The sequence below is a fragment of the Cryobacterium sp. Hb1 genome (assembly GCF_004403585.1).
GTDB lineage: Bacteria > Actinomycetota > Actinomycetes > Actinomycetales > Microbacteriaceae > Cryobacterium > Cryobacterium lyxosi.
In genome coordinates this window covers 344,737-401,373 of record NZ_SOHI01000008.1, presented here as the reverse complement: position 1 = coordinate 401,373, position 56,637 = coordinate 344,737, and the positions used below count along the sequence as shown (strand labels likewise).

The 56,637-nt window shown below is 62.8% G+C and carries 64 protein-coding genes (2 of these 64 cut by a window edge); 61 read left to right on the top strand and 3 right to left on the bottom strand.

Going from position 1 to position 56,637, the window contains the following annotated elements:
- From E3T38_RS03800 to E3T38_RS03765, 8 genes are all read left to right on the top strand, one after another.
- Positions 1-959 carry the 3' portion of a transglutaminase domain-containing protein gene (locus E3T38_RS03800; protein WP_134546274.1) on the top strand. Its footprint begins 1,591 nt before the window's first position, so only the last 959 of its 2,550 coding nucleotides appear in the window; the start codon falls outside the window, past its left edge; its stop codon occupies positions 957-959.
- Between the two features lie 21 nt (positions 960-980).
- Positions 981-2,453 carry a DUF5684 domain-containing protein gene (locus tag E3T38_RS03795; protein WP_134546272.1) on the top strand — a complete coding sequence of 491 codons (1,473 nt, stop codon included), beginning with the start codon at positions 981-983 and terminating at the stop codon, positions 2,451-2,453.
- Between the two features lie 42 nt (positions 2,454-2,495).
- Positions 2,496-3,311 (top strand): PP2C family serine/threonine-protein phosphatase, encoded by an 816-nt coding sequence (locus tag E3T38_RS03790; protein ID WP_241984271.1) that lies wholly within the window; start codon positions 2,496-2,498, stop codon positions 3,309-3,311.
- 109 nt (positions 3,312-3,420) lie between these two features.
- Positions 3,421-3,888, top strand: coding sequence for a hypothetical protein (locus tag E3T38_RS03785; RefSeq protein WP_134546268.1), 468 nt, complete (start codon positions 3,421-3,423; stop codon positions 3,886-3,888).
- A gap of 72 nt (positions 3,889-3,960) precedes the next feature.
- Positions 3,961-4,233: a hypothetical protein gene (locus tag E3T38_RS03780; protein WP_134546267.1), complete on the top strand. Its 273-nt coding sequence runs from the start codon at positions 3,961-3,963 to the stop codon at positions 4,231-4,233.
- On the top strand, positions 4,181-4,597 hold the full coding sequence (locus E3T38_RS03775; protein ID WP_166805404.1) for a hypothetical protein: 417 nt from the start codon (positions 4,181-4,183) through the stop codon (positions 4,595-4,597). The genes E3T38_RS03780 and E3T38_RS03775 overlap by 53 nt, the downstream gene beginning before the upstream one ends.
- A gap of 127 nt (positions 4,598-4,724) precedes the next feature.
- Positions 4,725-5,582, top strand: coding sequence for a hypothetical protein (locus E3T38_RS03770; RefSeq protein WP_134546263.1), 858 nt, complete (start codon positions 4,725-4,727; stop codon positions 5,580-5,582).
- A gap of 393 nt (positions 5,583-5,975) precedes the next feature.
- Positions 5,976-7,379, top strand: a complete 1,404-nt coding sequence (locus E3T38_RS03765) for a recombinase family protein (protein WP_134546261.1) — start codon at positions 5,976-5,978, stop codon at positions 7,377-7,379.
- Between the two features lie 168 nt (positions 7,380-7,547).
- Here E3T38_RS03765 and E3T38_RS03755 read toward each other — a convergent pair whose 3' ends face one another.
- Positions 7,548-8,327, bottom strand: a complete 780-nt coding sequence (locus E3T38_RS03755) for a hypothetical protein (RefSeq protein WP_134546257.1) — start codon at positions 8,325-8,327, stop codon at positions 7,548-7,550.
- Between the two features lie 460 nt (positions 8,328-8,787).
- On the opposite strand from E3T38_RS03755, the gene E3T38_RS03750 reads away from it, so the two are divergent.
- Complete coding sequence (locus E3T38_RS03750) at positions 8,788-10,020, top strand: DUF262 domain-containing protein (protein WP_166805403.1); 1,233 nt, start codon at positions 8,788-8,790, stop codon at positions 10,018-10,020.
- 2 nt (positions 10,021-10,022) lie between these two features.
- Entirely contained in the window at positions 10,023-10,670 is a 648-nt protein-coding gene (locus E3T38_RS03745; protein WP_134546253.1) for a DUF4145 domain-containing protein, read from the top strand.
- Positions 10,671-11,288: 618 nt separating this feature from the next.
- Here the strand turns inward: E3T38_RS03745 and E3T38_RS03740 are convergent.
- Positions 11,289-12,899, bottom strand: a complete 1,611-nt coding sequence (locus E3T38_RS03740; protein WP_134546251.1) for an HNH endonuclease signature motif containing protein — start codon at positions 12,897-12,899, stop codon at positions 11,289-11,291.
- Between the two features lie 378 nt (positions 12,900-13,277).
- On the opposite strand from E3T38_RS03740, the gene E3T38_RS03735 reads away from it, so the two are divergent.
- The 51 genes from E3T38_RS03735 (at position 13,278) to map (ending at position 55,628) form a co-directional block, all read left to right on the top strand.
- Positions 13,278-14,999 (top strand): GspE/PulE family protein, encoded by a 1,722-nt coding sequence (locus E3T38_RS03735; protein ID WP_134546250.1) that lies wholly within the window; start codon positions 13,278-13,280, stop codon positions 14,997-14,999.
- A gap of 48 nt (positions 15,000-15,047) precedes the next feature.
- Complete coding sequence (locus tag E3T38_RS03730) at positions 15,048-16,337, top strand: type IV pilus twitching motility protein PilT (RefSeq protein ID WP_304562062.1); 1,290 nt, start codon at positions 15,048-15,050, stop codon at positions 16,335-16,337.
- Positions 16,338-17,567: a type II secretion system F family protein gene (locus E3T38_RS03725; RefSeq protein ID WP_134546248.1), complete on the top strand. Its 1,230-nt coding sequence runs from the start codon at positions 16,338-16,340 to the stop codon at positions 17,565-17,567.
- 152 nt (positions 17,568-17,719) lie between these two features.
- The gene (locus E3T38_RS03720; RefSeq protein WP_134546246.1) at positions 17,720-18,175 is read left to right on the top strand and encodes a prepilin-type N-terminal cleavage/methylation domain-containing protein; all 456 of its coding nucleotides are present in this window, start codon (positions 17,720-17,722) and stop codon (positions 18,173-18,175) included.
- 146 nt (positions 18,176-18,321) lie between these two features.
- Complete coding sequence (locus E3T38_RS03715; RefSeq protein WP_104200482.1) at positions 18,322-18,684, top strand: hypothetical protein; 363 nt, start codon at positions 18,322-18,324, stop codon at positions 18,682-18,684.
- A gap of 8 nt (positions 18,685-18,692) precedes the next feature.
- Positions 18,693-19,367: a hypothetical protein gene (locus E3T38_RS03710; RefSeq protein WP_134546244.1), complete on the top strand. Its 675-nt coding sequence runs from the start codon at positions 18,693-18,695 to the stop codon at positions 19,365-19,367.
- Positions 19,358-21,010, top strand: coding sequence for a polymer-forming cytoskeletal protein (locus E3T38_RS03705; protein ID WP_134546242.1), 1,653 nt, complete (start codon positions 19,358-19,360; stop codon positions 21,008-21,010). The genes E3T38_RS03710 and E3T38_RS03705 overlap by 10 nt, the downstream gene beginning before the upstream one ends.
- A complete protein-coding gene (locus tag E3T38_RS03700) occupies positions 21,003-21,845 on the top strand; it encodes an A24 family peptidase (RefSeq protein WP_134546240.1) in 843 nt (280 codons plus the stop codon). Before E3T38_RS03705 ends, E3T38_RS03700 begins: the two co-directional genes overlap by 8 nt.
- 71 nt (positions 21,846-21,916) lie before the next feature.
- The gene (pilM, locus tag E3T38_RS03695) at positions 21,917-22,969 is read left to right on the top strand and encodes a type IV pilus assembly protein PilM (RefSeq protein WP_134546238.1); all 1,053 of its coding nucleotides are present in this window, start codon (positions 21,917-21,919) and stop codon (positions 22,967-22,969) included.
- On the top strand, positions 22,966-23,625 hold the full coding sequence (locus E3T38_RS03690) for a hypothetical protein (RefSeq protein WP_134546236.1): 660 nt from the start codon (positions 22,966-22,968) through the stop codon (positions 23,623-23,625). Before pilM (E3T38_RS03695) ends, E3T38_RS03690 begins: the two co-directional genes overlap by 4 nt.
- 4 nt (positions 23,626-23,629) lie before the next feature.
- Positions 23,630-24,298, top strand: coding sequence for a hypothetical protein (locus tag E3T38_RS03685; protein WP_134546234.1), 669 nt, complete (start codon positions 23,630-23,632; stop codon positions 24,296-24,298).
- A gap of 219 nt (positions 24,299-24,517) precedes the next feature.
- Positions 24,518-25,927 carry a type IV pilus twitching motility protein PilT gene (locus E3T38_RS03680; RefSeq protein WP_304562046.1) on the top strand — a complete coding sequence of 470 codons (1,410 nt, stop codon included), beginning with the start codon at positions 24,518-24,520 and terminating at the stop codon, positions 25,925-25,927.
- Positions 25,927-27,156: a type II secretion system F family protein gene (locus E3T38_RS03675; protein WP_134546232.1), complete on the top strand. Its 1,230-nt coding sequence runs from the start codon at positions 25,927-25,929 to the stop codon at positions 27,154-27,156. The genes E3T38_RS03680 and E3T38_RS03675 overlap by 1 nt, the downstream gene beginning before the upstream one ends.
- A 256-nt stretch (positions 27,157-27,412) precedes the next feature.
- Positions 27,413-27,871 (top strand): type II secretion system protein, encoded by a 459-nt coding sequence (locus E3T38_RS17335; protein WP_198417289.1) that lies wholly within the window; start codon positions 27,413-27,415, stop codon positions 27,869-27,871.
- Between the two features lie 142 nt (positions 27,872-28,013).
- A complete protein-coding gene (locus tag E3T38_RS03665) occupies positions 28,014-29,414 on the top strand; it encodes a prepilin-type N-terminal cleavage/methylation domain-containing protein (RefSeq protein ID WP_166805402.1) in 1,401 nt (466 codons plus the stop codon).
- On the top strand, positions 29,414-30,088 hold the full coding sequence (locus tag E3T38_RS03660; protein WP_370448983.1) for a type II secretion system protein J: 675 nt from the start codon (positions 29,414-29,416) through the stop codon (positions 30,086-30,088). Before E3T38_RS03665 ends, E3T38_RS03660 begins: the two co-directional genes overlap by 1 nt.
- Positions 30,085-31,866: a hypothetical protein gene (locus E3T38_RS03655; RefSeq protein ID WP_241984270.1), complete on the top strand. Its 1,782-nt coding sequence runs from the start codon at positions 30,085-30,087 to the stop codon at positions 31,864-31,866. The genes E3T38_RS03660 and E3T38_RS03655 overlap by 4 nt, the downstream gene beginning before the upstream one ends.
- A 37-nt stretch (positions 31,867-31,903) precedes the next feature.
- A complete protein-coding gene (gene pilM / locus E3T38_RS03650; protein WP_134546227.1) occupies positions 31,904-33,019 on the top strand; it encodes a type IV pilus assembly protein PilM in 1,116 nt (371 codons plus the stop codon).
- The gene (locus E3T38_RS03645) at positions 33,016-33,684 is read left to right on the top strand and encodes a hypothetical protein (protein ID WP_134546225.1); all 669 of its coding nucleotides are present in this window, start codon (positions 33,016-33,018) and stop codon (positions 33,682-33,684) included. The genes pilM (E3T38_RS03650) and E3T38_RS03645 overlap by 4 nt, the downstream gene beginning before the upstream one ends.
- Positions 33,685-33,686: 2 nt before the next feature.
- Positions 33,687-34,361: a hypothetical protein gene (locus E3T38_RS16880; RefSeq protein ID WP_194088090.1), complete on the top strand. Its 675-nt coding sequence runs from the start codon at positions 33,687-33,689 to the stop codon at positions 34,359-34,361.
- Positions 34,362-34,449: 88 nt separating this feature from the next.
- Entirely contained in the window at positions 34,450-35,598 is a 1,149-nt protein-coding gene (locus E3T38_RS03630; protein ID WP_134546221.1) for a hypothetical protein, read from the top strand.
- 138 nt (positions 35,599-35,736) lie between these two features.
- Positions 35,737-36,228, top strand: a complete 492-nt coding sequence (locus E3T38_RS03625) for a hypothetical protein (protein ID WP_134546220.1) — start codon at positions 35,737-35,739, stop codon at positions 36,226-36,228.
- Between the two features lie 62 nt (positions 36,229-36,290).
- On the top strand, positions 36,291-37,007 hold the full coding sequence (locus E3T38_RS03620; protein WP_134546218.1) for a spermidine/putrescine ABC transporter substrate-binding protein: 717 nt from the start codon (positions 36,291-36,293) through the stop codon (positions 37,005-37,007).
- Between the two features lie 438 nt (positions 37,008-37,445).
- Positions 37,446-37,820, top strand: coding sequence for a 30S ribosomal protein S12 (rpsL, locus tag E3T38_RS03615; protein WP_035834602.1), 375 nt, complete (start codon positions 37,446-37,448; stop codon positions 37,818-37,820).
- Entirely contained in the window at positions 37,820-38,290 is a 471-nt protein-coding gene (gene rpsG, locus E3T38_RS03610) for a 30S ribosomal protein S7 (protein WP_092107221.1), read from the top strand. Before rpsL ends, rpsG begins: the two co-directional genes overlap by 1 nt.
- A gap of 132 nt (positions 38,291-38,422) precedes the next feature.
- A complete protein-coding gene (gene fusA, locus E3T38_RS03605; RefSeq protein WP_104200570.1) occupies positions 38,423-40,537 on the top strand; it encodes an elongation factor G in 2,115 nt (704 codons plus the stop codon).
- A 133-nt stretch (positions 40,538-40,670) separates the two neighbouring features.
- On the top strand, positions 40,671-41,864 hold the full coding sequence (tuf, locus tag E3T38_RS03600; RefSeq protein WP_104127849.1) for an elongation factor Tu: 1,194 nt from the start codon (positions 40,671-40,673) through the stop codon (positions 41,862-41,864).
- 165 nt (positions 41,865-42,029) lie between these two features.
- Positions 42,030-42,479 (top strand): hypothetical protein, encoded by a 450-nt coding sequence (locus E3T38_RS03595; RefSeq protein WP_134546216.1) that lies wholly within the window; start codon positions 42,030-42,032, stop codon positions 42,477-42,479.
- 499 nt (positions 42,480-42,978) lie between these two features.
- Positions 42,979-43,287, top strand: coding sequence for a 30S ribosomal protein S10 (gene rpsJ / locus E3T38_RS03590; RefSeq protein ID WP_035834607.1), 309 nt, complete (start codon positions 42,979-42,981; stop codon positions 43,285-43,287).
- An 8-nt stretch (positions 43,288-43,295) separates the two neighbouring features.
- Positions 43,296-43,955 (top strand): 50S ribosomal protein L3, encoded by a 660-nt coding sequence (gene rplC / locus E3T38_RS03585; protein ID WP_092107229.1) that lies wholly within the window; start codon positions 43,296-43,298, stop codon positions 43,953-43,955.
- Between the two features lie 5 nt (positions 43,956-43,960).
- Complete coding sequence (gene rplD, locus E3T38_RS03580; RefSeq protein WP_092107231.1) at positions 43,961-44,611, top strand: 50S ribosomal protein L4; 651 nt, start codon at positions 43,961-43,963, stop codon at positions 44,609-44,611.
- Entirely contained in the window at positions 44,611-44,913 is a 303-nt protein-coding gene (rplW, locus tag E3T38_RS03575) for a 50S ribosomal protein L23 (protein ID WP_092107233.1), read from the top strand. The genes rplD and rplW overlap by 1 nt, the downstream gene beginning before the upstream one ends.
- Before the next feature lie 22 nt (positions 44,914-44,935).
- Positions 44,936-45,775: a 50S ribosomal protein L2 gene (gene rplB / locus E3T38_RS03570; RefSeq protein ID WP_092339441.1), complete on the top strand. Its 840-nt coding sequence runs from the start codon at positions 44,936-44,938 to the stop codon at positions 45,773-45,775.
- A gap of 9 nt (positions 45,776-45,784) precedes the next feature.
- A complete protein-coding gene (rpsS, locus tag E3T38_RS03565) occupies positions 45,785-46,066 on the top strand; it encodes a 30S ribosomal protein S19 (RefSeq protein WP_104127852.1) in 282 nt (93 codons plus the stop codon).
- A gap of 26 nt (positions 46,067-46,092) precedes the next feature.
- Complete coding sequence (rplV, locus tag E3T38_RS03560) at positions 46,093-46,458, top strand: 50S ribosomal protein L22 (protein ID WP_035880249.1); 366 nt, start codon at positions 46,093-46,095, stop codon at positions 46,456-46,458.
- Positions 46,458-47,228 (top strand): 30S ribosomal protein S3, encoded by a 771-nt coding sequence (gene rpsC / locus E3T38_RS03555; protein WP_104127853.1) that lies wholly within the window; start codon positions 46,458-46,460, stop codon positions 47,226-47,228. Before rplV ends, rpsC begins: the two co-directional genes overlap by 1 nt.
- On the top strand, positions 47,228-47,647 hold the full coding sequence (gene rplP / locus E3T38_RS03550) for a 50S ribosomal protein L16 (protein ID WP_035880247.1): 420 nt from the start codon (positions 47,228-47,230) through the stop codon (positions 47,645-47,647). Before rpsC ends, rplP begins: the two co-directional genes overlap by 1 nt.
- Positions 47,647-47,991 carry a 50S ribosomal protein L29 gene (rpmC, locus tag E3T38_RS03545; RefSeq protein WP_134546214.1) on the top strand — a complete coding sequence of 115 codons (345 nt, stop codon included), beginning with the start codon at positions 47,647-47,649 and terminating at the stop codon, positions 47,989-47,991. The genes rplP and rpmC overlap by 1 nt, the downstream gene beginning before the upstream one ends.
- Positions 47,992-47,993: 2 nt before the next feature.
- Complete coding sequence (gene rpsQ, locus E3T38_RS03540; RefSeq protein WP_134546212.1) at positions 47,994-48,293, top strand: 30S ribosomal protein S17; 300 nt, start codon at positions 47,994-47,996, stop codon at positions 48,291-48,293.
- 34 nt (positions 48,294-48,327) lie between these two features.
- Positions 48,328-48,696, top strand: a complete 369-nt coding sequence (gene rplN, locus E3T38_RS03535; RefSeq protein ID WP_092451145.1) for a 50S ribosomal protein L14 — start codon at positions 48,328-48,330, stop codon at positions 48,694-48,696.
- Positions 48,697-48,698: 2 nt separating this feature from the next.
- Entirely contained in the window at positions 48,699-49,058 is a 360-nt protein-coding gene (rplX, locus tag E3T38_RS03530; RefSeq protein ID WP_134546210.1) for a 50S ribosomal protein L24, read from the top strand.
- Positions 49,058-49,651 carry a 50S ribosomal protein L5 gene (gene rplE, locus E3T38_RS03525; protein ID WP_104198461.1) on the top strand — a complete coding sequence of 198 codons (594 nt, stop codon included), beginning with the start codon at positions 49,058-49,060 and terminating at the stop codon, positions 49,649-49,651. The genes rplX and rplE overlap by 1 nt, the downstream gene beginning before the upstream one ends.
- 220 nt (positions 49,652-49,871) lie before the next feature.
- Positions 49,872-50,270 carry a 30S ribosomal protein S8 gene (gene rpsH, locus E3T38_RS03520; RefSeq protein WP_092107248.1) on the top strand — a complete coding sequence of 133 codons (399 nt, stop codon included), beginning with the start codon at positions 49,872-49,874 and terminating at the stop codon, positions 50,268-50,270.
- Between the two features lie 6 nt (positions 50,271-50,276).
- Complete coding sequence (gene rplF / locus E3T38_RS03515; protein WP_104127858.1) at positions 50,277-50,813, top strand: 50S ribosomal protein L6; 537 nt, start codon at positions 50,277-50,279, stop codon at positions 50,811-50,813.
- 2 nt (positions 50,814-50,815) lie between these two features.
- Positions 50,816-51,187 carry a 50S ribosomal protein L18 gene (gene rplR / locus E3T38_RS03510; RefSeq protein WP_134546208.1) on the top strand — a complete coding sequence of 124 codons (372 nt, stop codon included), beginning with the start codon at positions 50,816-50,818 and terminating at the stop codon, positions 51,185-51,187.
- A complete protein-coding gene (gene rpsE, locus E3T38_RS03505; RefSeq protein WP_370448980.1) occupies positions 51,184-51,891 on the top strand; it encodes a 30S ribosomal protein S5 in 708 nt (235 codons plus the stop codon). Before rplR ends, rpsE begins: the two co-directional genes overlap by 4 nt.
- Entirely contained in the window at positions 51,891-52,073 is a 183-nt protein-coding gene (rpmD, locus tag E3T38_RS03500; RefSeq protein ID WP_066597599.1) for a 50S ribosomal protein L30, read from the top strand. The genes rpsE and rpmD overlap by 1 nt, the downstream gene beginning before the upstream one ends.
- The gene (gene rplO, locus E3T38_RS03495; RefSeq protein ID WP_134546206.1) at positions 52,073-52,615 is read left to right on the top strand and encodes a 50S ribosomal protein L15; all 543 of its coding nucleotides are present in this window, start codon (positions 52,073-52,075) and stop codon (positions 52,613-52,615) included. Before rpmD ends, rplO begins: the two co-directional genes overlap by 1 nt.
- 143 nt (positions 52,616-52,758) lie before the next feature.
- Entirely contained in the window at positions 52,759-54,081 is a 1,323-nt protein-coding gene (gene secY / locus E3T38_RS03490; RefSeq protein ID WP_134546204.1) for a preprotein translocase subunit SecY, read from the top strand.
- Complete coding sequence (locus tag E3T38_RS03485) at positions 54,078-54,674, top strand: adenylate kinase (protein ID WP_134546202.1); 597 nt, start codon at positions 54,078-54,080, stop codon at positions 54,672-54,674. The genes secY and E3T38_RS03485 overlap by 4 nt, the downstream gene beginning before the upstream one ends.
- Before the next feature lie 123 nt (positions 54,675-54,797).
- The gene (map, locus tag E3T38_RS03480; protein ID WP_241984269.1) at positions 54,798-55,628 is read left to right on the top strand and encodes a type I methionyl aminopeptidase; all 831 of its coding nucleotides are present in this window, start codon (positions 54,798-54,800) and stop codon (positions 55,626-55,628) included.
- A 3-nt stretch (positions 55,629-55,631) separates the two neighbouring features.
- Here map and E3T38_RS03475 read toward each other — a convergent pair whose 3' ends face one another.
- A protein-coding gene (locus tag E3T38_RS03475) for a transcription antiterminator (RefSeq protein WP_134546200.1) crosses the window boundary here: on the bottom strand, positions 55,632-56,637 show its 3' portion. 908 nt of this gene lie beyond the right edge of the window; the window shows 1,006 of its 1,914 coding nt (coding positions 909-1,914); its start codon lies beyond the right edge, outside the window; the stop codon is at positions 55,632-55,634.

The following is a 56,637-nucleotide window of genomic DNA, read 5'->3' as shown; positions in this document are numbered from 1 at the left end:
ATTCCCAGCTCGTGGCTGGAGTCGGTGATGACGAACAGTTCGCCGTAGCTGCCGCTCTGCTCGCCCGCCACCTCGGATTTGCGTCTCGAGTGGTGCTGGGATTCACCCTCGGAGCGGCCGAGGCTGCTGATTCGGGCGTACCCGGCGATTGCCTCGCGGGCGTCTGTTCCGGGCAGAACCTCGCGGCCTGGGTGGAGGTCGGCAGCGGCGATGGCACCTGGGTCACTGTTGATGCGACCCCGCAATTTCAGAACCCGCTCTCACCCATCGACGACACGACTCGCGACCCGCAGTACAACACGGAGGTCATCGCCGAGGGAGCCACCGAGCAGCGCGCGCCAGAGGCCAACCCCACCAGCGGCGAAGATCAGCAGGAACAGGATCCGGTCACCGGCCCCGACCTCGCTTGGCTGTTCGCGGCCCTCAAGATCGGCGGAATCAGCCTGGCCACATTGCTCGCGATCAGCACACCGTTCCTGGTCATTGTCGGTGCCAAACTCAAACGCCGCCGTGACCGGGCGCGGGCCACCGACGTGTCGGCGCGGTTCGCCGGCGGCTGGGACGAATACATCGACGCCGCCGTCGACCATGGCCTGGCCGACCAGGGAAGCATGACCCGGGTCGAGACCGCCGCGCACTACCATTCGGTCGGGGGAGCACAGCTCGCGACCCTGGCCGACCGGGCGATTTTCGGCGAAGCATCGCCGCGAGCCGCCGATAGCGACGCCTTCTGGGCACTCGTCACGGCCGAACGAGCAAGCCTCGCGGCGAGCGGGACGAAGCGCCAACGCCTGCGCGCTGCCATCTCGCTGCGCTCCTTTTCTCGGCTAGCCGATGCCGGCCGACTCTTCACTTTTCGACCCAGCGCATCTCGACGCGACGTCACCACAGTGCGCCCGAACCGGCGCGACACCAGCAGAATGGGGGAGCGGCCGCCCGTCAGCGGCCGCAAAGCATAAATGGATGCATCATCTGGAGCTATGATCACGATAATCGCGGTCGCTGTGCTGGTCAGTCTCGGAGTGTACGTCTTCTCGTCGATCGGTCTCGGTAAAGTCTTTGTGAAGCTTGGAGAACAAGCTTGGAAGGGCTGGCTGCCGATCATCAACAGCATCACCCTGTATGAACTCGGCCGCTATTCAGCCCTGTGGGTGGTGGGCCTCTTTATCCCCGTCGCGAACGTAGTGGCCCTCGTCGTGCTCGTGCTGGCGGTCAACAACGTCAACCGGCGTCTCGGCCGCGGCGGCGGCTTCACCCTGCTCTACCTGGTCAGCAGTCCCATCTGGGCCTGTGTGCTCGGGTTCGGGAAGTCCGTCGACACCGGCTGGATGCCGGGGATCCCCGCGACCGGGTACGTTCCGTTCGCCCCGGTGACGCCGCTATCGATGCCGCCGGCACCGCCGGCGGCTCCCGCACCGGCCGGCCACCACGTGCTGACACCGAGGCCGCCTGCACCGCCCGCGTCGCCTGCGCCGCCAAACGTGCCCGCTCAGCTTGCCGTTGCGCTACTTCCCCCGGCCCCGCCAGCAGCCTTTCCGGCGACCACAGCGGCCGCCCCGCTCGCGCCTGCGGTTCCGCACGGCCTGCCCAGCGGTCCGCCGCCGTTCTACGTGAGCGTGCCTCCGGCCCCGGCTCCAACCCCCGCCTCGCCGGTGTTGTCGGCCCCGGCCGTTGTTCCTGCGCCGCCGGTCGTCGCCGCACCGCCGGCGCCTTCGGTCGTCTCCGCACCGCCCGCACCGCCCGCGCTTTCGGTCATCTCTGCACCGGTCGCCGCGCCGGTGAATCCATGGGCTCCGCCGGCGCCGATCGTTCAGGCCAGCACTGCACCGTTCGCTGCTGTGCCCCGCGAATCACTGGCCGCCGAACTCCCAATTGCCTTGCCAGGTGAGCTCGCGGCTGCTGCTGCGTTGATGGCTGCCAGGGCAGTTGCCGCACCGGTCCAGGTGCCGGCACCGGCTTCGGCACCGGCTTCGGCACCGGTCCCGGCACCGTTCCCCCCAGTGTTTCCGGTCGCAGTTGCCGCGCAGGTTTCCGCGGTCATACCCCGCGCAGCACACGCCAGTGACGTAGCTGAAGACGAATCCGAGGACGACGATGAGACCATGATCGTCGTGCGTCGTATGAAGCCGTGGACGCTCGAAACCGAACATGGGCTGAAAGTCTCACTCACCAAACCGGTAGTGCTGCTCGGCCGCAACCCCGCGCGAGGCGGGGCACACTTAGACGCACAGTTAGTTCCACTGCATGACCCGGGCAAGACGGTGTCGAAGACCCACGCCCGCCTGGATTTTGTCGATGGAGCGTGGGGTATCAGCGACTTGCACTCGACCAACGGTGTCGTGCTCATCGATGGCGGAGGCTTTGAAAATGAGCTCGATGCGGGTGCGAGTGCGCCCCTGACCGATCGGTTCCTTTTAGGGGAACTCGCGGCGCGCATCTACCTGGAGGCCTGAGCTATGGCGTATCTCCCTGACCCTCGAGCGAACAGTGCCGGGGTGTCGCTGCAGTGCGGCTCCCGCACAGATATCGGCCGCAAACGACATGAGAATGAAGACTCGCTGCTCGCGTCCCAACCGGTGTTCATCGTCGCCGACGGCATGGGCGGGCTCGAAGCCGGACAGCGAGCCAGCTTGGCCGTGATCGCTGAATTCCAGGCTTGCGTCGGCCGCGTCGGTGTTGCGGCCGACGACGTCGTGGCTGCGGTTCTGCGCGCGCACACCCGGGTTCGCGCCGTGTCGGATTCGACCGGGCGGGGCGCGGGCAGCACCCTCGCCGGGCTGGTGCTCATCGACCACGAAGATTTCCCGCAATGGCTCATCGTGAACGTCGGCGACTCGCGCGTGTACCGCCTGCACGGCGGCGAGTTTCAGCAGCTCACCGTCGACCATTCTTTGGCTCAGGAACTCATCGACGACGGTTCACTTTTGAAAGCGGATGTCGCCAACTTCGCGCGAAAAAATGTCATCACTCGCGCGATGGGCGCCGACAACAGCAATGCCGACTATTGGCTGCGCCCGGTCGTGACCGGCGAACGCCTGCTGGTGTGTTCCGACGGGCTCAACGGCGAGCTTTCCGACGAGGCTATCAAGGCCGGATTGACCCTCGGCGGTGGCACCCAGCAGACGGCGGATGCGCTGCTCGCCGGCGCCCTCGAACACGGCGGACGCGATAACGTTTCCGTGATCGTGATCGATGTCATCGCCGGCGGGGTCAGTTCGTGGCACGGCGTCCCGGTCGGCGACGACCAGTCCGACACCCGCACCGAAGACACCCGACCGGTGCAACGAGTGGCTCGTAATGCGGCCCGCTGAACCAACAGGGGTCGCTGGGCCCGACATTGACGACACCGTCATCGTTGAGCGAACTGCAGACGAACATACGCGTATTGTGCGGCGCGCGAATGACGATCACACCCGCCGCGTGGTGCGGCAGCCCCCCACCGAGGCCGGGGATTCTGCGGACACGCCGCACGAGGATGACCCGACTGCCGACCAGGTCGATGAGGCTACAGTGCAGTCCTCCAGGGGCAGCACGGCCACCGACACGCTGTTGAGCCAGCGGCGGGCGACCGCCCCCGTGCACACTCCGGTCGTTGATTCCCTGCAACGCCGATACCAGCCGCCGCAAGTGCAGAGCGGTGCGAGTGTGCGCTATGCGGCGCGGCCAACTCCGACGATTATTTCGCCGCAGGCCCCGGTGTCAATACCCGACGTGCTGCCCGACCTGGCCCGGCTCCGTCTGGCTGACGCGGCCGCCGAGATTCGCGAGCGTGCCGAAGTCACAAAACGTCGCCGTCGCCGATTCACGCTGACGGCGATCATCTCGAGCACCGTTCTGGTCGTGCTCGCAGCCGCTGCGTACACCGTTTTCACGATTTTCACGTGGTGATCGCGCCTCGTTTGATCGCCACCCCATGCTGCACCCGTAAGCACGCACCGACACGCTAGGAGCTTTACTCTCGTGACAGATTCCACCTTGCCCTTGCACCGGGAAGCCGCCGACCCGGCGACCCCGCAAATCCGGCTCGCGGAAATTGCCGCCGCCCACCACGAGTTGCACCCGGTCATCGCCGGGAACCCGTCGTGCTACCCGGCCCTGATTGAGTGGATGCTTCAGCTCGGCACTATCACTCCCGTGATGCCTGCGCCCGCCGAAGTCACACCCACCGCAGCGGTCCCCTGTGTCGCTGCTACGTTCGAGGCTGCCGGCGCGACTCCGGGCCACCGATGGTGACGGCGACTACGACAACCTGCAGATTACCGACTTTTCGGTGACCCCACAGGTCAACGGCGACACCGCTCAACTCGACATCGACAGCATCGTGATCGAGGGCGACGGCTACAACTGGCCATACCGCAGCGAATTCTCCGGGGTCTGTGTCACCACGGATTCCGGTTACTCGTCGTTCGCGGGATGCCTCGACGATGCTTCCTGGATGAAGGAACTCGGTGCCGGTAGCTGGCGGGTTCTCGCCGTGCAGGAGAAGAGCGGATGGTTCGTCAGCCCCATGCGCACCGTAGCCGACGTGGCCGGCATCGCTGCAGGGAACGTGGTGCGACTCAGCCAGGACGGCAAGCTCGACCGGCTCTACCAGTGACAACCTCGCGAGACAGTGACAAGAATCCAGAACGAAAACAGCGGACTCAGATGACTTTCGACCCGAACGCCCCCCAGCAGCAGTCAGCGACGCCGCAGCCCGCGCCTTCGTAGCTTCACTCACGCTCGTGCTCATCATCGGCACCGCCGGGATGAGCGTGCTGCTGGTCATCGCGAACCTCATCGGCAGCGGTGCCAGTACCGGTGCTACCGGGCTGAACATCGGCGCCACGATCGTGCTCTCGATCATCATCGTTGTGGCCATTATCGCCCGCACAACCCTGCGGTCAACCCCGGCCGGCAGCCAGTGGCTGGCACTCGGCCTCACCGGACTCATCACCGGCCTCATCACCGTGCTCGGCATCGTTTTCGTCGTGCTGCGCGGGCAAACCATCACCGACGGCAATCTGAGCAAGCCCTACTCCTGGCTGTTCCACGGCGCGGAATACGCATCCTTCTCCCTGGTCATCCTGAGCACCGCGGCTATGCTGAGCCTCGCCCTGGCCTTCGGACTGCCCGCGCTGGTGTTCTACGCGCTGACCGTGCCGGCATCCGTTCGCAGCTACTTCACGCAGTACGGCCCGGTTCGGGCCCAGGCCCAGGCGGCCTACACCGGCTATGCTGCCGCACCGGTTGCCGCACCGATCACTCCAACGGATGCCACGGCGCCCGTCGTTCCAGCCACCGCGCCCCAAATGCCAGTCGCCGTTCCCGTTTCGCCGCCACCGCCCCGAACGGCACCGCCAGCTCCTCCGGCGCCTGTCGCCGTGCCAGTCGCAGTAATCATCGCAGCACCTAGCGCGGCCAGTCTGGCGGCCGCTGACCCGAACACCTCGGCCGCCAAGTTTTACGACCTGGCGCAGAACCACCCGGAGGTTTGGCCGCAACTTGCGGGCAATCGGAGTGCTTACCCCGACCTGCTCGCCTGGTTGGCGCAGTCGCCCGACCCTCTCGTGCAGCAGGCGCTGCGCGCCCGCGGGCTCTAGCCCCACGGGTCTTAGTCCACGGGCTTCTGTCTGCCGAGCACCAGCCCGGGCTCCAGCGGGCGCTGGGCTGGCAGGTCGACCGTTGCGCGCACGCGGAATCTATCGCGCAGAAATCTCGTCGCCTAGAAGCTTCGCTATTTTCAGATAGCGGAACTGGATCGCTCTGGTAGCAGGGCGCCAGGGCTTAGCGGCGCCAGGGTGGTTCTGGGCTGGGGGTGTTGGCGCGGTGGGTGTGGGCGGGGCGCCAGGTTTGGGTGGGGTCCCAGAGGAGTGGGCCGCGTATTTGGGGTTTGCCGTTGATCATGCGGATTGTCCATCCGTTGGTGTTGATGGTGTGGTGGTGGAACCAGCAGAGGAGGACGCCGTTGCACACACAACGCTAATGTGACCCCTATGAAGATCATCCGCACGGCAGCGATTTATGCACGGATTTCCTCCGACCAGACCGGGATGGGGTTGGGAGTGCAGCGCCAGTTGGAAGACTGCCGGAAGCTCGCCGCGGAGCGGGGCTGGACCGTCGCTGAGGAATACATCGACAACGATATCTCAGCGTTCCGGAGCAAGGCCCGGCCGTCCTACGAGCGCATGTGCGAGGACATCCGCGCGGGCAGACGTGACGCGATCGTCGCCTACCATCAGGACCGATTGACCCGCCGCCCGATGGAGTGGGAGCAGTTTGTGGAACTCTGCGACCAGGCGGGCGTGCAGAACCTGGCGACGGTCACATCTGACATCGACTTCGGCAACGATAACGGGATGCTCGTCGCCCGGATCACAGCTGCTGTTGCCGCGAACGAGTCGGCGCGGAAGTCCGAGCGCATCAAGCGCAAGATTCAACAGAACGTCGAGCAGGGAAAACCCAACGGTGGAGCACAGCGTCCCTTCGGCTACGAGAACGACCGGATCACGGTGCGCGAGTCGGAGGCCGAGATCATCCGAACGCTTGTGCAGCGTTTTCTGGCTGGCGAGTCGGTGCGTTCTCTGGTGTCGTGGATGACCGCTGAGGAGGTCCCGACGACTGCGGCCGCGGAGGGGTGGCGCACGCCGACGCTGCGGCAGATTCTTCTGTCCGGGCGGATCGCGGGCCTGCGGGACCATCACGGCGAAGCAGCGGGCCCGGCGGCATGGCCGGCGATTATCAGCGTGGCCCAACACCACCAGATTCAGGCGCTCTTCCAGACGAAGAAGGTGTCCGGGCGTCGAGCGCCGCGCAGCTATCTACTGTCGGGAATGCTGCGCTGTGGCAACTGCGGAAATCGGCTCTACAGTTCGATTCGGCGTGATCGACGCCGCTACGTGTGCCTGTCCGGACCAGATCATCGCGGCTGCGGACGGCTGACGATTGTCGCTCAACCGGTGGAAGAGTGGATCGCCGCGGCTGTGCTGATGCGCTTGGACACGCCCGCGATGGATGACGTCCTCACCGGGCGCGCCGACACCAACGACCGGCAGGCCGCCTTGCTAACGGAGTTGCAGACTGCGCAGTCGAAGATGAATGAACTCTCAGAGATGTGGGCGGGCGGAGAGATATCGAAGCCCGAGTGGATGGCCGCCCGCATGCCTTTGGAAGCGAGAGCGAACAACGCCGAGAAGCAGATGAACCAAATTGCCGGGGCCAACACCCTCGACGCCCTCGTGGGCCAGGGAGAACACCTGACCGCCAGTTGGGACACGCTCAACCTGGACCGTCAGGTTGCTATCGTGCGGGCGGTGCTGGACACGGCGACGATTCTCCCGGGCGTCCTAGGTGCCCGGAGCGTGGACTACAACCGGATCATTCCCAGCTGGCAGCTGTGAGAGGCGGGCGTTGCGGTCGCCGCTCCGCGGCTGCCCCGCACCGTCCCGCCCTCTCAACAGCACGCCAACCCGGGAAACAACCCCGGCATCAGTCACCGCAACCGGAACCCCTTGCACCGCGCAGGTGGCCTCTAACCACGCGCGCAATGCCGCTCTATCGATCACGACTCACCGGCCCCACTGCGCCCAGATGCAGGGTGGTCCTTGCCAGTCCTCGACTGAGGACGACGCCCACTCCACTGACGGCGCGGCATGCAGCACCGTGGACGCCTGCTGAAGCACGTTTTCAGGCGATATTCCCGACAGAGCGACCGGCCGCGGCCGGAAGTTCTGGGCCACGTCGTAGCGGTGCAGACCCAGAACCCGAACGGTGGGGTCCGCGAAGGACTTCGCGACATACTTCGACAGGTAGCCTGCGGCGATGCGCGCTTCCGACAGATTGGTGGACCCGACCGGAAGGTCGCCGAGCAGCTTGATGTGCACGAAGCCGCGGCCCCACGCCGCTTCGATAAGTGACCGTTTGATGAAACGGCCTACCGCGAAGTGCGCGTGCAGGCCGTGGCCGGACTTGTGCCACTCCGGCACCCACGCATACGGGAATGCCTTCCCGCCGAGGGAGGACCGCAACGTACGGAAGAATTCGCCCAGGTGCAGCCGCAGCATCTCTGGGTCGTGGCATCCCTCACCGCGAAAGGTGAGCGTGCCGAGCCGGTTGAGCCGATTCGCCGAGCAGTACCGCCGCAGCTTGGCCCGAGCGCGTCGCCCCGCTTCGGCCGCCGATCGCTCCGGGTCCTTCGCAAAACCGCGCGAGACATAACTCGGCAACCGCCGCACCGACGAATGGAAAGAACCGCCGCCCTCTCCCGCCTCCGGGTACAACGTGAAACGCCAGCCGGAGTCGGGGCGCACTAGTGGAATGATGCTGGGGTCGTAAAAGAGCTTGGGCATGGAGGCCTTTGTGAGCGCGCACGAATATGGAAGGCCGTGTCCATAAAGTGCTGCCCAATGAGCGACGGGCGCTGGCCAGTTAGCGTCGCTCGACCCCTCCCAGCTGGGGTCCCTCTACAAATTTATTTTTGCGGTGGAAAGCTGGGAGGCCTCCGTTGATCCGCGGCTCAACCGCGCGAAGACTCTCGCGCAGTTCGCTCATGCAATCTCATGTATACACGATGAAGCGGACATTCCGCAGCTGCCGCGTAATCGCTCGCCTACGGCGATCGATCACTTGCCCTCGGTAGCCCTACCGGGCTCCCGAGTTACGTTGCTTATTCAAGTAAAGGGGCGCGCCTTCAGCGCGCCTCCGACGTGTCCCGCAAGTAGTGCGGCGCGCCCTATCCTGGCTTCTATGCGATGCACGCGAGAAGACTTCACTCTGGCACGGTTCAACCGCGAGAGAAACCTGACCAACATGAAACCGTTATACCAACGCGAGGATGGCATTTGGTCCAAAGCTAAACAGCAGCTCTTCATCGATTCTGTCGTAAATGGATACGACATCCCGAAGATCTATATGCACAAGGTAGATCCCAACCGCGGTGGGTTCGAGTACGCCGTTGTTGACGGCAAACAGCGGGTCTCGACACTCCTCACGTTCATTGACGGCAATCTTGAGTTCGCGGAAGACTTCTCCTATTCGGGTATCCCTTGCTCTGACCCGCCCCGTCCTGGTCAGAAGTTCTCAGAGTTGGCCGAGGCGACTAAAGAAATTATTAAAGAGAACTCACTTGACGTGGTGCTGATTCACACGGCTGACGAGGACGAAATCGAGGAGTTGTTCTCGCGTCTCAACAACGGCGAGAAGTTGAACGCTGCTGAGAGCAGGAACGCTTTGCGCGGTAAAATGAACGAAATGATTAGAAGCCTCGCTACCGAGAGGTTCTTTACCGAAAAATTGAAGTTCGCGAACACTCGCTACTCCCACTATGAGGTGGCGTGCAAGCTGCTTTATCTGGAACAACAGCTTCGCCGGTCTGGTGGGCTCGGATATGTGGATCTGAAGAAGAAGTACCTCGACGCGTTCGTGGCCGACAACGCGGCTCTCAGCCTCACTGAATCCACCCGGCTGATGGACGCCGTGAAAGCTCAACTTCGGGCAATCGAGCCTGTATTTGACCGAGCCGATCTGGAACTCTCCAAGCAATCGTACCCGCAGCTCATGTTCTTGTTTTGCCGCCAGATCCTCGACCGTTATGGCGCATCTGACCTGAAAGCTCGCATGAAGAGCTTCCTGACAGAGTTCAGGTTGGAGAGAGCCACGAACCTGACCCGCGACGAAGACCATCGCGATGCGGAGCTTTCTGAGTACGGGAGATTAACGCAGCAGGGAACGAACGATGCGGGAAGTATGAAATCCCGCGTAGAAATCCTGACCAAGCGTTTCCTGCGTGCAAACCCGGAGGTTGAGCTCTTGGACCCGAGGCGGGCCTTCACACTCGAGGAGAGATGGGTGCTTTGGCATTTTGCAGGGAAGAAGTGCCAATCCTGTCGAGTGGATCTCGAAAACCTGGACGACATGGACGGCGATCACATCGTGTGGCATTCAGAAGGAGGTCCGACTTCGTTAGCAAACGCTCGGGCGCTCTGTATCAAGTGCAACAGAGCGCACCTTGCCGAAGAAATTGCCGAAGAAGTCGAGGAATAGCCGTGGGACACGCACTGAATAACCTGCACGTGATCACAGCCACACATAGTCGTTACGACCGCACCGACTCCGAGGCGCTTGCCCTATCAGGGTGCGCGCAATGTGGCGGTACTCAGATGATCGTTCTGGCCCACACGGATACCGGCCAAGCGTGGTATCGATGCGGAAACTGCGGACTCGGGCAGGTGAACAACTTCGGGTCCGTTTCACCTGCCATCGCGCCGCTCTCGAATCCGCAGGGCGTAACTGGCTCGGAACTCAGCATCTGGGCCGAAGTGCGCAGATGCCTCGCAGTAGCGGCGCCCACTGCAGCTGTCATGCTGTGTCGGAAGCTTCTATTCCATATCGCGGTGGACAACGGATTACCTGCGAAGAACGACAAAGACAGAGCCCCCACTTACACCGAGGCTGTGAAATCTCTAGAAGATGCCGAAGTCATAACTAAGAAGATGCGCCCATGGGTGGACCGCATAAAGGACGTGGGGAACGATGCAAACCACGAGATCGCGCCGGTCACAATGGAAAGTGCACTGGACGTGGCGCGATTTACGGAACAGGTTTTGCGGCTCGCCTACGAGATGGACGCGCTAATGGACGGCGACGTAAACGGTGCCCCGCCCGACATAGAAGGACTCACTCTTCGCTTGTAGCTCGCATTGCCTGGGGTCGTATTCACGGTTTGACGCGTTCGGGGTCTTGGCCTGTTCGGGGTCAGCCCCAGGAACGCGGTATCGACCTCAGTACCTCATGCGCAATTTGGCGTATAGATCCAGGAACAGGCGAGCCGAAAGCAGTCTCATTCCCTCCTCCGAAAGCGGCATATCCGAGCGAGTTGCTGCGCGAGAGTCGATGGTATGCCGCGTCAACTTCCGGATCGATGTGGCCGCCGCCATCTTGATTGCAGAGTGCAAGAACTAGCTGGCGACGTGAGAAATCGTTTCTGGCGTCATCCCGCACAACGCTAAGACCCCACCAATCGTCGAAAGCCAGCGCTCGCCCTGCCGCTGGCTCGCGAGTCTTACCGAAGGCAGTGGGTCGGTTCAGATGGGTACGATGCTGATAGTCGTCGAGCACTGGGACATAGCCTGGCTCGACATTTCCAGACTCATCCACAATTGTCATGCGCATGGTCACCAGATTGGCCGACGTGGCAAGGTTCGACTCCAGCATCTGTCCCGCAGTATCCAAGAATCGCATTTGGGCTTTTAAACCGAGAAGGCCCAGGAGCGAGTGGCTTGCTCCCGTGTCATGTAGCAGGACTCGTAAGTTCAAGCTGGCTTGCTTCGCGTACGCAGTCTTGCCTTCATCGAACCGCACGCAACTGTCGCGTAAGAATTGAATCTGTTCTCGAAGATGTTGTCGTAGCTCATCATCTGATTGTGCAACTCGCGCCATTTACGCCTCCTCGCAAACGATATCAAGCTACGCCGCGAGAGCACCGTGCGGTCGTATTTGTGATTGACGCCGTTGTCGATGTTGGTGGGGCCGTGTTGGTGCCAGGGGATGACGTGGTGGATTTCGCTCCAGCGGGCGGGGATGGTGCAGCCGGGGATGATGCAGCTTTCGTCGCGGGCGGATATCGCGGCGCGTTGTTTGGGGGTGAAGCAGCGGACGGTGTCGCCGAGGTGGAGGATGTTGCCGGTGGTGCCGAAGATGACGTGTTGGGCGCCGCCGGCGCAGATGGCTTCTGTTACCCGGCGAAACGAGATGGGGGCGTCGACGCCGTCGATCCAGCCGACGCCGCGTTCGTGTTTGAGGTCGGTGGCGTTGATGTGGATCATGACGGTGGGGGCGGCGCCGCCCATCGCGGGGGTCTTCGGATCGCGCGCGGCCGCTTCGAACACGAAGCGGAGGATGTCGGCGCGTTTCTCACCGGCAGTGCGGGAGTCGCCGTCGTAGCGGGAATCGCCGGTGAACGGGTCGGCACTGAACCGGTCGGCACTGAACGGGTCGGCACTGAACGGGTCGGCACTGAGTCGCTCACCGTCCACGCTCGTGTCGTCGATGTGAAGACCGTCTAACTCACTGTTGCTGTCGGTGAGGGGTGTGGTGGGTTCGAACCGTGGCGTGCGAGACCGGGCCGACAGGTAGGTGTCGAAGAGGGTGTCCATGATGCCGCGCAGCTCCGGAGTGACATCGGCGCGCAGCGGGTATAAGCCGTGGCGCAGCAGCCCGAACGTCAACGTACTTCTCGCTTCGACGATGTCGTCGTTGGGGGCGGCGCCGTCGGGATCGAGCCGGCCCTGCCACTCCAAGGCTTGCGCCCGCAGCAGGTCAGGCGCGAAGCGGATGCCGGCGCCGGGTAGTCCGGCAGTTTCCGGGGTGATCGCTCCGGTCGCGGAGGCGACCAGGGCACGTTCCACATGGTCAAGGTCATCCTGCAGAACTTTTCCATGCAGGGCGGTGAGGGTGCCGGCGATGATCTCTGCCGATTCCAGGCCGAGGTCGCCGCTGACCAGGCCTTCGGCGATGACCGCGTACCGCGCTGGTACGGGCAGGCCCATCGGCGTGCGTTCCACGACGGTTTCGCCCAGCTTCAGACGGCGTTTCGCTTCGCGGCTGGAGATACCGGCAAGTTGGCTGATGAATTCGACCCGGTTACGGCATCCGTTCTGGTAGGCGAGGGACCCGTTGCCACGGTCGGTCTCAGCGCGCACGCCGATGTCGGTGGTGGCTCGTAGCCTGGCACCATCAACCTTGCGACCGAGTTCTTCCAACGCCGCCAGAACCGCGATGGCTTCAGCATCGTCCAGGTGACCAAACCGTGTTCCATCCAGAACAGAGCCCAGCAATGCACCAGCCTGACCGATGACGAAAACCCGAGAACCCTCAGGTTCCGGCACGGAGCCGGATGCAGCGGACGGGGCGGTGAGGGTCATGGCGTCAGTGCCTCCTTCACCCACAATGATAACCCGAATCGACCACTAAAGCGAGTAAATCTCAGCATAAAAGTGATGCCAGATCAGAAGTTTCTTCTCATCAACGAGCGCGGAGAAATGGTTGTTTTAGGAAGCAACGATTTACCCGCTCTCGCGAGATAGACCGCAACGGGGGTGGACCAACGATCTCTCACGGAATTCATCATGGGCAAAGTTACCCCTGAACTGGGTCCGCTATAGGGGGCGGTACCACCGGTGGGAACGGGTTCAGCCGTCGCCCACCGCGATAACGTAAGGAGTCAGTGTCGTGCCGCGACTGCGGTGTGCCTCCACGGGGCACATTGAGCTGACTGAGAACCCCGGGGGAGCCGCGCACACGTGACCAGCCTGACCGAAATTTTAATCGTGCACGGTTTGCTCCCAACCGAGCGGCTCGACACCGTGCGGTTGAACGAACGCGCTGACGAAGCTATGGTGCGCAACCTGGTCGAGGTGGGCACGATCACCGAGTTGCAGTTCGCCAAGGCGCGTGCCGAGCAGAAAAACCTGCCGTTTGTCGAGCTGCTGGACTATCCCGTTGACCGGCTGGCCGTGGCCAAAGTGCCCGCCGCCGTCTGCCGCCGCGCCAATGTGCTCCCCATCGGCTTCGAAGACGGTCGTCTCGTGGTGGCCATGGTCAACCCCGGCGACGTGTTCGCAGTGGACGACGTGCGCGAGGCTGCCCGTATGCGGGTCAGCCCGGTCGTCGTCGAGCCGTCTGATCTGCAAGCGGCCATCGCCCGCTACCATCGTGCCGACAACGAGCTGATCGACCTCAGCACCACCCTCACGGCCGACAGTGAGGAGCCCGACGACACGACGACACCTGCCGAAACGGATGACGCAGCACCGATCGTGCGCTTCGTCAACCTGTTGGTCAGTCAGGCGATTCAGGACAAAGCGTCGGATATTCACATTGAACCCGGCGAGAACGACGTGCGCGTGCGCTACCGCATCGACGGCGTGTTGCACGAGATGCAGAAGGCGCCGTCAACCATCGCCGGCGGCGTCACCTCGCGCATCAAGATCATGAGCGACCTTGATATCGCCGAGCGCCGCAAACCTCAGGATGGCCGCATGTCCGTGCACCACAACGGTCGTACGGTCGACCTGCGGGTGGCCATTCTGCCCACGGTCTGGGGTGAAAAGGTTGTTCTGCGAATTCTTGACAACGCGACCTCGTCGATGAGTATGGAGGGCCTCAACCTGCTCACCGATAACTTCAACGAGTACGCGATGGCGTACACCAAGCCCTACGGCATGATTCTGGTCACCGGGCCGACCGGTTCGGGCAAGTCGACCACCCTCTACACGACACTGCACGCTATCAACCGGCCGGAGATCAATGTGATCACCGTCGAGGACCCGGTCGAGTACCGCATGCACGGGGTCAACCAGGTGCAGGTGAACCGCAAGGCGGGCCTTACCTTCGCCGTGGCGCTGCGTTCCATTCTGCGTGCAGACCCCGACGTCGTGCTACTCGGTGAGATTCGAGACCAGGAGACCGCAAAGATCGCCATTGAGGCCTCGCTCACCGGTCACCTCGTGCTGTCGACCCTGCACACCAATGACGCGCCAAGCGCCATGACCCGGTTGATCGAGATGGGTATCGAGCCGTTTCTGGTGGGTTCGGCACTGGACTGCGTTGTGGCGCAGCGGCTGGCCCGGCGCCTGTGCGACCGTTGCAAGGTACCCGATGATCGCACCGACCTGGCCTCTTTGGGTTTTGTGGTCAATCCGACGGTGGGTTACGTCTCGAACCGTTCTATGGTCATGCCGGAGATCGGTCCGGCCATCGATCCCACCACAACAGGCACCATCATCTATAAGCCCGCCGGGTGCGCCAGCTGCTCGCAGACGGGCTACCGCGGACGACTCGGCATTCACGAGGTCATGACGGTGTCCGAAGAAATCGAGCGGCTCACCGTGGCACGCGCCTCGAGCGCGCAGATCGCAGCCGCGGCACGCAAGCAGGGAATGATCACCATGCGTGAAGACGGCTGGGCCAAGGTCGCCCTCGGGCTGACCTCGATCGACGAGGTGCTCCGTGTGGTTTCCTAGCGTCTGGGATGGCGCGGTTGGTCACCGACGGACCGCGCAGGTACCTCAGTGAGGTCGCCCGACTTCGGTTATGCCGTGCAGGAATCCGATGACATCGAATATGGGGAGCCGGCCGCTGCCGCGCCCGTCTCTACCATTGATATCCGTGCCAGGAGGCTTGTACGGTCCGAATCATCGGCACAATTCAGCACGCCGATGCCCGATCCCGATCTGCTCACGGCCCTTCGACTCGTGTTGAACGAGGGAGCGAGCGACTTACATATTTCCGGCGGTGCACCGCCAAGCATGCGCGTTGACGGTTTTCTGCGGCCGATTCCCGGTTGGGATCGTTGGTCGCCCGAGAAGGTCGCCTCCGCTCTCAGGAGCATTCTCTCGCCCGGGCAGGGGAAGGAATTCGATCGGGAACTCGAGCTCGACTTCGCCCACACGGAGGGAAGCACCCGCTTTCGGGTCAACTTCTACCAGCAGCGCAACACGGTCGGTGGCGCCTTTCGTCTCATTCCGAATGAGATCAAATCGTTGGCCGAGCTGGGTATTCCGGAATCTGTGGCACGGTTTGCACACCTCCCGCGAGGCCTCGTGCTGGTCACCGGTCCCACCGGCTCCGGCAAGACCACGACCCTGGCCGCAATGGTTGACCTGGTGAATCGCACCCGAGACGACCACATCGTGACGGTGGAGGACCCGATCGAGTTCATTCACGAGGGCAAGAAAGCGATGGTCAGCCAGCGTGAGGTCGGGCAGGATACGCACAGCTTCGCATCCGCTCTGAAGCACGTGCTGCGCCAGGACCCCAACGTTATATTGATTGGCGAGCTGCGTGACCTCGAGACGATCTCGGTCGCTTTAACCGCCGCTGAGACCGGCCACCTCGTTTTATCCACCCTGCATACTCAGGATGCGGCCCAGACCATCGACCGCATGATCGACGTTTTTCCGCCGCACCAGCAGGCGCAAGTGCGCGCGCAGTTAGCGGCGACCCTGCGCGGGGTGGTCTGCCAGACACTCGTGCGCAAGATCGGCGGCGGACGCGTGGTCGCGACTGAAATTCTGGTGACCACGGCAGCCATCGCAAACCTCGTGAGAGAAGGCAAGACGCACCAGATAGCTTCGGCGCTGCAGTCGGGGCGATCGCTTGGCATGCACACCATGGACCAGCACCTGGCCGAACTCGTGGACGCCGGCCAGATCACCCGTGAGGCCGCCGAGGAGAAGGCAATGGACGTCGAGGTGCTCAGGCAGCTCGTGCACCGGGTTGATCCGACAGGTGTTCCGGTGGGCCGCCTGGGCGCTGGCGAAATTGACTTCAACGATTCGTTTTCGCCCGGGAGGCGTTAGATGTCCATCGAAACCTCTTTCAGCTACACCAGTCGGGACTCCCGCGACCGCGTGGTCAAAGGCCGTATGGACGCGGCGTCGGAGCGGGCAGCGCTTTCACAACTGCGCACCATGGGACTCTCGCCCATTACAATCGCGCCGGCCCGTAAACTCACGAGGCTTCACGCAGATCTGAGCATCCCGGGGTTTCAGAAGCCCATCGGCCTGACCGACCTCGCCGTGATGAGCCGTCAGATGGCGACCATGACCCAGGCCGGGCTGTCGCTTTTGCGCACACTGAATATCCTCTCGGGGCAGACCGAGAATAAGCAGCTCGCCCAGGTGCTCGCAGTCATTCGCAGCGATGTCGAGACCGGTGTGTCACTCTCAGAGGCCTTCGATAAGCACGACGTGGTGTTTCCGCCGATTATGATCAACCTGGTGCGCGCGGGGGAGATCGGTGGTTTTCTCGAAGACGCCCTCAACTCCATCGCCGACAACTTCGAGTCCGAGGTGAAACTGCGTGACACGATCAAGAGCGCGCTCGCCTACCCGGTGATCGTGCTGGTCATGGCGCTTCTCGCCGTGGTGGGGATGCTCATCTTTATCGTTCCCGTTTTCGAGAAGATGTTCCAGGGTCTCGGTGGCGACCTGCCCCCGGCCACTCAAGTGCTCGTCGTGCTCTCCAACGGCATGATCTGGGTGGCCCCGGTACTACTCATTGCCGTCATCGTTTTCTCGGTGTGGTGGCGCAAGAACAAGCACAGCCTGGCCGTGCGCCGCGTGGTCGACCCGTTCAAGCTCAAGCTGCCCGTGTTCGGCCTACTGCTCACCAAGCTTGCCATTGCACGGTTCAGCCGCAACTTCGCGACCATGATCGGCGCCGGCGTGCCGATACTGCACTCGCTCAAGATCGTCGGCGAGACCTCGGGTAACTATGTCATCGAGTCTGCCCTCGGCAAGGTGCAGGAATCGGTGAGTCAGGGCCGCTCCATCGCAACACCGCTCGCCCTCGAGCCGATTTTTCCGGCCATGGTCACGCAGATGATCGCCGTGGGAGAGGATGCCGGTGCGCTCGAGCAGATGCTCACCAAGATCGCCGATTTCTACGACCAGGAAGTGCAGTCGACCACTGAGCAGCTCACCGCACTCATCGAGCCACTCATGATTGCCGTCATTGGCGTGATTATCGGCAGTATGGTCGTGGCCCTCTACCTGCCCATGTTCAGCGTTTTCGACTATGTCAAATAGCAGTCAGGAGTTCTAGCCCTGTTTAGGCTGCACTCCCACTGGGGGTAGTCGGCCCGCCGAAAAAACAGCGGTACACCGTGGAGGCCAACTTAGGCTTGAAAACGGGCAAGCCACTGCATTGCTACCTGCTGAACAACGCAAAGGACACACATATGAACCGCTTCTTCACAACAGCCTTGGTCAATAAGCGCACGGCCCTCGGCGAGAAGGAGAAGGGCTTCACGCTCATCGAGCTTCTCGTGGTGGTACTTATTCTCGGCGTTCTCGCCGCGATCGCCATCCCGATCTACCTGGGCCAGCAGGACAAGGCCAAGGACAGCGCTGTGGCCGCCTCGATCACCAACGCTAAGACCGCCGTTGTTGCGGAACTGGTCACTGGAAAAGCTGGGTCGACCATCACCATCGCCACTCTTGACGGCTACACAGCAAGCACGGACATTACAGTCCTTTACGCGTGGACTCCAGGAAGCGCAACGGCGACTCCTGCAACTAAGGACTCCTTCGTAGTTTCGGGTTATTGGACCCCGGGCTCAGCCGGAAACGTGGCTAGCGAGGAAAACCACGGGCACACCATTAGCGACGCTGGTGCGTCCGTCAAGATCGAATAGCAGGGTGCAAACGTTGATTTGATCCGGCGGGGGGCCCAGTGCACACTGTCGGGCAACCCCGGACTGGTCGTAGAGGAAAGGATATAGATTTAGTGCAACGTGGCTCAACAACCATTTCCAAATCTTCTTTCGAGGCAGGCTTTGGCATGATCGAGATCGTCGTGTCGATGCTGCTTCTCTCCCTGCTCGCCATAGCCTTTCTGCCGATGCTCGTCACGTCGTTGCGTGTCTCGGTCTCCAATACCACCCTCGCCTCGGCCACCCAGCTCGTCGCCACTCAGATGGAGAACATCCGTTCCATCGGCACAACCTGCGCGCCGCTCCGCTCGCACGCTGCCACGCCGCCGGCCGCCTTCGACCCCGACGGCCGTGCTTTGCAGCCCAGCTTCGATCCGATCACCTGCCCACTCACCTACCCGGCTACAGTGCCGGTGCACGTCTTCGTGACTGAGGTATCGACCAGTGAAATTCTGGCCGAAGCGACCACGAGCATTTTCGTGAACGGCTAGGCCTCGGCATGGTTGCGAGAGCACGTCACCACCAGCACGATGTCGCGTCGGGCACCGGGGCGAACCAGCGGCGACAGCGCGGTGAAGGCGGTTACAGCCTCATTGAACTGCTCATCTATTCGAGCCTGCTCGTGATCATTCTGACCATCGTGGGCGGCATGCTGCTCAACACCCTGACGTCTAAAGCCAAGGTGCTGGAGAGCGCAGACGCAAATGCCGTCAGTCAGCTGATCTCCACGTCGGTACACTCCGGTGTGCGCAATGCCACGGCGCTTCAGGTCACCGATGGCGCGAATCCCGATATCGATGACCAGCTCTTTGTGATCACAGCCGTGAGCAGCGATCCGAAAGCCCTGGCTGCCGAGCGGGTCTGCCAGGCCTGGTTCTACACCGAGTCCAACGGCGGCGCCATGTTCTACCGGCGCGCAGCGGCTCCGCAAACCTTCGTTGCCCCCACGCCGGACGCCCTCGCCAATGACATGAGCGGATGGACCCTGCTGGGTACCGGCTTGTCTGCGGCCTTCGCCCAACCCGTCTTCAACCCTGACGTCACTCCCGACCGCCGGGCCGTCACCGTCAACTTCACAATCAATGCCGGTGGTGACAGCAGCCCGGCGTTGATGTCGACCAAAGTCACGAGCCGCCAGGGCGCGGCACCCTCCACGGAGCCCACATGTTTCTAGTTCGCAAGGCCTTCCTTCTCCTGGCTGGCGAGCGGGGAAGCAGCATGCTCGCCGTGATCGGGCTCATGGCCGTGGCGGCAGTGGCCACCGTCGCCGTTGCTGGTTCCACCATGAACTCTCTCGGTGTGAGCAGCGCGACCCGCGCCGGAGTGCAGGCGCAATCGGCGGCGGAAGCGGGTATCGACGATGCCCTTCTCAAGTTGACCAACAACACCTGCACGGTGGCGAACTGGAGCACCAGCAGCCCGGCTGCGGCGGTGTCGGTCTCCTACTCCACCAGTGCCATCTCTGACAACTGGTTCAACGCGTGCCCATCACGGGCAGCGGTTCGGGTCAAAATTCTGGCGACCGGCGAAGCTGTCGATGTCGGTGTCGGGGGCAACACCACGGGCGACGCGCGCACGGTCGAAGCGATCTACGCCTACGTGCCGGCTGACACCGACACTGCCGGCGCAGGCTCCGCCCTCTACTCCCACAATTTCGGAACCTTCGCGGGTTCAAGCCAATTGAACTCCGTCGACGGGTCTGAGCCTGTGGTGCAGGTGCGCCACGACAACGTGTCCTGTGACAGTACCCACAGGGCTGATACCAGCATTCTCAACGCCGATCTGGTGATCGCGGACGGAGGGCTTGCAGTCGGGGCAACCTGCACGATCGTCGGCGATGTCTGGGCCACCGAACCTGTCGCCCTGCACGATTTAGCTCAGGTGCGCGGCAATGTCGTGGCGCCGAGCGCAGAGTCCATCGACGACACCATCATCCACGGCAGTATCTGGACCACGGGGGCGACGGTGCTGGAATCTTCTGCGTGGATCAAGGGTTCGGTCACGGCCGGTTCGCTGAGCATGATCAACAGCGCAAAAATCGACCACGACGCCTGGTCTGCCGGCGAGACGACCATCGGCCACAGCACGAACGTGATCACCGGTCACCTGACGACTCAGTCCCTCGCCAACAGCGGGCCCGGCGTCATCACCGGCGGCACGACAGCGGTTGCGGTCGGTCCCGGAGCGGGTTCAGCACCGGCTCCGGCACCATTTGTGCCCGACTGGGTCGATGTCGATTATGACCTGACAGATTGGCCCGGGTTCCAGGTGGCGACGATGAACCATGGTTGTAGGCTCGCAGACATACAAACAGTCGCAAACTTATTCACGGGTCCGGGAATCATCGACGCCCGCGAGTGCCCTCAGGGCGTTTTCCTGAAGGAGAATAATGTGACCCTGAGCCTGCCCCAGGACCTGGCGATTTTTGCGGATCGATTCGAAATCGGCCTCGACGCGCAGATCGATGCGTCGGGAGCCACGCCTCGCAAACTATGGCTGATCTCGCCCGATGAGACGGCTGACGGATCGCCCACGTGCCGGAATCCCAGCGACTACTCGGACATTACACATGTCTTCATCGTGCAGGCTCCCGTGACGGCCATGCTCTACACGCCGTGCTCGATCGACCTCGGTTTTTCGGCGCAGTGGCGCGGCCAACTCTACGGTGGCACCGTCGGCATGGCCGGCACAGCGACGCTGCACTACGCACCAGTGGGTATCCCCGGAGTCGACCTGTCCACGGGAATGACACCGGGCGCGGGCGAATCGATTGCACACCTCGGCGCACGCGTTTCGATTCGAGACCTGAATGGATAGCACTATCGCGGGGGTATTCGGCATCCTGGGAGCCCTCATCGGCTCTTTTTTGAACGTGGTGATCTACCGCATACCGGCCGGCCGCTCCATCGTCTCCCCGCCGAGTTCGTGCAGCAGCTGCGGCGCGCGCATTCGGCCGTACGACAACATTCCGGTTGTGAGCTGGCTCGTGCTGCGCGGTAAATGTCGCGACTGCCAGGCGCCGATTTCGCCCCGTTACCCGATGGTGGAACTCGGCACCGGGGTCATCTTCGCGGTCGTCGCCCTCTGGGTGTTCTCGACCGTTGATTTTGGCTGGGCGGCTGTCAGTACCAGCGACAACACCCTCGCGATTCAGCTCATCGTGCTCGTGGCGTTCCTCTACCTGGCAGCGATCAGCGTTGCCCTGGCCATGATCGACCTCGACACTCATACCCTGCCGAACAAGATTCTGCTGCCGGCCTATCCGGTCGCCGCCGTGTTACTGACCGCTGCCGCCCTCTTGGCCGGCGAACCGGGTCGGGTGCTGACCGCCCTCATTGGGGCGGCGGCATTGTTCGGTCTTTACCTGGCCCTGGCGCTGATCAGTCCCGGCGGCATGGGGCTCGGTGACGTCAAACTTGCCGGGCTGCTTGGCTTGTACCTCGGCTATCTGGGGTGGGGCCCCCTGATCGTGGGGGCATTCGGCGCCTTTCTGCTCGGCGGCGTGTTCGGGCTTGTTCTGCTCGCCACCCGCAAGGCCAAGCGCCGCAGTGGCATCCCGTTCGGCCCGTGGATGCTCCTGGCGGCCTGGCTTGGCGTTTTTTTCGGTGACCAGATAGCGATCGGCTACCTCACGCTGTACGGCCTCACGTAAGTGGCAATTGTCACCGCCAGGCCCACTCCTCGACCACCGCTTACACATCAAATTCTCACTGGGGGAAACAAATGACTACTCGTGTGGTCGGACTCGACATCGGCACTACCGCCGTGCGCGCCGTAGAGATGCGGGATGCCGAAACGGATCATCCTGTGCTCGTGCGCTGCTATGAAGAGCCGCTGCCCTTTGGCGCGGTCAGTCGCGGTGAGGTACTCGAACCGGCTGTCGTCGCCGCGGCGCTGAAACGGATGTGGTCGAGCGGCGGTTTCACGACCAAGGACGTCGTGCTCGGTATGGGCTACCACCGCATGGTCGTACGCAACCTGACCGTGCCCAAGATGTCGCTGCGCCGCATTCGGGAGTCGCTGCCATTCCAAGTGCAGGACCTGCTGTCGTTTCCCACCGCGGAGGCATTGCTCGACTTCTACCCCATTGCCGAGGTCGACAGCGAGGGCGAGTCTGGCCCGCAAATTTCCGGGCTGCTGATCGCAGCCATGAAAGGAGTCGTGCAGTCGCATATCAAGGCCGCCAGGCTGGCCGGACTGCACGCCGTCACCGTTGACATCATGTCATTCGCTCGCAGTCGTGCCATCAACCGTGCGGTGACCGCCCCCGAGGTGATCGTGCAGATTGATATCGGTGGCGGTTCGTCGAGCGTACTGATCTCTTCGAATGCCGTGCCGCAGTTCGTGCGGGTGATTCCCTCCGGCGGCAATGAGTTCACCAAGGCGCTGCGCGTGCGCCTCGGCCTTGACGAAGAGGCGGCGGAGTTGCTCAAGACGCGGCTGGGCCTACTGGATGAGGTTGCACCAGAAGATGAAATAGCCGCCACCATCATTCGGGAGATCACCTCGGAACTGCTGGAAAGCCTGCGCAACACCATTGCCTACTTCACGAACAGTCGTCCGGAGCTACCCATCGGCCGCATCGTGCTCATGGGCGGGGGCGCTCGGCTTGAAGGGTTCGGTGCCGCGCTCAGCGAGCTGACCCGTTTTCCGGTGGTTCCGGCGCAGCCGTACGGCGCACTCGAGCTCGGTCCCGATGTCAGCCAGGAATATCTCGAAAACTCCCAGTGCACGTTCGTAGCTGCCCTCGGCCTCGCTCTCGGGAGTAAAGCATGAAACGCACAACGGATGGCCGCGAGCTGATCCTCGGCGGGGAGCCACGCGCAGACCTGCTGCCCCCCGAACTCAAGGCCGCCCGCCAGGGCCGGCTGCTCCGCCGAATCATGTCGATCGTTGCGGCCGGCATCGTGCTGGTCGTTATTGCCGCCGTCGCAGCGGTGTCCCTCGAGGCAGGGCGGGCACAGTCCCGGCTCGACGCATCCGAGGCCCGCACCACTGAATTGCTGCTGGAATCTGCAAAATATTCGGAGGTACGCACTGTGCAGAATCAAATCGACCTGACAACGGCGGCGCGGCAGCTGGCTGCTGTCACCGAGGTCGATTGGCGTGCTTACCTGGGGGCCGTCCGGGCAAGTCTGCCCTCTGATGTCACCATCCAGGCGATTACCGTCGGATCCGGCACGCCGTGGGCGGAATACGAGCAGAGCAGCGTTCCCCTGTACAACCCGCGTGTTGCCAGCCTGACGCTGAGCCTCACCAGTCCGACCTTGCCCGCTGTTCCCATGTGGTTGACGAACCTGCGCACGCTTCCCGGCTACGCGGACGCCCACCCCGGTTCGGTGACCCGCACGGAAACCGGCCAGTACGTCGTCGAACTGGTCATCAATATCAATAAAGATGCGCGATCAAATCGCATCGCTGGGGGACAGTGACGCCATGACGCGCAACAGACTATTCGGTGCCGTGCTGATCTTGATCATCGGCACGGCGGTGGTTCTCGGCGGGATGCTGGGGATCGCGCCAAAATTGGAAGAGATTCAGGCCACAACGGCGCAACGTGAGGTCATACTGGCGAAATATGCAGAGCACGAGGCCGATTTGATCGTTCTGAAACAGGACTTTGCCGGAATCGCGGAACTTCGTACCTACCTCGCCACCCTGCAGAGCGGGGTACCGATAGATGCCGGCATTCCCGACTTTCTGGATGAGCTGGAAGTCATCGCCCGCCAGAACAGTGTGACACTGGATTCGCTGGTTATCAGCGATGCCGTTGCCTTTCAGCCCGCCGTGGAACCGGCAGTCGACAGCGGCGCTGTGGCGGCGTCAGGCGCGGGAGCGGATTCCGCAGCCGTCGCATCCGCTGTTCCCGCCACATCGTCGGCACTCATCCCGGAAAACTATCTGGCTATAACCGTTGCACTTTCGATCGCCGGTGCCCACAGTAATCTCTTCGACTTCGTGGCCGGCCTTCAGCACGGCCAGCGCAGCATCGCGATTTCCTCGGTGGCGACCGATACCGGTGCGGGAGAGATCGTGAACGATATGACCGTTCTCGGCACGATCTACGTTCTGCTGGATCCAGATGGTGTGGCGCTCGAGCACTAAGCGGCAGACCCCCAGATCGCGGGCTACCGCCGCGAAACGAGCTTCAATAACGTTGCGCGTGGCGTAGACCTCCCGCGAACAAGACTTACCCTGACTCCATTCTCGCGAGGCCCGCAACGACCGTTCGTCGCACCCTGGGCGAGTGGTCGCGTACCCGAACGGCCGTGCCTGTTCGCGGCAATCAGTACCCGACACGCTTGCTCCGAGAAGGAATCGCTCATGGACGACCCGAAAACCTCCCTGTCGCCAAACGACACCCGCATGCCCGGCGAGCTCACGGGCTTCACCCCGGTATCGGCTAGCGCCGCAGTGAGCGCCACCCATCGCGATGAAATCCGTGTGCTGCCCACCAAGCGTCGGCGCACGCGCGTGGCCCCCCGTAGCGGTCCCGGCGACTGGATTCCGCGCGGTGTCGACCCGGCGGTACCCGATGTGCTCGGCGTACCCGACGTCGACCTGATCGACGCCCTCCATGAGGTGGTGCTGCGGCGGGCGTCCGACCTGCACGTCTCTGTCGCCGCTCCGCCTTGCATTCGCCGCGACGGCGATCTCGGCCCGGTCGGCGCCGGCCCAGCCTGGTCGAGCCTGAAAGCAGACCGGGCCATCCGCAGCATTCTCACCCGGGCCCAGCAGGTCATCTTCGATCGAGACCATGAACTCGATTTCGCCTACACGCTGGAGGACGCCGCGGTCACCGGTGTGTCCAGTCGATTTCGGGTCAACGTGCACCAGCAGCGCGGCGCCGTTGGTGCGGTTTTTCGGCTCATTCCGCACGAGATCAAAGACCTCAAAGCCCTGGGAATCCCGCAATCGGTGTCGGCATTCGCCGGGCTGCCTCGCGGGCTGGTGCTCGTGGCCGGGCCAACCGGCTCGGGAAAATCCACGACGCTGGCAGCCCTTGTCGACCTCGTGAACAGCACCAGGGCCGACCATATCGTCACCGTCGAAGACCCGATCGAGTTTTTGCACGCCCACAAGAAGTCCCTGGTGACCCAACGCGAGGTGGGACACGACACGGCGAGTTTCGCATCCGCTTTGAAGCACGTGTTGCGGCAGGACCCCGACGTGATTCTCATTGGTGAACTGCGCGACCTCGAGACGATCCAGGTAGCGCTGACCGCCGCCGAGACCGGTCACCTCGTGTTCGCGACGCTGCACACGCAGAGCGCGGCGCAAACCATTGACCGTATCATCGACGTCTTTCCGCCGCACCAGCAGAACCAGGTGCGGGCGCAGCTGGCCCAGACCCTGCAGGGCGTGGTCTGCCAGACCCTCGTGAAGTGGGCGAACGGGGCCGGCCGGGTCGCGGCGACCGAGGTTCTCGTCACCGCTCCGGCCATCGCCAACCTCATTCGCGAGGGCAAAACGCACCAGATCGAGTCGATGATGCAGACCGGTCGGGAGCGCGGCATGCACACCATGGACCAGCACCTCGCTGAACTGGTCAACATGGGACAGATCACCCGCGCAGCCGCGCTGGCCAAGGCCCACGATATTGCCGGACTGGAACTGCTCATCCACCGCACCGAACCGGTGGCCGGGGCCTTTGCCTTCGCTGCGGTCGGCGCTGGGTACGACTCCGGCCACGACGCCGACAACAATGTCGGGTTCGCCCGCGCGGTGAACTGATGTCGGCCACACTGGTTTTCAGTTACACCGGTCGCGACACGAGGGGCAGGAACGTCAAGGGACGAGTCGATGCGCAGAACTCGGGTCAGGTGGCCGCGCGACTGAACTCGCAGGGCATCGCTCCGATCTCGATCGTGGAGTCTCCGCCCGCCACCGGTATGGCGCGCTCCATAGCGCTGCCGGGCTTCTCGCGCGGGGTGCGCCTGAAGGATCTCGCTATTCTGAGTCGGCAGTTCGCGACCATGATCTCGGCCGGGCTGTCGCTGCTGCGGGCTCTTTGCATTCTCACCGAGCAGACCGAGAGCAAACCGCTCGCGGCGGTGCTCGCACTGGTGCGGGACGACGTCGAGGCCGGGCAGTCGATCTCGGAGTCGCTCGCGAAGCATCCGCTGGCCTTTCCACCCATCATGATCAGCATGGTGCGGGCCGGCGAAACCGGCGGTTTTCTCGACCAGGCTTTGAACTCGATCGCCGCGAACTTCGAGACGGAGGTCAAGCTGCGCGACACCATCAAGTCGGCCATGACCTACCCGGTGATCGTGCTCTCTATGTCGGTCGCCGCGGTGATGATCATGCTGATCTTCATCGTGCCGATCTTTCAGGATATGTTCGCCGGGCTTGGTGGCTCGTTGCCGCTGCCCACTCAGCTGCTCGTCACCGTGTCCGGATCGATGATCTACGTCGTGCCGATCGCTCTCGTTGCCGGTATCGCGTTCGCCGTGTGGTGGCGTCGCAACAAACACACCGACCGGGTGCGCCGGGTACTCGACCCCCTGCGGCTGAGAGTGCCGGTGTTCGGCCCACTGCAGAAGAAGATCTCCGTGGCACGGTTCAGCCGCAACTTCGCCAACATGCTCGGCGCCGGCGTGCCTATTCTGCACGCCCTCGCGATCGTGGGGGAGACCAGCGGCAACTGGGCCATCGAGAACGCCCTCACCCAGGTAGCCGAGGGCGTGCGCCGCGGACAGTCGGTCTCGGAGCTGCTGCTGGAGCATCCGATCTTTCCGGCCATGGTCACCCAGATGATCGCAGTGGGAGAGGATGCCGGCACGATCGAGCTGATGCTCGACAAAATCGCCGACTTCTACGATCAGGAGGTGCACACTGCCACTGAGCAGCTCACCGCCGTGATTGAGCCGTTGCTGATCGCCTTTCTCGGTGTCGTCATTGGTGGCATGGTCATCGCCCTCTACCTGCCCATCTTCAGCATCGCCAGCATGATCAAGTAGTCCTGATTGTGCGAATACCCTCGCTCGACGGGGGTGTTTGGCGCGCTTGCCCGCCAGCGACTCCCCGTTCGAGTGCCGTTCCTAGTGGGGGTGGGTAAAACCCAAATCACCCGCGAACGTGGGTCGTGGGCGAGAAAATCTCACCCGTAATCTGAAGCTCCGATCGCACCCTCGATCGGAAGAAACACCGCACGGCATTACGAGTTCTTACCCGACTCGCTTCGCACCACCCACTTCCAACCCGAATGGACTCACCATGATTACTCGCCTGCTTGCTTCCCTCAACCTGCGCCGCGCACGCTTCACCGAGAACCAGAGAGGGTTCACGCTGATCGAGTTGCTCGTCGTCGTGATCATCATCGGAATTCTCGCCGCGATCGCCATTCCGGTCTACCTGGGCGTGCAGAACAACGCCAAGGACGCGAGCGTGAAGAGCGACCTGGCCAACGCCAAGACCGCGATTATTTCGTTGCAGACGCAGAACGGCGTGTTGCCGGCAACCGCCGCCAACCCGATGGCGACGACCGTCACTGGCATTACGGCCGCCGGGTTCACCCAGGGTGTGCACTCGAGCACGATCAGCTTCGTGAACCTCTCGCCGTCGACCTTCTGCATCGGCGCTACCAGCGCGACCGGCGCCCAGTACTACGTGACCGACGTCCTCGGAGTCACCAACCGCGCTGGCACCACTGCACCCACGACCTGCACCTGGTAGTGCGGCAGCGGATGCTCCGGCTGACCACTGCATCCGCTCGGCACTAACGCTATACCGGCGTGAGTCGGGGCAGGCTTTCGGGCCGCCCCGGCCGCGCGGTTCTGTTTCAACCCCACACCGTGAATCCCGCGAAGGAGGCCCCGTGCATGCACTGTTACGTCGTCCAGGTCACTCCGATGTACGAGCGAACTCCGAAGCCGGCATCAGCCTCATCGAAATTCTCGTGGCCATGATGATCTTTGCCGTCATCGCCGTCGGTGCGGGTTACGGCATCGTCACATCGCTCTACCTCAGCAACGACGCCCGGTCCCGCGAAGTCGCCACCAACCTGGCCGCCCAGGAGATCGACCTGGCCCGGTCGGCCGGCGACGTATTCAGCGTGCTCGACCGCGACAGCACGGTCGTGCAGAACGGCACCACCTTCTCCGTGCACCGCGCCACAGCCTGGGAGACGTCCACCGGCGCCGATGGTAACTGTGGTTCCGGAGGTGGCCAGCTGCGCTACCGCCACATCAACGTCACTGTCGGCTGGGACAGCATGCGGGCTTCGACCCCGCTCGTGCGCGCCGATAGCGCGCTCGCCCCCGGCAGTCGCATCAACGATCCCGCTCTCGGCACCATCCTCGTGTCGGTGCTCACCGCCGGCGGCGGTGGCGCCGCCGGGGTGTCCATCTCGGCCGTGCCGAACGCGGTACCCAACGGGGCCCAGACCCTGTCCGTCGCTCCGGCCGCAACGGATGCCCAGGGCTGCAGCTACCTGCTCAAGGTCAAGCCCGGCACCTACGACGTCAGCGCTTCCCGCCCCAACTACGTGGACAAGAACCAGGCGACCACCCCGGTGAAGACGGTGGGTGTCGCGGCCGGAACCGCGGCATCCGTTTCGTTCGCCTATGACCTCGCCGGAACGCTCACGGCCCACTACGCCACCAATGTCAGCACCGGAACGACGCTGTTGCCAAGTGACCTGCACACCACCTGGCGCAGCAACTATGCCGCCTACACGCCACTGAATGCCAGCGTCGCGACCACCCAGACCTTTCGGCTGCACCCGTTCGCCTCCGGCTATCAGGTGTTCGCCGGCACCTATGTAGCGCCCACTTCGATCATTCCCGCCACGCCGGCAACGCAGGGTTGTGTCTCGGTCGATCCCGGAGCCTGGACCACTCCGGCCGCGGACGGCGCGATCGGCACGGCTGCGGTTTCGGTAGCGACCTTGCCCGGCGGTGCTGCGAGCGTGAATGTGCCGCTCGGTGTCTTCACCATCACTGGCCTGGCCGGGCAGTATCTCCGGGCCGTGTCCCAGCCCGAGGGGGCAGCGCCAGGTGACCCCGGCTGTGCGCTCGGCACCACTTACACCTTCGGGCCGCTTCCGGTCGGGGCGACGGCGCAGCTCGGTCTGCCGTTTGGCTCGTTCGCGCTGTTCTCCGGAGTGACGAGCGGCACACAAATCGTTCCGGTCGTCGCCGCGAGCGTGACAGTGCAAACCCGGGGGAGTGCGGGCGCCGTTCTCACACTCGATCCGCGCAGGGTGGTGACCCCGTGATGCGCTGGCGCACAATTCAGACCGATCAGACCGGCCTGTCTCTCGTGGAACTGCTCGTGTCGATGGTGTTGCTCAGCGTGACTCTGGTCATGATCTCGGGACTCTACGTGAGCGCGACCCGGGCGCTCGGCTCGGCGTCGGCGCTGGGCACCAATACCCGTGAAGCTTCCAACGGCATGAATGCGATGGCGCGGTCGATTCGCGCCGCCACGGCAAACCCCGTCGCGAGCCCCGCCCTCGCCGACCCCGCCATCTCCGAGGCGAGAAATGAATCACTGACCCTGTATGCCTACGTCAACCTCGGTTTGTCCACCCAGCAGCCGGTGAAAATTCGCCTCGCGGTCGACGCTCAGCGACGCCTGGTCGAGACGCGCTGGGCGTCGATCCCGCACCCCGGTGGCCTCTTCACCTTTGCGACCACCGTGCTGTCCACCCGCATCCTGGCCCAGACCGTGGCACCGTCCGGCAGTGGTCTGCCGCTGTTCAGCTTTGCCGACTCGGCGGGCGTTGTTCTGCCGGTAGGTTCGGCGCTGACCCCGGTGCAGCTGCGCAGCATCGTCACGGTCACGGTCACCCTCACGGTCCAGTCCAGCACTGCGGATGCCCGCAGCGCGGTCACCCTGAGCAATACGGTCGGTATGCCCAACGTGCGCCTCGCCGTGGGGGGACCATGATGGGTGGCGTCGTTCGTCGCGGCTGGCTGTGGCGCACCGGGAGTCTGGCGGCGTCGCCAGAACGCGGAGCAGCCCTTCTCGTCGTGATCGGCATCGGCCTCGTGCTGCTCACCTTGGTCGCGACGGCCATGACCTTCTCGGTCAGCGGCAGCCTCAAAGCCACCGGCGACCAGCACTGGAACGGCGCAATGGCCGCTGCCTACGCCGGGGTCGACGAATACGAGAGCCGGCTCGCCAACGACAACACGTATTACCGATTCGGCAACCCCACTGCGGCGTTCAGTTCCAGCAGTACGCTTACCGCGCCCGCCGTGGCCAATCCAGCCTTTGGAATCGGCGCAACCGGCAGCTGGGCGAGTGTCGCCGGCGGCGACGGCACCGCGTCGTTTCGCTACGAGGTCGATAACTCGGCCTACTCCTCGTCGGGGGTGCTGCGCATCCGCTCGACGGGGCGGGTCGGAACCAAAACCCGCAGCGTCGTCGCCAACCTCAAACAAGCAGGCTTCATCGACTTTCTGTATTTCACCATGTACGAGATTCAGGATCCCGTTCAAAGTGGCGCGACCAACCCTGCCTGCGCCGACACCTACGCCTGGGCGGGGCGGCCGGCGCCAACCGGCGGCTCGACCGTGTGCAGCGACGTCGCGTTCGGTGGTGGCGACGTGCTGAACGGCCCGGTTCATTCCAATGACACCATCCGAGTGTGCCAGGCGACGTTCAATGGAAAAGTCAGCACGGGCAATCCCGGGGGGAACTACCTGCGCCGGACCTCCTCCGGCTCGAGCTGCACCGGGCAGGTGTTCAACGCCGGCCTGCCAACCAACAGCCCCGTCATCGCGATGCCCGCCACGAACGCGTCGTTGCGGAGTGAGACCCGCACCGACGCCGGCATCGCCGAACCCGGCTGCCTCTACACCGGGCCCACCAGTATCGTGATGAACTCAAACGGCACCATGACCGTCCGCTCACCGTGGAGCAAAGCTACCCGGGTCGTCGGCGAACCGGCTTCATCGGGCAGCATGCCCGCGGCCTGCGGAGTGCCCGGCACCGCAACCGGCGCACTCGGATCCACTGGCGGCGCCACCGTACCGGTATTGAACGCCAACCTGTTGTTCGTGCAAAGCGTGCCGCTGCTGCCGGCCGACCCCAATTTCCGGAGCGATACCGCCTGGCCGAGCGGCCAGAGCGCCGCGACCTGCGCGGCCGGTAACGGCATCGGCTTTCCCCGGTCGAACGAGAACGTGGCCTCCATTCCTACCTCGTACGGCTGCCGCCACGGTGACGCCTTCATCAAGGGCACGCTAGCCGGCACCATGACCGTCGCCACTGACAATTTTCTTTATGTCACCGGTGACATCATCTATGCCGATAGCGCCGTCGATGTGCTCGGTTTGGTCGCGCAAAACGCCCTGTGGATCTGGAACCCGGTCTGTGTCGGCAGCTGCCCGGCCGGCGCCGGCGCGATGCTGCCCGATAACCGCCGCATCGACGCGGCCATGCTGTCGCTCGACCACACCGTGCAGGTGCAGAACAACGATCGCGGCGGCAACCAGGGCGTGCTCACCGTCAAGGGATCGCTTGCCCAGAAATACCGCGGCATCGTGCGGGTGGCCAACAGCAGCGGCGTCCACGGTTACAGCAAGAACTACACCTACGATCCGCGCTTTCGCTACATCGCACCCCCCAAATATCTTTCTCCGGTAGCCGCGACCTACAGCGTGAACCTGCTGGTGGAAGTCAGTACGGCGTTCACCGCCGCAGGCGCGTTGATTCCATGAGCATCATTTACGACCACTATATAAAGGAGCACCGCGCGTGTCCTCAAACATCGTAGGAATAGACATCGGTACGGCACACCTGCGTGCCGTCGAGGTGCGCAACCCCGGCAAATCTCGGCCAATAGTGCTGAGCTATCACGAGGTTCCGCTGCCCGTCGGCGCCGTCGTCGGCGGCGAGGTGCTCGAGCCGCATACCGTCGCAGCGGCGCTCAAAACCATGTGGTCGAATGGGGGGTTTCACACCCGCCAGGTCGTGCTCGGCATGGGAAATCAGCGGGTGCTCGCTCGCAACCTGAGCGTGCCCAAAATGTCGCTCGCGCGCATCCGCCAGTCGCTTCCATTCGAGGTCCAGGACCTTCTGCCAGTGCCCGTCGCTGATGCCCTGCTCGACTTCTATCCCATCTCGGAATCCACCACAGAGCACGGCCCCACCGTGAACGGGCTGCTCATTGCGGCGGTCAAGGCAGCGGTCGTCGCCAACGTGAGCGCGGTTCGGCTGGCCGGTCTCACCACGATCGACGTCGACCTGATTCCGTTCGCAATCAGCCGTCTGCTGGTCACCCGCCCTGGCATCGACGGCGTCGTCGCGGTGATCGACCTCGGCGCCTCGACCACGAGCGTGGTCGTCACCCGGCAGGGTGTACCGCAGTTCGTGCGCATCATCCCGACCGGCGGCGACGACGTCACCCAGGCCCTCGCTACCGGCTTGACAACGGATGTCGGCACCGCCGACCTCCTCAAACGGCGCGTCGGCCTACTGGCCCGTGCTGCAGCCGATACCCGACCAGGGTCCTCCCGCGGCGCGGTGCCGTTCGACGGGGTCATCGCTGGCGGATCAGGCCCGATCGACGTGGTCGGCGCCGATATCATCGCGGAGGTCATGAACGATCAGCTCGGCAGTGTGCTCAACACCCTCAACTATTACGCGAACACTCGACCCAGCGATCCGGTGACCGCGATCGTGCTCAGCGGCGGGGGAGCCCAGATGCCGGGGCTGCCGGGGGCCGTGTCGAGACTGACCCGCCTGGGGGTATCCACGGGAGAACCGTTGTCGACGGTGGCGCTGGCATCCGCTATCGATGCGGAGGCGCTGCGCCAAAGCGGTGCCGCCTACACCGTGGCGCTCGGACTCGCGCTCGGGCGTGCAGCATGAAGCGCGCAGCGAAAGATGACGTGCTGGTCATCGGCGGCGACCATCGGCTGAACCTGCTCCCGCCCGAGGTGCGGGCTGAACGTCGCGGCCAGCAGCAACGACGGCGCCTGACCGTCGGTGTCATCGGGGTAGCAGCGGTCGTCGCGTTGCTTGTCGGGGCGGCGAGCGCTCTTTCGTATACGGCCCAGGTGAATCTGGCCAGCGAGCAGGACCGTACCGCAACCCTGCTGACCGATCAGGGTCAATATTTTGCCGTGCGTGCACTGCAGAATCAGGTCACGCTCACCGAGGCAGCGCAGAGGGTTGGAGCCTCCACCGAGATCGACTGGAAGACCTACCTTGATGCCGTGCAGAACACCCTGCCGCGCAGCGTGGCGATCACCACCGTGCAGGTTGACTCGGCCACACCGCTGGTCGCCTATACCCAGGCGACCGCTCCGTTGCAGGGCTCACGAGTCGCGACGGTATCGTTCACCGCCACGAGCACCGTACTGCCGGACATCCCGGCCTGGCTCAGCGCCCTCGCCACCCTCGACGGGTTCGCCGACGCCTTGCCCGGATCGGTCACCCTCGAGCAGACCACGGGTATCTACACGGTCACCATCACCATGCACGTCAACGACTCCGCGTTCGTGCGTCGTTTCGACCCGACCGAAAAGAATTAGCTATGGACAGCAACAAACTCTGGCTCATCGGCTCCGTGCTGGTGACGAGCGTTATCGTCGTTCTCGGCGTCGTGCTGGGGATTCAGCCACAGCTGGCGAGTATGAATTCCGCGAACGCAAGCCGCACCGTCGTGCAGGCGACGAATGCCGAGCACGTCGCGCTGCTCGCGCGCCTCAAGCATGACTTCAAGAACCTCAACGTGCTTACCGCGACCGCAGAGGCGCTCGCCGAATCGGTACCGAGCGGCTCGGCCATGCCGGCTTTGGTTGACCAACTCGACGCCCAGGCCCTGGCCACCGGCCTCACCCTGACCGGGATGACGGTGACCGAGGCGGTAGCGTACGCGCCGGTCGCGCCGGTCGCGCCGGTCGCGCCGGTCGCGCCGGTCGCGCCGGTGGTGACCGAAGCTCCAGCAATCGTTCCGGCCGTTACTACGGCCACCAGTGCCACTGAGATCAACAACACCAACTTCGCCGCCTTCCCACTGCAGGTCACTGTCACGGGCAGCTATGACCAGGTGCTCGATTTCGTCTCGCGTCTGCAATCCGGGAGTCGGCTATTTCTCGTCGACGGCCTGAACACCGCCGCGGCGCCCGAACTTCCGGGCACGGTGAACGCGACGATATCGGGACTGGTGTATTCGCTCGTGACGCCCGTGGCGGCAACGGCGGGATAATACGGCCGCCGCGCCGAGTCTCCGTGGCATTTGCTGTGCCCTTGGTACAGTAGGAGTCAATCACGGCGAAGGCCACGAGGAGTTCAGCATGAGCGACAATACGCCAACCGACGGCAAGAAGAACCCGGAAACGGATGCTGCCGCAGCGCCTGATCTGACCGTGTCAGAGCAGGTTCCCACCGACCAGGACGGTGCCCCAGAGCACGCCGCGGTGGTGGTCGAAGCGGAGTCGGCCTCGGCGGAATCTTCGGTTGGGCAGGAACCCGAGCAGGAACCCATCGTCATCGACTATGACGCCATCAACGCCAACCTGAGTGCGGCCGAGCGCGCCGACGCGGTATCCGCTTCGGCCGCAGCCCGCAACCTGGCGCCCATGTCGACGGCCACTCCGGTCGCATCGACAGATGCCGCGGCACCGAGCCTCACCGACGACTACGCCGACTCCTATACGCCCGCCGCAACGGTTCCCGTCACGAGTGCCGCCGTTGACTCCGAGCCGACGTCGCCGGTTGTGCCGGTTGCGCTCGTCGTGGGAACCGCCGCCGCGGAGCCCCTGATCGACGCCACTCCGATCGACGCCACTCCGATCGACTACACCGTGGTCGATGCTCCGCTCGACGCGCCGGTCGCGTTCGCGCCGTCGTACACGCCTCCGGCCCAGTCGCCGATCTACGTGCAGGCGCCGACCAAGCCGAAAAACCGCAGCAACCGCGGCGGCGGCATTCTGATCGCCCTTCTCGCCACAGTCGTGTTCGCCCTGCTGTACGCCGTCGCGGCATTCATCATTATCGGGATGACCAGCACGACCATGGCCGTGACGTTGAGCAGCTTCATGCTCTTCGCCTCCTTGCCGATCTCGTATGTGCCGGTTGTGTTCTTCTTCCTCGCTTTCACCGGGCTGATCTCCCTGGTCAATCGGGGCGGCTGGTGGGCCTATGTGCTCTTCGGCTTTGTCGTTGCCGTGATCGTGTACTTCTCGTTCATCGGTGCCGCGCTCCTCGGACTCATGCTCGACGGCACGTCCGACGGGCTCAGCCAGGCCGACGTCAGCCGCTTCGTTGCGTCGCTGTGGCTGAACCCCTACGCCATCGCTGCCGCGATCATCGCCCGCGAGGTGCCAATTTGGGCCGGAGCCTGGATCGCCCGCCGCGGACGCCGCGTCACCGCCAAGAACCTCGAGGCCCGCACCGAGTACGAGCGCCTCCTCGCCGACGGCCCGCACGTCACCCGCCCCTGACCCGAGGCCCGCGCCCCCCTCTTGCGACGGGGCCTGGGCCCCGAACGCGGGCCCATGCTCTAACCTGGGCCCGGGGACGGGGCCGGGGCCCCGTCCTCAATAGCGGCGCGTTGCACCCGACGGGCCTACGCTGGAGCCATGCGGGAATACCGAAAGTACGCAATCACCATGGCGGCCTTTTCGGCCGCGCTCTACGCCGCGTTCATCGTTGCAGCGTTCGGCGTACTGAGCCTGCTGCTCAATCGCGATGTCATCAACGAAGCGGATGCCGGTGCCCTCCTCGGCCCCATCATGGTCACCATCGCGGTCCTTGCTCTGGTCTGGGTCATCCTCAGTGCCGTGTTGCGGTCCCCAGAGCGACTGACGCAAATTCCCCCGCTGCCGATCTTCGTCTCAGGCGTCGCGGCCTATCTCGGCTACTGCATCTCCGGGGGAGTCGTCTACAGCCTCGGCGCCGGCGAACTCTTTCGCTCGGTCACCTTCATCGGCGCAGAGATGACGAGCCCGTTCGCCATCGCCATCGCCGTGAGCGGATGGCTCATCGCCTTTCTGTTCTTTCTCGTACTCCTCGCTAAGCCTGCAGGGTCCGGTGCCCCCAAGTGGCCCTGGGAGAAAAACGACAATAACTAGCCCGCGACGACGGTGCAATGTTGGCATCTCGCGCATGACGCGTTACGGGTACCCTATTCAGTATGGATAGGTCCATCGAGTCGCGTGTCAACCACGAGGTTGAGAACTGGCTGCGTTGGATCACCCGGTGGCGCCCCGCGACACACCGCGGTCGGGCGCGCCTCTGCCGTCAGTGCTTCGGATCGCCGATCATCGCCTCCGCTGGACTCGCGGTCGACGTACCCCACGTCGTGCAGCACGCCCTGTCGATGCGGATGAAGATCGTGATCGACGCTTCCGTCGACGAATACACCGAACTCAACCTGCCCCGGCTCGCGCACGAGCTCAACCTGAGTGAGCGCCGCGAATCGGCCCAGGCCTACCGGCCCGCCGAGGGCCTGGACCCGGAATTTCGCGGCCTGGACCTCGACCCGCAACCGGCAGCGGATGCCCCCTATCTCTTCACCTTCACCGAGCTCGCCGACCAGCACCTCCCCGCCGGGCAATCACCGCCCCCACCTGTCGCCGAATCCGACAGCGCCGAGCACGAGCACAGTGTTCCCGCGCCCTCTGACCCCCTGCCGCCGCTCACCCCCGCAGAAAAACGAGCGCTCAAAGCGGAGATGCAGCTTGCCGACGAATTCGCGACCCGGGTAGGCCTGCGGGTCTGCGCCCAACTCGCCCAGCAGAGGCCCCGTCTGCTCACCGCGATCGCGCAATTCGTCGAGCCCCAGGTGCAGGCTCTGCTCGTCGACCTCGGGAGCACGCTTGATTCTCCGCTTTGGCCGCGCAATCCCTAGCCGAGCTGTGGCATCCGCTTCCTCAACGACCGGGCCCACCTTATGAACACGGGCCCAGTTTATATACTGGGCCCGTGGACGGGGCCCGGGCCCCGTCCACATAAGCGATATGAAAATGGGCGCCAGACGGGATCGAGACGGGGCGCAACCCATTTGACCGGCGTGGCTGCGCCGGGCTAGAATTGCGAGGTGTGCGCTTGTCGTGCGCCTGAATTATGCCCTCACGATGTTCGCATCGAGGAAGCACCAGGTCGGGGCAAGATTCCACACATGCAGGGTTCGCTCTTCGAGCAAGCCCCCACGGCATACCCACCAAAACACGCGCGAGCAATCGTGTGGGTTCAAGCGGGTCCAGATGAACTCGACCAATTCGAAAGAAGAGGTCGAATGCTAACCATCACAAAGCTGTCACCGTGCAGCAATAACAAGGAGTAATTAGTGCCCACCATTCAGCAGTTGGTCAGGAAGGGCCGTAGCCCCAAGGTCACCAAGACCAAGGCTCCCGCCCTGAAATCCAACCCGCAGCAGCGCGGCGTTTGCACGCGCGTGTACACGACCACCCCGAAGAAGCCCAACTCGGCTCTGCGCAAGGTCGCCCGTGTCAAGCTTTCCAACGGCACCGAGGTCACCGCCTACATTCCCGGCGAGGGCCACAACCTGCAGGAGCACTCCATGGTGCTCGTGCGTGGAGGCCGTGTTAAGGACCTCCCCGGTGTGCGTTACAAAATCATTCGCGGCGCACTGGACACCCAGGCCGTCAAGAACCGTAAGCAGGCTCGCAGCCGTTACGGCGCAAAGATGGAGAAGAAGTAATGCCCCGTAAAGGACCCGCTCCCAAGCGCCCTGTCATTGCCGACCCGGTTTACGGTGCACCCATCGTCAGCCAGCTCGTCAACAAGATCCTTCTCGATGGCAAAAAGGGCCTCGCCGAGCGCATCGTCTACGATGCCCTCGCCGGTGTCTCCGCCAAGAACGAGCTGGATGCCGTTGTCACGCTGAAGAAGGCACTCGACAACGTTCGTCCGACCCTCGAGGTGCGTTCGCGCCGCGTCGGTGGTTCCACGTACCAGGTTCCGGTTGAGGTCAAGCCGCACCGCGCCAACACACTGGCCCTTCGCTGGTTGACCAGCTACGCCAAGGCGCGTCGCGAGAAGACCATGACCGAGCGCCTCACCAACGAGATCCTCGACGCGAGCAACGGCCTCGGTGCCGCTGTCAAGCGTCGTGAAGACACTCACAAAATGGCTGAAGCGAACAAGGCCTTCGCTCACTACCGCTGGTAGTTCGGCTCTCGAGCATTCCTGATCATCGGTTCAGGCGCGTTCCGGCTTGCGTCGGCACGCGCCTGACCGCTGAAAAAGCGGATGCTCACGGCCTCGTTCCGCATTCCCACCCCTACCCGCTGGAGGACCCCCGTGGCACTTGACGTGCTCACCGACCTGAGTAAGGTCCGCAACATCGGCATCATGGCTCACATTGATGCTGGCAAGACCACCACAACTGAGCGCATCCTGTTCTACACGGGTGTCAACCACAAGATCGGCGAGACCCACGACGGCGCCTCGACGATGGACTGGATGGCGCAGGAGCAGGAACGTGGCATCACGATCACCTCCGCTGCGACGACGTGTTTCTGGGACAACAACCAGATCAACATCATCGACACCCCCGGACACGTGGACTTCACCGTGGAGGTGGAGCGTTCGCTCCGCGTTCTCGACGGTGCCGTTGCCGTGTTCGACGGCAAGGAGGGCGTTGAGCCCCAGTCCGAAACCGTGTGGCGTCAGGCCGACAAGTACGACGTGCCGCGCATCTGCTTCGTCAACAAGATGGACAAGCTCGGCGCCGACTTCTACTTCACGGTCGACACCATCATCAAGCGCCTCGGCGCGAAGCCGCTGGTCATCCAGCTGCCGATCGGTGCAGAGTCTGAGTTCGAGGGTGTCGTTGACCTCGTTCAGATGCGTGCGCTGACCTGGCGTGGCGACTCCAAGGGTGACGTGGAGATGGGCTCGAAGTACGCCATCGAAGAGATCCCCGCCGACCTCGTGGAGAAGGCTGCCGAGTACCGCAAGCTTCTGCTCGAGACCGTCGCCGAAACCGACGACGACCTCATGGAGCGTTACTTCGCCGGCGAAGAGCCGACGGTTGCCGAGATCAAGGGCGCCATCCGTAAGCTCACGATCAACAGTGAGATCTACCCGGTTCTCTGTGGTTCTGCGTTCAAGAACCGCGGCGTTCAGCCGATGCTCGACGCTGTCGTTGACTACCTCCCCACCCCGCTCGACGTGGCCGCCATTGAGGCCCACGACGTTCGCGACGAGGAGAAGGTCATCATGCGTCACCCGGATGCCGAGGAGCCGTTCACTGCTCTCGCATTCAAGGTTGCGGTGCACCCGTTCTTCGGTCGCCTCACCTACGTGCGCGTGTACTCGGGCCGTCTCGACTCCGGAGCCCAGGTCATCAACTCGACCAAGGGCAAGAAGGAGCGCATCGGCAAGATCTTCCAGATGCACGCCAACAAGGAGAACCCGGTCGGTTTCGTTACCGCCGGTCACATCTACGCGGTCATCGGCCTCAAGGACACCACCACGGGCGATACCCTGTGCGACCCGAACCAGCAGGTCGTACTCGAGTCCATGACTTTCCCTGACCCGGTCATCGAGGTCGCTATCGAGCCCAAGACCAAGCAGGACCAGGAAAAGCTGGGCCTTGCTATTCAGAAGCTCGCTGAAGAAGACCCCACCTTCCGTACCGAACAGAACCAGGAAACTGGCCAGACGGTAATCAAGGGAATGGGTGAACTTCACCTGGATATCCTCGTCGACCGCATGAAGCGTGAATTCAACGTTGAGGCGAACGTCGGCAAGCCCCAGGTGGCGTACCGCGAGACGATCCGCAAGTCCGTTGAGCGTCACGACTACACGCACAAGAAGCAGACCGGTGGATCCGGCCAGTTCGCGAAGATTCAGATCGCGATCGAGCCGATGGAAATCACTGCTGAGAAGTCGTATGAGTTCCTCAACAAGGTCACTGGTGGCCGTATCCCGCGTGAGTACATCCCTTCGGTGGATGCTGGAATCCAGGATGCGCTCCGCGTAGGCATCCTGGCCGGCTACCCGATGGTGGGGGTTCGAGCCAGCCTGCTTGACGGCGCTGCGCACGACGTTGACTCCTCGGAGATGGCCTTCAAGATTGCCGGCTCGATGGGCTTCAAGGAAGCCGTTCGTAAGGCGAACCCCGTTCTGCTCGAGCCGCTGATGGCCGTCGAAGTTCGTACCCCTGAGGAATACATGGGTGACGTAATCGGAGACCTCAACTCGCGTCGTGGGCAGATCCAGACCATGGAGGATGCGCAGGGCGTGAAGGTAATTCGCGCTCACGTTCCACTGTCGGAGATGTTCGGTTACATCGGTGACCTGCGGTCGAAGACCTCAGGCCGTGCGGTGTACTCGATGACGTTCGAGAGCTATGCGGAGGTCCCGAAGGCAGTTGCCGACGAGATCATCAACAAGAACAAGGGCGAATAGCCCTAAGGTGGCCTTCGGGCCTGAATCGCTTAGGCCACCTGGCCCGAGTAATATAAATAGACACATCCAGCGCATACCGGCCGCTCATAACGGCGGCCGTGAATTTGCACGCGAGTCCTGAGGAGGACCCACAGTGGCCAAGGCCAAGTTCGAGCGGACAAAGCCGCACGTAAACATCGGAACGATCGGTCACGTTGACCACGGAAAGACCACGCTGACTGCAGCGATCTCCAAGGTTCTTGCCGATAAGTTCCCGTCCAAGATCAACGTTCAGCGCGACTTCGCGTCGATTGACTCGGCTCCGGAAGAACGCCAGCGCGGCATCACGATCAACATTTCACATGTTGAGTACGAGACCGACAAGCGTCACTATGCGCACGTCGATGCTCCGGGCCACGCTGACTACATCAAGAACATGATCACCGGTGCTGCTCAGATGGACGGTGCAATCCTCGTGGTTGCCGCTACTGACGGCCCGATGGCTCAGACCCGTGAGCACGTTCTTCTCGCCAAGCAGGTCGGCGTTCCGACCCTGCTCGTCGCGCTGAACAAGGCCGACATGGTTGACGACGAAGAGATCATGGAGCTCGTCGAGCTCGAAGTTCGTGAGCTGCTTTCGAGCCAGGGCTTCGATGGCGACAACGCCCCCGTCGTTCCGGTTTCCGCACTCAAGGCGCTCGAGGGCGACGAGAAGTGGACCGCCAACATCCTGACTCTGATGCAGGCCGTTGACGACTTCATTCCCGACCCGATCCGCGACAAGGACAAGCCGTTCTTGATGCCGATCGAGGACGTCTTCACGATCACCGGTCGTGGCACCGTTGTAACGGGCCGCGCCGAGCGTGGAACCCTCAAGATCAACTCCGAGATCGAGATCGTCGGCATCCGCCCGACGCAGAAGACCACGGTTACCGGTATTGAGATGTTCCACAAGCAGCTCGACGAGGCTTGGGCCGGCGAGAACTGTGGACTTCTTCTTCGTGGCACCAAGCGCGAAGACGTTGAGCGCGGCCAGGTCGTCGTCAAGCCGGGTTCGGTTACGCCGCACACCGACTTCGAGGGCACCGCGTATATCCTCAGCAAGAACGAGGGTGGCCGTCACAACCCGTTCTACGCGAACTACCGCCCGCAGTTCTACTTCCGCACCACGGACGTCACCGGCGTCATCACGCTGCCTGAGGGCACCGAGATGGTCATGCCTGGCGACACCACCGACCTGACTGTCGCGCTGATTCAGCCGATCGCCATGGAAGAGGGCCTCGGCTTCGCTATCCGTGAAGGTGGCCGCACCGTCGGCGCCGGCACGGTGACCAAGATCATCAAGTAGTCACTTTCTACTGATCTCCTGAAAAGGGGTCGGGCCTTCGGGCCTGGCCCCTTTTTTCGTACCCGGCCTCCCTAACTTCTTGCTGCAGCCGCCATTGATTCCAGAGCATGACTTCAGATGTGGTCGTCCGCGGCGAGAATGGCCTTATCCGGTTATGGTCTCCGCATGCAGATATCGAAACTGGAAATGCGCATCCTGATGGGGATTGCCGTTGTCGTGATCGCCATCCTGGCCGTGGTGATCGTGCCACGCCTGATCGGGTCTGCTCCCGTCACCGAATCCACGATCGCCCAGGTGACGCCGACTCCCACTCCGTCACCTATCGACACGCCAACCCCAACGCCCACGCCTACCGCTCAGTCTGAACAGCAGATTCTCGACAGCATCGTGACCAGTACCGTCAGTGTCTACAGCGTGTTGGTCTGCGACAGCCTCACGCAGTATGCCGCCCTGTCGATTCCCGAGATCATCAGCAAGGTGCTTGCCGAGTACCCAACGACCGGCTTGTCTGAGAAATCCCGACAAATCATGGCCCAGCGCGTTCTTACCGACTCCACCGCGAAGAGTTGCCCCGACCAGAGCGCGCGCGTCGCCTCCGGCATCGCAGCGGGGTAGTCGCTGGAGTTGCGGCAAAGTCGATGCCCACGTTCGGCTGCACGCGGGTATTTGTCGGCATAGCGGGCGACGCGCACGGGCCGCCGAGAAGCGTGCGACACGCCCGGGTTGCATGAAGTGGCAATTGTGTGGCAGACTCTTCTAGTTCAACACTTTCGGTGTGCGCTACGCGTCGCCGGAATCACTGCCAGGCAGTGCATAGTCGCGTCACGCTCTTTCGAAAAACACATCGTCGGATGAGCGCAGATTGCAGGCTAGGCCGCAGGGAGCAGAGCGCAGCACAAATCAACGATCTGGTCGGCGTGGGTAAAACCGTGCCGTCCCCCGGGTTCTGCTTCTGGGAGTCGACGTTGACGATGAGCGTCGTTTATTCGTACGCGATTCGAAATTGACATATGAACAGTGGTGCTAATGGCAGCAGTGCTACTACGGCGTCCAATGCAACCTCGGCAAATCGTGCCGTTGTCTGTAAGACGCCTCGACAGAGAGAGAGTTCGACATGGCGGGACAGAAGATCCGCATTCGACTTAAGTCGTATGACCACGAGGTCATCGACATTTCGGCGCGCAAGATCGTCGACACAGTGACCCGTGCGGGCGCTACAGTCGTCGGCCCGGTGCCGCTTCCGACCGAGAAGAACGTGGTGTGTGTCATCCGTTCACCTCACAAGTACAAGGACAGCCGGGAGCACTTTGAAATGCGCACCCACAAGCGCCTGATCGACATCATTGACCCGACCCCGAAGGCTGTTGATTCGCTCATGCGCCTCGACCTTCCGGCCGACGTCAACATCGAGATCAAGCTCTAGGGCCCGCGATGTCTTACTCCGATACCAAGACCACCAAGGGTCTCCTCGGCAAAAAGCTCGGCATGACCCAGGTGTGGGACGAGAACAACAAGCTTGTTCCCGTTACCGTCATCGAGATCGCGCCGAACGTTGTCACGCAGATTCGCACCAAGGCAGTGGACGGCTATAACGGCGTTCAGATCGCCGCTGGCCCGATCGACCCGCGCAAGGTCAACAAGCCTCTCGCCGGTCACTTCGACAAGGCCGGCGTCACGCCGCGTCGCCACATCACCGAGCTCCGCACCGCGGACGCCGCTGACTACAACCTGGGCCAGGAACTCACCGTTGACGGTGTCTTTGCTGCCGGCACCAAGGTTGACGTCATGGGCACCAGCAAGGGTAAGGGTTTCGCCGGTGTTATGAAGCGTCACAACTTCAAGGGTGTCTCCTCCTCTCACGGTTCGCACCGTAACCACCGCAAGCCCGGTTCCATCGGCGCTTCCTCGACCCCGAGCCGTGTCTTCAAGGGCATGCGCATGGCCGGTCGTATGGGTGGCGAGCGCGTAACCGTGCTGAACCTCAAGGTGCACGCTATCGACGCCGACAAGGGCCTCATGCTCGTCAAGGGTGCCGTTCCCGGTGCTCGTGGCCGCCTCGTATTCGTTCGCAACGCAGTGAAGGGAGCCTAGTCACTATGGCTACAGCACTCGACATCATTGACGCCAAGGGCAAGAAGGCAGGCTCTGCTGAGCTTCCCGACGAGCTCTTCGACGTTCCAGCCAACATTCCGCTGATCCACCAGGTCGTTGTTGCGCAGCTTGCTGCCGCACGCCAGGGAACGAGCAAGGTCAAGCGCCGTGGAGAAGTTTCCGGTGCCGGCCGTAAGCCGTTCAAGCAGAAAGGAACCGGTCGCGCCCGTCAGGGCTCGATCCGTGCTCCTCAGATGACCGGTGGTGGAATCGTCCACGGACCGACCCCGCGCAGCTACGACCAGCGCACCCCGAAAAAGATGATCGCCGCAGCCCTCAAGGGTGCACTGAGCGACCGCGCCCGCGGTGGCCGCCTGCACATCGTCGAGGCACTGTTCACGGCGGAGACCCCCAACACCAAGGTTGCCCTGGAGCTGCTCACGCAGATTGCCACGAGCAAGCACGTGCTGGTTGTTCTCGAGCGTACCGACGAGACCACGTTGCGAAGCATTCGCAACATCCCGACGGTGCACATCCTCTCGTGGGATCAGCTCAACGCCTATGACGTGCTCGTCAGCGACGACATCGTCTTCACCACTGGCGCGTTCAACGCGTTCGTGGAGAGCAAGACCAAGAAGGAAGAGGTGGCCGCATAATGACTATCGCGACCAACAAGGACCCCCGCGACATCATCATCTCTCCGGTTGTCTCTGAGAAGAGCTACGGCCTGATTGACGAGGGTAAGTACACCTTCATCGTTGACCCCCGTTCGAACAAGACGGAGATCAAGCTCGCGATCGAAAAGATCTTCAAGGTGCAGGTCGCTTCGATCAACACCCTGAACCGCGTGGGCAAGACTCGCCGTACCAAGTTCGGCATGGGCAAGCGCAAGGACACCAAGCGTGCCATTGTCACGCTCAAGTCTGGCTCCATCGACATCTTCACGGCCGTCGGCTAAGCGACAGGCAGAGGGATAACTAATGGCTATTCGTAAGTACAAGCCCACGACCCCGGGTCGACGCGGTTCATCCGTTGCCGACTTCGCGGAAATCACGCGTTCCACCCCGGAGAAGTCGCTTCTGCGTCCGCTCTCCAAGACCGGTGGACGTAACAACCAGGGCCGCATCACGACCCGTCACATCGGTGGTGGCCACAAGCGCCAGTACCGCGTGATCGACTTCAAGCGCAACGACAAGGACGGCGTCAACGCCCGCGTCGCTGAAATTGAATACGACCCGAACCGCACGGCGCGCATTGCGCTCCTGCACTTCATCGACGGCACGAAGCGTTACATCATCGCGCCGAACAAGCTCAGCCAGGGCGACATCATCGAGTCGGGAGCCGGGGCTGACATCAAGCCCGGCAACAACCTGCCGTTGAAGAACATCCCCACCGGTACCATCATTCACGCGATCGAGCTGCGTCCGGGTGGTGGCGCCAAGATGGCCCGCTCCGCCGGTTCGTCGGTTCGTCTCGTCGCGAAGGAGGGCGTCTACGCCCAGCTTCGTCTGCCGTCTGGTGAAATCCGCAATGTGGATGCTCGCTGCCGCGCGACGATCGGCGAGGTCGGCAACGCCGAGCAGTCGAACATCAACTGGGGCAAGGCCGGACGTATGCGCTGGAAAGGCGTTCGCCCGACCGTTCGTGGTGTTGCCATGAACCCGGTCGATCACCCGCACGGTGGTGGTGAGGGTAAGACGTCCGGTGGACGTCACCCCGTCAGCCCCTGGGGCCAGAAGGAAGGGCGCACCCGCCACCCGAATAAGGAAAGCGACAAGCTCATTGTTCGTCGCCGTACCGTCGGCAAGAAGCGTAAGTAGGAGTAGACGATGCCAAGAAGTCTTAAGAAAGGCCCCTTCGTTGACGACCACCTGCTTCGCAAGGTGTTCACGGCGAACGAAGCCAAGAGCAAGAACGTAATCAAGACCTGGTCGCGCCGCTCGATGATCATCCCCGACATGCTCGGACACACCATCGCAGTGCACGACGGACGCAAGCACATCCCGGTGTTCGTCACCGAGAGCATGGTCGGTCACAAGCTCGGTGAGTTTGCACCTACCCGCACCTTCCGTGGACACGTGAAGGACGACAAGAAGGGCCGTCGCCGCTAACGCGGTGACGTGAAGGAGGAGAAGAAATGGTGGAGTCGATCGCACGCGTGCGTCACATCCGCGTTACCCCCCAGAAGGCTCGTCGCGTTGTCAACATGATCCGCGGCAAGCAGGCGCACGAAGCGCTGGGAATTCTGAAGTTCGCGCCCCAGGGCGCGAGCGATCCGGTGTACAAGCTGGTGGCCTCGGCCATTGCCAACGCCCGGGTCAAGGCAGATGCAGCGAACACGTATCTGGACGAGCAGGACCTGTTCATCAGCCGGGCATTCGTTGACGAGGGTACGACCCTCAAGCGTTTCCAGGCTCGTGCCCAGGGTCGCGCATTCGAAATCAAGAAGCGCACCAGCCACATCACGGTTGTGCTCACCACTCCTGAGGAGGGTACGAAGTAATGGGTCAGAAAGTAAACCCCTATGGCTTCCGTCTGGGAATCACCACCGATCACGTATCGCGTTGGTTCTCTGACTCGACCAAGCCGGGTCAGCGTTACGCTGACTTTGTTGCAGAAGACGTCAAGATTCGTCGCCTGCTGAGCACCAGCCTTGACCGTGCCGGCGTCAGCCGCATCGAGATCGAGCGCACTCGTGACCGTGTTCGCGTTGACATTCACACCGCCCGTCCGGGCATTGTGATCGGTCGCCGCGGCGCGGAGGCCGAGCGCATCCGCTCAGACCTTGAGAAGCTCACCGCCAAGCAGATCCAGCTGAACATCCTCGAGGTCAAGAACCCCGAGCAGGATGCCCAGCTCGTCGCGCAGGGTATTGCCGAGCAGCTTTCCGCACGTGTGGCCTTCCGCCGCGCGATGCGTAAGGGCCTGCAGGGTGCACAGCGCGCCGGCGCCAAGGGTGTTCGCATCCAGGTGTCTGGCCGTCTGGGTGGCGCCGAGATGAGCCGCAGCGAGTTCTACCGCGAAGGTCGTGTGCCCCTGCACACCCTGCGCGCGAACATCGACTACGGCTTCTACGAAGCCAAGACCACCTTCGGCCGTATCGGCGTGAAGGTCTGGATCTACAAGGGCGACATCACCAACAAGGAACTCGCTCGCGAGCAGGCCAACGCTAAGTCGTCCCGCCCCGAGCGTCGTGACGATCGACCGCGTCGTGCACCTCGTGCAGATGCGCCGGCAGCGGCTCCCGTCGCAGCGGTCGCGGAGGCTAAATAATGTTGATTCCACGTAGGGTCAAGCACCGTAAGCAGCACCACCCGGGTCGCACCGGCCACGCTACCGGTGGCACCACGGTGTCCTTCGGTGAGTACGGCATCCAGGCGCTCACCCCCGCCTATGTGACCAACCGTCAGATCGAGTCCGCTCGTATCGCCATGACGCGTCACATCAAGCGTGGCGGGAAGGTGTGGATCAACATCTACCCCGACCGTCCGTTGACCAAGAAGCCGGCCGAAACCCGCATGGGTTCCGGTAAGGGTTCGGTCGAGTGGTGGGTTGCCAACGTCAAGCCGGGTCGCGTTCTGTTCGAGCTCAGCGGTGTCACTGACGCCGTTGCGAAAGAGGCGCTGACCCGTGCAATTCACAAGCTGCCCCTCAAGGCACGCATCATCAAGCGCGAGGAGGGCGACGCATAATGGCGATCGGCACCAAGGAGCTCGCCCCAGTCGAGCTCGATACTTTTGACAATGAAAAGCTGTTCGAAGAGCTGAAAAAGGCCAAGGAAGAGCTGTTCAACCTGCGCTTCCAGTCGGCTACCGGTCAGCTTGAGAGCCACGGCCGCCTCCGCGCGGTCAAGCGCGACATCGCTCGCATCTACACGGTTCTCCGTGAGCGCGAGCTGGGCATTCGTGCCACGCCCATCGCAGCCCCGGCTCCGGCCAAGGCTGAGAAGGCTGAGAAGAAGACCAAGAAGGCCAAGGCAGTAGTGGAGTCCACCGATGACGCTGCAGCCGAGGCCGTCGAGACGAAGGAGGCCTAGTCATGGCGAAGACTGACGAAACGGTCGTCGCAGGCGAAGCCAACGAGCTCGTACGCGGTTACCGCAAGACGCTGCGTGGTTACGTGACCAGCGACAAGATGAACAAAACCATCATTGTCGTGGTCGAAGACCGCGTGAAGCACCCGTTGTACGGCAAGGTTATCCGCCGTACATCCAAGCTGAAGGCGCACGACGAGGCGAACTCCGCCGGCATCGGCGACCTGGTCCTGATCAGCGAGACCCGTCCGCTTAGCGCTTCCAAGCGCTGGCGCCTGGTCGAGATTCTTGAGAAGGCCAAGTAAGCCTCGCGCTTACTTGACGTAAAGGAGTTATAAAGTGCTTCAGCAAGAATCACGAGTCAGGGTTGCCGACAACAGCGGCGCCAAGGAACTTTTGACCATCCGCGTTCTCGGTGGCTCCGGCCGTCGCTACGCAGGCCTGGGCGACGTCATCGTCGCCACGGTCAAGGATGCAATCCCGGGCGGCAACGTCAAGAAGGGTGACATCGTCAAAGCTGTCATCGTTCGTACCAAGAAGGAGACTCGTCGTCCAGACGGCTCCTACATCAAGTTCGATGAGAACGCTGCAGTGATCTTGAAGGCAGACGGTGACCCCCGCGGCACCCGAATCTTCGGACCGGTCGGTCGCGAGCTTCGCGACAAGAAGTTCATGAAGATCATCTCGCTGGCACCGGAGGTTATTTAATCATGGCCAGAATCAAAAAGGGTGACCTCGTTCAGGTCATCAGCGGCCGCAGCCAGGCTCGCGGCGGAGACCGTGGCAAGCAGGGCAAGATCATCTCCGTCGACGTCGAGAAGAACCGTGTCCTCGTTGAGGGCATCAACTTCGTGACCAAGCACGTTCGCGTCGGCCAGACCCAGCGCGGCACCAAGACGGGCGGCATCGAGACCTTCGAAGCCCCCATCCACGTGTCCAACGTTGCCGTCGTCGACCCGGAGACCAAGAAGCCGACCCGCGTCGGCTTCCGCCAGGAAGAGGTAACGAAGGACGGCGTCACCAAGACGGTCCGCATCCGTTACGCCAAGAAGTCAGGGAAGGACCTCTAATGACTGACACCATTACGGGCGCCGCGCCCGTCAAGGCCCTGCCGCGTCTGAAGCAGAAGTACCGCGATGAGATCAGTGCCAAGCTCTCCGAGGAACTCGGCTTCACCAACGTGCACCGTATCCCCACCCTGACGAAGATTGTCGTCAACATGGGTGTCGGAGAAGCAGCACGCGACGGCAAGGTGATGGACGGTGCGGTTTCTGACCTCACCAAGATCACCGGCCAGAAGCCGCAGGTCACCAAGGCTCGCAAGTCCATCGCGCAGTTCAAACTGCGTGAGGGACAGCCCATCGGCGCCCACGTCACTCTTCGTGGCGACCGCATGTGGGAGTTCCTGGACCGGCTGCTCAGCCTGGCCCTTCCGCGTATTCGTGACTTCCGCGGTCTGTCCGACAAGCAGTTCGACGGTGCGGGCAACTACACCTTCGGTCTGACCGAGCAGGTCATGTTCCACGAGATCGACCAGGACCGCATCGACCGCGTTCGCGGTATGGACATCACGGTTGTCACAACCGCGAAGTCCAACGACGAGGGTCGCGCGCTGCTCAAGGCGCTCGGCTTCCCGTTCAAGTCGGACGACGCACAGAAGTAGTCCAACTACACCGGAACAAATTCAACTAGAGTTGGGAGCTTGCGCTTAGCAGGCTCCCAACCCAGGTTGGTCCCGCCCGCATCCAGTGCATGAACACTGGGTAAGCCGGGCGCACACAGATTTTCACCCCGGAAGCCGATCAACCGATCGGGTTCCCCACCACCACAGGTCGTCATTCGTGTAACGGATGGGCGAAACCAGGCGAGAAAGGCACCACAAAATGACAATGACAGATCCGGTCGCAGACATGCTGACCAGACTGCGCAACGCGAACTCGGCGTATCACGACACCGTGTCCATGCCGCATAGCAAATTGAAAGCGCACATCGCTGACATCCTCAAGGCTCAGGGTTACATCTCCGCCTGGACCGTCAAGGATGCAACAGTAGGCAAGACCCTCACGCTGGACCTCAAATTCGGTCCGAACCGCGAGCGTTCCATCGTCGGCATCAAGCGGGTTTCCAAGCCCGGCCTGCGCGTGTACGCAAAGTCAACCGAGATCCCCACGGTTCTCGGTGGCCTCGGCGTTGCCATCCTGTCCACCTCCAGCGGTCTGCTCACCGACCGCCAGGCTGAGAAGAAGGGCGTAGGCGGAGAAGTTCTCGCCTACGTGTGGTAACTGAGAATGTCACGTATTGGAAGACTCCCCATCCCGATCCCCGCTGGGGTAACGGTTGTGGCTGACGGCCAGGCCGTCTCCGTCAAGGGCCCGAAGGGCGAGCTCGCTCTCGTCGTTTCCAATCCCATCTCGGTGTCGATCGAGGACGGTCACGTTCTCGTCACGCGTCCGAACGACGAACGCCAGTCGCGTTCGCTGCACGGTCTGACCCGCACCCTGATCAACAACCAGATCATCGGCGTAACCGTTGGTTACTCCAAGGGTCTTGAAATCGTCGGTACCGGTTACCGCGCGGCGCAGAAGGGCACCTCTGTTGAGTTCGCCCTCGGCTTCTCGCACCCGGTCGTCGTCGAGCCGCCTGTCGGAATCGTTTTGACCGTCGAGAGCGTCAACAAGCTCACGGTCAGCGGAATCGACAAGCAGGCCGTCGGCGAGGTTGCCGCCAACATCCGTAAGATTCGCAAGCCAGAGCCCTACAAGGGCAAGGGTGTGCGTTACGCCGGCGAGATTGTTCGCCGCAAGGCCGGAAAGAGCGGTAAGTAACCATGGGACTCGGAACTAGAGGCAAGAGCAAGACCGCAGCCCGCGGACGTCGACACACCCGTCTTCGCAAGAAGATCGAGGGAACGGCGCTTCGCCCGCGCCTTGTCGTCACACGCTCGGCTCGCCACGTATTCGTGCAGGTCGTCGACGACAGCAAGGGTTTCACCCTTGCGTCGGCGTCCACGCTCGAAACGGACTTGCGCACCTTCGATGGTGACAAGACCGCCAAGGCCCGCAAGGTCGGTGAGCTTGTCGCTGAGCGTGCGAAAGCCGCCGGCATCGAAGCCGTTGTATTTGACCGTGGTGGCAGCAAGTACGCAGGACGCGTCGCAGCCATCGCTGAAGGAGCTCGAGAGGGTGGATTGAACCTGTGAGCACTGAAAAGATCGAAACCACAGCACCTGTTGCTGCCGTTGCCGAGGCGCCGGTTGAAACCGCTGCCTCCACTGCTCCGCCGCAGAACGAGCCTCGCGAGGCTCGTCGTGGTGGGCGTGAGCGCAACCCGAACAAGGACCGCGGAAGCCGCGATGCCGACAAGAGCCAGTTCCTGGAGCGCGTCGTCACCATCAACCGCGTATCGAAGGTCGTCAAGGGTGGTCGTCGCTTCAGCTTCACCGCTCTCGTCGTCGTCGGTGACGGTAACGGCCTGGTTGGCGTTGGATACGGTAAGGCCCGCGAGGTCCCGACCGCTATCTCCAAGGGCGTTGAAGAGGCGAAGAAGAACTTCTTCCGCGTTCCTCGCGTTGGCCTGACCATCCCGCACCCCGTGCAGGGTGAGGCCGCAGCCGGCGTCGTTCTGCTTCGTCCGGCAGCAGCAGGTACCGGCGTTATCGCCGGTGGCCCGGTGCGCGCCGTACTCGAATGCGCTGGCATCCACGACGTACTGAGCAAGTCGCTCGGTTCGTCGAACACCATCAATATCGTGCACGCCACGGTTGCGGCACTGCACCAGCTCGAAGAGCCGCGTGCGGTTGCGGCTCGCCGCGGCCTCGCCTACGAAGACGTGGCTCCGGCTCGTTTTCTTCGTGCCGACGCTGCTGCAGCTGCAGCGGCTGCAACCGCGAAGGCAGGTGCCTGATGGCCCAGCTGAAGATCACACAGATCAAGTCCAAAATTAGTGAGAAGCAGAACCAGCGCGACACTCTTCGCAGCCTGGGTCTGCGACGTATTGGCGCCGTCACAATCCGCGAGGACAACTCGCAGAACCGTGGCTACGTCAACACCGTCGCTCACCTCGTAAAGGTCGAGGAGATTGACTAATGGCTGACGAGAAGGAAGCTACCAAAGTAGCCGACAAGCCTGCCACGAAAAAGGCCGCTGCACCCAAGAAGGCCGCTGTTGCAGCGGAGCCGACTGAGCCCCGCGAGCACGTGCTGAAGGTACACCACCTTCGCCCGGCGCCCGGAGCGAAGAAGGCCCGCCAGCGCGTTGGCCGTGGTGAAGGATCCAAGGGTAAGACCGCGGGTCGAGGCACCAAAGGCACGAAGGCACGCTACAGCGTGCGCGTTGGCTTCGAGGGTGGGCAGATGCCTCTGCACATGCGCACCCCGAAACTGCGTGGATTCAAGAACCCGTTCCGCGTCGAGTACCAGGTTGTCAACCTGGAAAAGCTCGAAGTGCTCTACCCGGACGGCGGCGATGTCACCATCGCCAGCCTGATCGCCAAGGGTGCAGTTCGTGACAATGAAAAAGTCAAGGTTCTGGGAACCGGTGAAATTACCGTTAAGCTGAACGTGACGGTCGACAAGGTCTCTGCTTCAGCTGAGCAGAAAATTGTTGCCGCGGGTGGATCTGTAAAGTAAGTCCGTAGACGCTCAGTCGAGCTTGTCGAATCCGTCAATCGAGTCAATCGTTTGGTGTGATTCGACAAGCTCGATCGTTTTAAGTCGAGTGCCGCTCTATATCGATCTGCATTGTCGATCTGCGTAAAAATCTGGAGGCCTTCTTGTTCAGCGCCATTGCGCGGATTTTCCGCACACCCGACCTTCGAAAGAAGATCGGCTTCACCCTGGGCATCATTGCTCTGTTCCGTTTGGGCTCGTTCGTTCCGACCCCTTTCGTGGACTTCGCGAATGTGCAGTTGTGTCTCGCTGCCAACCAGGGCACGAGCGGTCTCTACGAGCTCGTCAACCTCTTCAGCGGTGGCGCCCTGCTCCAGTTGAGTGTCTTTGCACTCGGAATCATGCCGTACATCACGGCCTCGATCATCGTGCAGTTGCTGCGCGTGGTCATCCCGCACTTTGACACCCTGTACAAAGAAGGTGCATCGGGCCAGAGCACCTTGACCCAGTACACCCGCTACCTGACCATCGCCCTGGGCATTCTGCAGTCGACCACATTGATCACCGTGGCCCGCAGCGGCGCCCTGTTCGGCACATCCGCCAGCACCGAATGCACGCAGCTGATCACCAACGATGCCTGGTACGCCATCATGCTCATGGTCATCACCATGACCGCCGGCACCGGCGTCATCATGTGGATGGGTGAGCTCGTCACCGAGCGCGGCGTCGGTAACGGCATGTCGCTCATGATTTTCATCTCGATCGCGGCATTGTTTCCCGGCTCGCTGAGCGCCATCGGCAACCAGCAGGGACTGAATACCCTCATCATCGTGCTGATCGTGGGCATTCTGGTGGTCGCCGGCGTCGTCTTCGTGGAGCAATCGCAACGAAGAATTCCCGTGCAGTACGCCAAACGCATGGTCGGGCGTCGCACCTACGGCGGCAACAACACCTACATTCCGATCAAGGTCAACATGGCCGGCGTGATTCCAGTGATCTTCGCCTCCTCGCTGCTGTACCTGCCGGCCCTGCTCGCGCAGTTCAACCAACCGGCAGCAGGCGCTGAAGCCCCGGCTTGGGTGGTGTGGATCTCGCAGAACCTCACCGGTGGTGACCAGCCGCTGTACATGGCAATGTATTTCCTGCTCATCATCGGCTTCACCTACTTCTACGTCGCTATCACGTTCAACCCCGAAGAAGTCGCCGACAACATGAAGAAGTATGGCGGGTTCATTCCCGGCATTCGGGCTGGCCGACCGACCGCCGAGTACCTCGACTTCGTGCTGACGCGCATCACTCTTCCCGGCTCGATCTACCTGGGCCTGATCGCTCTGATTCCGCTGATCGCGTTCTCGGTTGTCGGCGCCGACCAGAACTTCCCGTTCGGCGGCGCGAGCATTCTGATTATCGTCGGCGTGGGGCTTGAGACGGTCAAGCAGATCGACTCGCAACTACAGCAGCGACACTACGAGGGACTTCTTAAATGACGCGTTTACTGTTGATCGGCCCACCCGGTGCGGGCAAGGGTACGCAGGCCGAGCGCCTGGCGCTGGCCTGCGAAGTTCCCGCCATCTCCACCGGCGACATCTTTCGCTACAACGTGACCAACAAAACCGAGCTCGGGCTCGAGGTCAAGTCGTTCATGGATGCTGGCGCCTACGTGCCAGACACCCTCACCAACGCGATCGTTGCAGACCGATTGAAAGAAGCGGATGCTGCCGGCGGTTTTCTCCTCGACGGTTACCCGCGTACGACCGATCAGGTCGCTGAACTCGACCGTCTGCTCATTGCCGAGGGCACCCAGTTGGATGTCGTCGTGCTGATCACGGCCGACACCGACGAAGTTGTCGCGCGGCTGCTCAAGCGTGCTGTCGAGCAAGGCCGCGCGGACGACACGGCCGACGTCATCCGTCACCGTCTTGACGTCTACGCCGAACAGACCGCTCCATTGATCGACGTGTACGGCGCCCGTGGCCTCGTGGTCACCATCGACGGCCTCGGCGCCGTGGAAGAGGTCACCGAACGCATTCTTGCTGCGCTGACCGAACGAGGCCTGTGCGCCAGCGCCACCACGACCTGAACCAGGTTTTTTGAGCCGGTTTAGCCGTTTCGGGCCGGGCCTCACGGCCCGGCCCATCATCATGTGAACAGCCAGGTACGTAAAATATCGCTCCCGTCTTCGGAGCTAGTTTGTAGGAAATCAGTGAGTCTTCGTCGTTCCATCTACAAGAATCCAGCGCAACTGCGCCTCATGGTCGCGCCCGGTCTGGCCACCGCGGCATCGCTTCGGGCTGCCCGCGCGGCCCTGGTCGTCGGCGCCACCACTCTCGACATCGACGCCGCGGCCGAGGCCGCGATCCTGGCGCTGGGCGGCAAACCCAACTTTAAGCTCGAAGAGGGCTACCACCACACCGTGTGTGCGTCGGTGAACGATGACGTGGTGCACGGCATCCCCTCCGCACGCCGACTCGGCGCCGGCGACATCGTCTCGATCGACAGCGGCGCGATCATCGAAGGCTGGAATGGCGACGCCGCGTTCAGCTTCGTACTGCCCGACGCATCACGGCCCGAGGTCGTGGCCGAACGCCAGAAGCTCTCCGACGTGACCGAGCAGTCGCTCTGGCACGGTATCGCCCGACTGCACACCGCCCGGCACCTGAACGAGGTGGGCGATGCCATCGAAGACTATGTGGAATCGCAGGGCACCTACGGAATCCTCACCGACTACGTCGGCCACGGCATCGGACGCTCCATGCACGAGGCCCCGCCGGTGTTCAACTACCGTGTGCGCCAGAAGGGCCCCGACGTGAAGCCGGGCCTGGTCGTCGCCATCGAGCCGATGGTCGTGCTCGGATCGATCGACACCTACACCCGCGACGACGACTGGACCGTCGCCACGAGCGACGGCTTGGCCGCCGCGCACTGGGAACACAGCATCGCCGTGCACAAGGACGGCATCTGGGTACTGACCGCTGAAGACGGCGGAGCCGCCGGCCTCGCCCCGTTCGGCATCGTTCCCGTTCCGATCGCCTAGTGTCTATTGGTCGATGAGGTGCACGAGCTCGTCGATGAAGGACGGGAAGTCCACCGAGCGCTTGATGAGACGCTGCACGTCGGCGCGTTCGGTGAAAACCTCGACGAACTGATCGAAGACGGACTGGAACGACGCCCGCCCGGCAGCGCTGAACGCGATCAGGGCCACGACATTGACGCGGCTGTCACCCCAGGGCATGGGGGAGTCGTTGACCGCGATGGCGATGGACGTCTGCTGCGCGGTCATGGCCATGGCGTGGGGAACGGCGAGGTGGTCGGTGAAGGCGGTCGACGACATGCGCTCGCGCTCGATAGCGCCGTCGACATAGCTCGGGTCGATGAGTCCGCGCGCGACCATGCGCCCGCCGAGCTCGCGGATCATCGCCTCCTCGTCGGGGGCGGCGAAGTTGCGCAGGTAGAGGGACTCGTCGAAAAACTGCAGCAGGTCATTCTTGATGTGCGACCGCCGACGAAGCCGGCGCACACGGATGGCCGCCTCGCGGATTCGGTGCACGTCGCGCTCCGTGAGAAACGGCTGGATGACGATCACGCCCTCGGCCGGGACCGGCGGATCGATCGTGGTGAGCACGAGGTCGGCGCGAAGGTCTGCCCACGGCACGTCACTGCGCGTGATCTGGTCCACGATGGTCAAGTCATCACCGAGAACCCGTTCGATGCGCTGACGCAACTGCACGTGCATCGTGTAGTAATTGGGGCAGACGATCACGCAGGAGACGAGTTGCTCGGATTGCGAATGCTGTTCCAGGTATGACCCGACGTGCATCGCGATGTAGGCGATCTCGTCATCGTTGATGTGGATCTGCTCCTGACGCTGCAGTTCGCTCGCGATGAACACAGCGAGTTCGTAGATCATCGGATAAGCGGTCTTGATCGACCGGGTGAGCGGGTTCCGTGAGTAATCCCGCACCTGGGCGCGGTCGATGAGGTTGCGCACGTGCAGCGTGAGTCGGGTGATGAAATCCTCGTCGGCCAGGTCGACAAGGTATTCC

Coding starts and splice junctions, on each gene's coding strand:
- E3T38_RS03795 (WP_134546272.1), top strand. CDS start 981: ATGATCACGATAATCGCGGTCGCTGTGCTGGTCAGTCTCGGAGTGTAC.
- E3T38_RS03765 (WP_134546261.1), top strand. CDS start 5,976: ATGAAGATCATCCGCACGGCAGCGATTTATGCACGGATTTCCTCCGAC.
- E3T38_RS03755 (WP_134546257.1), bottom strand. CDS start 8,327: ATGCCCAAGCTCTTTTACGACCCCAGCATCATTCCACTAGTGCGCCCC.
- E3T38_RS03750 (WP_166805403.1), top strand. CDS start 8,788: ATGAAACCGTTATACCAACGCGAGGATGGCATTTGGTCCAAAGCTAAA.
- E3T38_RS03740 (WP_134546251.1), bottom strand. CDS start 12,899: ATGACCCTCACCGCCCCGTCCGCTGCATCCGGCTCCGTGCCGGAACCT.
- E3T38_RS03725 (WP_134546248.1), top strand. CDS start 16,338: ATGTCCATCGAAACCTCTTTCAGCTACACCAGTCGGGACTCCCGCGAC.
- E3T38_RS03720 (WP_134546246.1), top strand. CDS start 17,720: ATGAACCGCTTCTTCACAACAGCCTTGGTCAATAAGCGCACGGCCCTC.
- E3T38_RS03715 (WP_104200482.1), top strand. CDS start 18,322: ATGATCGAGATCGTCGTGTCGATGCTGCTTCTCTCCCTGCTCGCCATA.
- E3T38_RS03710 (WP_134546244.1), top strand. CDS start 18,693: ATGGTTGCGAGAGCACGTCACCACCAGCACGATGTCGCGTCGGGCACC.
- E3T38_RS03705 (WP_134546242.1), top strand. CDS start 19,358: ATGTTTCTAGTTCGCAAGGCCTTCCTTCTCCTGGCTGGCGAGCGGGGA.
- E3T38_RS03700 (WP_134546240.1), top strand. CDS start 21,003: ATGGATAGCACTATCGCGGGGGTATTCGGCATCCTGGGAGCCCTCATC.
- pilM (WP_134546238.1), top strand. CDS start 21,917: ATGACTACTCGTGTGGTCGGACTCGACATCGGCACTACCGCCGTGCGC.
- E3T38_RS03690 (WP_134546236.1), top strand. CDS start 22,966: ATGAAACGCACAACGGATGGCCGCGAGCTGATCCTCGGCGGGGAGCCA.
- E3T38_RS03685 (WP_134546234.1), top strand. CDS start 23,630: ATGACGCGCAACAGACTATTCGGTGCCGTGCTGATCTTGATCATCGGC.
- E3T38_RS03680 (WP_304562046.1), top strand. CDS start 24,518: ATGGACGACCCGAAAACCTCCCTGTCGCCAAACGACACCCGCATGCCC.
- E3T38_RS03675 (WP_134546232.1), top strand. CDS start 25,927: ATGTCGGCCACACTGGTTTTCAGTTACACCGGTCGCGACACGAGGGGC.
- E3T38_RS17335 (WP_198417289.1), top strand. CDS start 27,413: ATGATTACTCGCCTGCTTGCTTCCCTCAACCTGCGCCGCGCACGCTTC.
- E3T38_RS03660 (WP_370448983.1), top strand. CDS start 29,414: ATGCGCTGGCGCACAATTCAGACCGATCAGACCGGCCTGTCTCTCGTG.
- E3T38_RS03655 (WP_241984270.1), top strand. CDS start 30,085: ATGATGGGTGGCGTCGTTCGTCGCGGCTGGCTGTGGCGCACCGGGAGT.
- E3T38_RS03645 (WP_134546225.1), top strand. CDS start 33,016: ATGAAGCGCGCAGCGAAAGATGACGTGCTGGTCATCGGCGGCGACCAT.
- E3T38_RS16880 (WP_194088090.1), top strand. CDS start 33,687: ATGGACAGCAACAAACTCTGGCTCATCGGCTCCGTGCTGGTGACGAGC.
- E3T38_RS03630 (WP_134546221.1), top strand. CDS start 34,450: ATGAGCGACAATACGCCAACCGACGGCAAGAAGAACCCGGAAACGGAT.
- E3T38_RS03625 (WP_134546220.1), top strand. CDS start 35,737: ATGCGGGAATACCGAAAGTACGCAATCACCATGGCGGCCTTTTCGGCC.
- E3T38_RS03620 (WP_134546218.1), top strand. CDS start 36,291: ATGGATAGGTCCATCGAGTCGCGTGTCAACCACGAGGTTGAGAACTGG.
- rpsG (WP_092107221.1), top strand. CDS start 37,820: ATGCCCCGTAAAGGACCCGCTCCCAAGCGCCCTGTCATTGCCGACCCG.
- E3T38_RS03595 (WP_134546216.1), top strand. CDS start 42,030: ATGCAGATATCGAAACTGGAAATGCGCATCCTGATGGGGATTGCCGTT.
- rpsJ (WP_035834607.1), top strand. CDS start 42,979: ATGGCGGGACAGAAGATCCGCATTCGACTTAAGTCGTATGACCACGAG.
- rplC (WP_092107229.1), top strand. CDS start 43,296: ATGTCTTACTCCGATACCAAGACCACCAAGGGTCTCCTCGGCAAAAAG.
- rplD (WP_092107231.1), top strand. CDS start 43,961: ATGGCTACAGCACTCGACATCATTGACGCCAAGGGCAAGAAGGCAGGC.
- rplW (WP_092107233.1), top strand. CDS start 44,611: ATGACTATCGCGACCAACAAGGACCCCCGCGACATCATCATCTCTCCG.
- rplB (WP_092339441.1), top strand. CDS start 44,936: ATGGCTATTCGTAAGTACAAGCCCACGACCCCGGGTCGACGCGGTTCA.
- rpsS (WP_104127852.1), top strand. CDS start 45,785: ATGCCAAGAAGTCTTAAGAAAGGCCCCTTCGTTGACGACCACCTGCTT.
- rplV (WP_035880249.1), top strand. CDS start 46,093: ATGGTGGAGTCGATCGCACGCGTGCGTCACATCCGCGTTACCCCCCAG.
- rpsC (WP_104127853.1), top strand. CDS start 46,458: ATGGGTCAGAAAGTAAACCCCTATGGCTTCCGTCTGGGAATCACCACC.
- rplP (WP_035880247.1), top strand. CDS start 47,228: ATGTTGATTCCACGTAGGGTCAAGCACCGTAAGCAGCACCACCCGGGT.
- rpmC (WP_134546214.1), top strand. CDS start 47,647: ATGGCGATCGGCACCAAGGAGCTCGCCCCAGTCGAGCTCGATACTTTT.
- rpsQ (WP_134546212.1), top strand. CDS start 47,994: ATGGCGAAGACTGACGAAACGGTCGTCGCAGGCGAAGCCAACGAGCTC.
- rplX (WP_134546210.1), top strand. CDS start 48,699: ATGGCCAGAATCAAAAAGGGTGACCTCGTTCAGGTCATCAGCGGCCGC.
- rplE (WP_104198461.1), top strand. CDS start 49,058: ATGACTGACACCATTACGGGCGCCGCGCCCGTCAAGGCCCTGCCGCGT.
- rpsH (WP_092107248.1), top strand. CDS start 49,872: ATGACAATGACAGATCCGGTCGCAGACATGCTGACCAGACTGCGCAAC.
- rplF (WP_104127858.1), top strand. CDS start 50,277: ATGTCACGTATTGGAAGACTCCCCATCCCGATCCCCGCTGGGGTAACG.
- rplR (WP_134546208.1), top strand. CDS start 50,816: ATGGGACTCGGAACTAGAGGCAAGAGCAAGACCGCAGCCCGCGGACGT.
- rpmD (WP_066597599.1), top strand. CDS start 51,891: ATGGCCCAGCTGAAGATCACACAGATCAAGTCCAAAATTAGTGAGAAG.
- rplO (WP_134546206.1), top strand. CDS start 52,073: ATGGCTGACGAGAAGGAAGCTACCAAAGTAGCCGACAAGCCTGCCACG.
- E3T38_RS03485 (WP_134546202.1), top strand. CDS start 54,078: ATGACGCGTTTACTGTTGATCGGCCCACCCGGTGCGGGCAAGGGTACG.